General features: G+C 68.1%; 40 protein-coding genes, 1 pseudogene and 1 riboswitch. Of the genes and pseudogenes, 24 read left to right on the top strand and 17 right to left on the bottom strand.

The window, feature by feature from the left end; translation table 11 throughout:
* Positions 1–376: 376 nt before the first annotated feature.
* Entirely contained in the window at positions 377–1,897 is a 1,521-nt protein-coding gene (locus tag MJ797_RS15445) for a substrate-binding domain-containing protein (protein WP_239335433.1), read from the bottom strand.
* 361 nt (positions 1,898–2,258) lie between these two features.
* Between MJ797_RS15445 and MJ797_RS15440 the strand changes: the two genes are divergently transcribed.
* Both MJ797_RS15440 and MJ797_RS15435 read left to right on the top strand, forming a co-directional pair.
* On the top strand, positions 2,259–3,620 hold the full coding sequence (locus tag MJ797_RS15440) for an NAD(P)/FAD-dependent oxidoreductase (protein WP_239335437.1): 1,362 nt from the start codon (positions 2,259–2,261) through the stop codon (positions 3,618–3,620).
* Positions 3,621–3,953: 333 nt separating this feature from the next.
* Positions 3,954–5,390, top strand: coding sequence for a diacylglycerol kinase family protein (locus tag MJ797_RS15435; RefSeq protein WP_239335431.1), 1,437 nt, complete (start codon positions 3,954–3,956; stop codon positions 5,388–5,390).
* Between the two features lie 59 nt (positions 5,391–5,449).
* Here the strand turns inward: MJ797_RS15435 and MJ797_RS15430 are convergent, their stop codons facing one another.
* Complete coding sequence (locus MJ797_RS15430; RefSeq protein ID WP_239335429.1) at positions 5,450–6,370, bottom strand: PAC2 family protein; 921 nt, start codon at positions 6,368–6,370, stop codon at positions 5,450–5,452.
* Positions 6,371–6,579: 209 nt separating this feature from the next.
* Here MJ797_RS15430 and MJ797_RS15425 point away from each other — a divergent pair, with 209 nt between their 5' ends.
* The gene (locus tag MJ797_RS15425) at positions 6,580–6,732 is read left to right on the top strand and encodes a hypothetical protein (RefSeq protein ID WP_239335427.1); all 153 of its coding nucleotides are present in this window, start codon (positions 6,580–6,582) and stop codon (positions 6,730–6,732) included.
* Here MJ797_RS15425 and MJ797_RS15420 read toward each other — a convergent pair.
* The 6 genes from MJ797_RS15420 to MJ797_RS15395 all read right to left on the bottom strand — a co-directional run bounded on the left by MJ797_RS15420 (position 6,717) and on the right by MJ797_RS15395 (position 14,574).
* Positions 6,717–6,965: a hypothetical protein gene (locus tag MJ797_RS15420; protein WP_239310646.1), complete on the bottom strand. Its 249-nt coding sequence runs from the start codon at positions 6,963–6,965 to the stop codon at positions 6,717–6,719. The two genes, MJ797_RS15425 and MJ797_RS15420, sit on opposite strands and share 16 nt — an antisense overlap.
* A gap of 115 nt (positions 6,966–7,080) precedes the next feature.
* Entirely contained in the window at positions 7,081–9,498 is a 2,418-nt protein-coding gene (locus MJ797_RS15415) for an ATP-binding domain-containing protein (protein WP_239335425.1), read from the bottom strand.
* A 207-nt stretch (positions 9,499–9,705) separates the two neighbouring features.
* Positions 9,706–10,566 (bottom strand): FAD:protein FMN transferase, encoded by an 861-nt coding sequence (locus tag MJ797_RS15410; protein WP_239335423.1) that lies wholly within the window; start codon positions 10,564–10,566, stop codon positions 9,706–9,708.
* Positions 10,563–10,994, bottom strand: coding sequence for an FMN-binding protein (locus MJ797_RS15405; protein WP_239335422.1), 432 nt, complete (start codon positions 10,992–10,994; stop codon positions 10,563–10,565). Before MJ797_RS15405 ends, MJ797_RS15410 begins: the two co-directional genes overlap by 4 nt.
* A gap of 104 nt (positions 10,995–11,098) precedes the next feature.
* Positions 11,099–12,604, bottom strand: a complete 1,506-nt coding sequence (locus tag MJ797_RS15400; RefSeq protein ID WP_239335420.1) for a ferric reductase-like transmembrane domain-containing protein — start codon at positions 12,602–12,604, stop codon at positions 11,099–11,101.
* A gap of 161 nt (positions 12,605–12,765) precedes the next feature.
* Positions 12,766–14,574 carry a bis-aminopropyl spermidine synthase family protein gene (locus MJ797_RS15395; RefSeq protein WP_239335418.1) on the bottom strand — a complete coding sequence of 603 codons (1,809 nt, stop codon included), beginning with the start codon at positions 14,572–14,574 and terminating at the stop codon, positions 12,766–12,768.
* Between the two features lie 125 nt (positions 14,575–14,699).
* Here MJ797_RS15395 and MJ797_RS15390 point away from each other — a divergent pair, with 125 nt between their 5' ends.
* From MJ797_RS15390 to MJ797_RS15370, 5 genes are all read left to right on the top strand, one after another.
* Positions 14,700–14,861 (top strand): hypothetical protein, encoded by a 162-nt coding sequence (locus MJ797_RS15390; protein WP_239335416.1) that lies wholly within the window; start codon positions 14,700–14,702, stop codon positions 14,859–14,861.
* Between the two features lie 73 nt (positions 14,862–14,934).
* On the top strand, positions 14,935–16,122 hold the full coding sequence (locus tag MJ797_RS15385; RefSeq protein ID WP_239335414.1) for a histidinol-phosphate transaminase: 1,188 nt from the start codon (positions 14,935–14,937) through the stop codon (positions 16,120–16,122).
* Entirely contained in the window at positions 16,119–16,706 is a 588-nt protein-coding gene (hisB, locus tag MJ797_RS15380; RefSeq protein ID WP_239310654.1) for an imidazoleglycerol-phosphate dehydratase HisB, read from the top strand. The genes MJ797_RS15385 and hisB overlap by 4 nt, the downstream gene beginning before the upstream one ends.
* A 43-nt stretch (positions 16,707–16,749) precedes the next feature.
* Positions 16,750–17,364 carry an imidazole glycerol phosphate synthase subunit HisH gene (gene hisH / locus MJ797_RS15375; protein ID WP_239310655.1) on the top strand — a complete coding sequence of 205 codons (615 nt, stop codon included), beginning with the start codon at positions 16,750–16,752 and terminating at the stop codon, positions 17,362–17,364.
* A 126-nt stretch (positions 17,365–17,490) separates the two neighbouring features.
* Positions 17,491–18,711 (top strand): cytochrome P450, encoded by a 1,221-nt coding sequence (locus tag MJ797_RS15370; protein ID WP_239335403.1) that lies wholly within the window; start codon positions 17,491–17,493, stop codon positions 18,709–18,711.
* 121 nt (positions 18,712–18,832) lie between these two features.
* Here MJ797_RS15370 and MJ797_RS15365 read toward each other — a convergent pair whose 3' ends face one another.
* Complete coding sequence (locus MJ797_RS15365) at positions 18,833–19,504, bottom strand: SnoaL-like polyketide cyclase (RefSeq protein ID WP_239310657.1); 672 nt, start codon at positions 19,502–19,504, stop codon at positions 18,833–18,835.
* Between the two features lie 416 nt (positions 19,505–19,920).
* Here MJ797_RS15365 and MJ797_RS15360 point away from each other — a divergent pair, with 416 nt between their 5' ends.
* The 4 genes from MJ797_RS15360 (at position 19,921) to MJ797_RS15345 (ending at position 22,302) form a co-directional block, all read left to right on the top strand.
* Complete coding sequence (locus MJ797_RS15360; RefSeq protein WP_308128326.1) at positions 19,921–20,334, top strand: YccF domain-containing protein; 414 nt, start codon at positions 19,921–19,923, stop codon at positions 20,332–20,334.
* A gap of 131 nt (positions 20,335–20,465) precedes the next feature.
* Positions 20,466–20,608: riboswitch (cobalamin riboswitch) on the top strand.
* 33 nt (positions 20,609–20,641) lie between these two features.
* Complete coding sequence (locus MJ797_RS15355) at positions 20,642–20,872, top strand: CbtB-domain containing protein (protein ID WP_239335401.1); 231 nt, start codon at positions 20,642–20,644, stop codon at positions 20,870–20,872.
* Between the two features lie 12 nt (positions 20,873–20,884).
* A complete protein-coding gene (locus tag MJ797_RS15350; RefSeq protein ID WP_255739008.1) occupies positions 20,885–21,658 on the top strand; it encodes a CbtA family protein in 774 nt (257 codons plus the stop codon).
* Entirely contained in the window at positions 21,655–22,302 is a 648-nt protein-coding gene (locus tag MJ797_RS15345) for a histidine phosphatase family protein (protein WP_239335397.1), read from the top strand. Before MJ797_RS15350 ends, MJ797_RS15345 begins: the two co-directional genes overlap by 4 nt.
* Positions 22,303–22,381: 79 nt before the next feature.
* On the opposite strand, the gene MJ797_RS15340 is transcribed toward MJ797_RS15345, so the two are convergent.
* The 3 genes from MJ797_RS15340 to MJ797_RS15330 are packed head-to-tail and all read right to left on the bottom strand — an operon-like array spanning position 22,382 to position 25,071.
* Positions 22,382–23,254 carry an ABC transporter permease gene (locus MJ797_RS15340; RefSeq protein WP_239335395.1) on the bottom strand — a complete coding sequence of 291 codons (873 nt, stop codon included), beginning with the start codon at positions 23,252–23,254 and terminating at the stop codon, positions 22,382–22,384.
* Positions 23,247–24,053, bottom strand: a complete 807-nt coding sequence (locus MJ797_RS15335) for an ABC-2 family transporter protein (RefSeq protein ID WP_239335393.1) — start codon at positions 24,051–24,053, stop codon at positions 23,247–23,249. Before MJ797_RS15335 ends, MJ797_RS15340 begins: the two co-directional genes overlap by 8 nt.
* A gap of 13 nt (positions 24,054–24,066) precedes the next feature.
* Positions 24,067–25,071: an ATP-binding cassette domain-containing protein gene (locus MJ797_RS15330; protein WP_239335435.1), complete on the bottom strand. Its 1,005-nt coding sequence runs from the start codon at positions 25,069–25,071 to the stop codon at positions 24,067–24,069.
* Positions 25,072–25,569: 498 nt separating this feature from the next.
* Here MJ797_RS15330 and MJ797_RS15325 point away from each other — a divergent pair, with 498 nt between their 5' ends.
* The 3 genes and pseudogenes from MJ797_RS15325 (at position 25,570) to MJ797_RS15315 (ending at position 27,809) form a co-directional block, all read left to right on the top strand.
* Positions 25,570–26,109: a YceI family protein gene (locus MJ797_RS15325; protein WP_239335391.1), complete on the top strand. Its 540-nt coding sequence runs from the start codon at positions 25,570–25,572 to the stop codon at positions 26,107–26,109.
* Positions 26,110–26,653: 544 nt separating this feature from the next.
* Positions 26,654–27,169, top strand: a pseudogene (locus MJ797_RS15320) (ATP-binding protein); the annotation flags it as partial.
* A gap of 97 nt (positions 27,170–27,266) precedes the next feature.
* Positions 27,267–27,809, top strand: a complete 543-nt coding sequence (locus MJ797_RS15315; RefSeq protein ID WP_239335387.1) for a hypothetical protein — start codon at positions 27,267–27,269, stop codon at positions 27,807–27,809.
* Positions 27,810–28,046: 237 nt separating this feature from the next.
* On the opposite strand, the gene MJ797_RS15310 is transcribed toward MJ797_RS15315, so the two are convergent.
* Complete coding sequence (locus MJ797_RS15310) at positions 28,047–28,628, bottom strand: Uma2 family endonuclease (protein ID WP_239335385.1); 582 nt, start codon at positions 28,626–28,628, stop codon at positions 28,047–28,049.
* Between the two features lie 83 nt (positions 28,629–28,711).
* On the bottom strand, positions 28,712–29,698 hold the full coding sequence (locus MJ797_RS15305; RefSeq protein WP_239335383.1) for an aldo/keto reductase: 987 nt from the start codon (positions 29,696–29,698) through the stop codon (positions 28,712–28,714).
* A 295-nt stretch (positions 29,699–29,993) separates the two neighbouring features.
* Here MJ797_RS15305 and MJ797_RS15300 point away from each other — a divergent pair, with 295 nt between their 5' ends.
* The 8 genes from MJ797_RS15300 to MJ797_RS15265 all read left to right on the top strand — a co-directional run bounded on the left by MJ797_RS15300 (position 29,994) and on the right by MJ797_RS15265 (position 40,048).
* Complete coding sequence (locus tag MJ797_RS15300; protein ID WP_239335381.1) at positions 29,994–31,457, top strand: TerD family protein; 1,464 nt, start codon at positions 29,994–29,996, stop codon at positions 31,455–31,457.
* A gap of 110 nt (positions 31,458–31,567) precedes the next feature.
* Positions 31,568–32,245: an AIM24 family protein gene (locus MJ797_RS15295; RefSeq protein WP_239335379.1), complete on the top strand. Its 678-nt coding sequence runs from the start codon at positions 31,568–31,570 to the stop codon at positions 32,243–32,245.
* Positions 32,246–32,289: 44 nt separating this feature from the next.
* Positions 32,290–33,240 carry an AIM24 family protein gene (locus tag MJ797_RS15290; protein ID WP_239335377.1) on the top strand — a complete coding sequence of 317 codons (951 nt, stop codon included), beginning with the start codon at positions 32,290–32,292 and terminating at the stop codon, positions 33,238–33,240.
* Positions 33,241–33,259: 19 nt separating this feature from the next.
* Positions 33,260–34,219, top strand: a complete 960-nt coding sequence (locus MJ797_RS15285) for a sucrase ferredoxin (RefSeq protein ID WP_239335375.1) — start codon at positions 33,260–33,262, stop codon at positions 34,217–34,219.
* Positions 34,220–34,340: 121 nt separating this feature from the next.
* On the top strand, positions 34,341–37,190 hold the full coding sequence (locus MJ797_RS15280; protein WP_239335373.1) for a hypothetical protein: 2,850 nt from the start codon (positions 34,341–34,343) through the stop codon (positions 37,188–37,190).
* A gap of 140 nt (positions 37,191–37,330) precedes the next feature.
* Positions 37,331–37,768 (top strand): multidrug efflux SMR transporter, encoded by a 438-nt coding sequence (locus MJ797_RS15275; RefSeq protein ID WP_239335371.1) that lies wholly within the window; start codon positions 37,331–37,333, stop codon positions 37,766–37,768.
* Between the two features lie 229 nt (positions 37,769–37,997).
* Complete coding sequence (locus MJ797_RS15270; RefSeq protein WP_239335369.1) at positions 37,998–38,462, top strand: flavodoxin family protein; 465 nt, start codon at positions 37,998–38,000, stop codon at positions 38,460–38,462.
* 437 nt (positions 38,463–38,899) lie between these two features.
* The gene (locus MJ797_RS15265; RefSeq protein WP_239335350.1) at positions 38,900–40,048 is read left to right on the top strand and encodes a Fic family protein; all 1,149 of its coding nucleotides are present in this window, start codon (positions 38,900–38,902) and stop codon (positions 40,046–40,048) included.
* 237 nt (positions 40,049–40,285) lie between these two features.
* Here the strand turns inward: MJ797_RS15265 and MJ797_RS15260 are convergent, their stop codons facing one another.
* Both MJ797_RS15260 and MJ797_RS15255 read right to left on the bottom strand, forming a co-directional pair.
* Positions 40,286–40,570 carry a type II toxin-antitoxin system RelE/ParE family toxin gene (locus tag MJ797_RS15260; protein WP_239335349.1) on the bottom strand — a complete coding sequence of 95 codons (285 nt, stop codon included), beginning with the start codon at positions 40,568–40,570 and terminating at the stop codon, positions 40,286–40,288.
* Positions 40,567–40,851, bottom strand: a complete 285-nt coding sequence (locus MJ797_RS15255) for a type II toxin-antitoxin system Phd/YefM family antitoxin (protein ID WP_239335348.1) — start codon at positions 40,849–40,851, stop codon at positions 40,567–40,569. The genes MJ797_RS15260 and MJ797_RS15255 overlap by 4 nt, the downstream gene beginning before the upstream one ends.
* Before the next feature lie 99 nt (positions 40,852–40,950).
* On the opposite strand from MJ797_RS15255, the gene MJ797_RS15250 reads away from it, so the two are divergent.
* The gene (locus MJ797_RS15250) at positions 40,951–41,277 is read left to right on the top strand and encodes a flavodoxin (RefSeq protein WP_239335344.1); all 327 of its coding nucleotides are present in this window, start codon (positions 40,951–40,953) and stop codon (positions 41,275–41,277) included.
* A gap of 27 nt (positions 41,278–41,304) precedes the next feature.
* Here the strand turns inward: MJ797_RS15250 and MJ797_RS15245 are convergent, their stop codons facing one another.
* Positions 41,305–43,668: a 2OG-Fe(II) oxygenase gene (locus MJ797_RS15245; RefSeq protein WP_239335342.1), complete on the bottom strand. Its 2,364-nt coding sequence runs from the start codon at positions 43,666–43,668 to the stop codon at positions 41,305–41,307.
* Positions 43,669–43,900: the final 232 nt, after the last annotated feature.

Here is a 43,900-nt window from a genome sequence, read left to right as displayed (position 1 = left end):
AAACACTAGGGACGATCAGTGACCCGAAGATAAACGCGCAGGTCATGGGCGGTTTCTGGCGTCGGTCCGAGGCCTGTTCTGCAGCGGTCCGCCGGTAGTGTAACGACGCAGGTCAGAGCCATGATCCGTATCATAGGGGATCGGGGCCGGTTATCCACCTCGCGGTCGGCTGGCTCGTTCACGGACGTGTGGATCATCGCGGAGTCGCACCGAGGTTCGGGCTTCTGGACATCTACGGGCGGTTACGAACACCGGACTGCCTGTGCAAGATGATGTCAAGGTCATCATCCGTAGCTATTCAGCGGTGTGAATGCTGGGGGTAGCCAGGCTCCGGCTGTCCGGCGTCCTGGCCCGATGGCCGCCGGTCATGGCGGAGTCACTTCTGGCATTTGCTGAAGCCCTCCGGGCTGTAGCACGGTAGCTGCCCGAAGGCCCCCATCACGTCCTGGCCGCTGCCTCTCATCAGATAGTTCAGGAAACTGGAGGTGAGAGAACCAGCGGGCGACGGGCCGTAGGTATAAGCGTACTCGATCTCCACGAAGGGGTAGCTACTGTTACCGACGGGCTTGGCTGACGGCGCCTGGCTGTCGATGCGCAGCGTGTGCAGGCCCGGGAAGGCAGTGGCAGCCTGCAGTTCGCTGTAACCGATGGCGCCCGGCAGCGCGGCCACGGTTTTCAACACCGCTTCCGTGCTGTCGAGTTCGCAGCGGATGACCTTGTCCTGAGGGGAGTTCTTGTTCTTGCAGTCCAGGGAGGTGAAGGCCGGCTCGCTGATCCCGTCGAGGATGTGCCGCCGGAACAGGTCACGCGTGCCGGAGCTGGCATCCCGACTTATGAGCAGGATAGGAAGGTCAGGGCCGTTGAGTTCCTTCCAGTTGAGGAAGTCACCGTGGTAGATCTTCCGTATCTCATCGATTGTCAGGGTTTTGATCGGCAGCTGGTCATGTACCACGAGGGCGTAGGCGGAGACAGCGACAGGCTCCTCCTGGAGCTGTGGGTAGCCGTCCGGCTTGCGCCCGTCGGAGAAGGCGACCAGGGCCGGAGGGCCGTTCTTGGACTCGCTGCCCAGCTCCGCCAGCGTCCGTACGCCTTTCTCGCTGCCGTGCGCATCCATTGTGATTTTAGTACCCGGGCAGTTCGACTCGTACCTTTTGGCGGCTTCCCGCACGACCGGCGCGAAGGCGGTGGAACCGGTGAGGGCAAGCTCGCCCGAGGCGCAGCCGATGGGCGGCGGCAGGTCCCTGGGCATGAGGATGATGCCCGCCAGCGTGACGAGGAAGAGGGAGAGCAGGAAGGTGATCAAGCGAGCGGGTCTGCTGAACAGGGGCGGCTTGTCGTCGACCGTGATACTCCGGTTGGGCTCCACCACGCCGTCGCGGATCCCGCCGGTGACACGGATGCCGCTGCCGACGCCACCACCGGTGAGCAGCACCAGCAGTTTGTAGTGCTGGCCGTGATTGAGCGGGACGCGGGGGAGATAGATCGTGTTGCCGTCGAAGCGCATGCCCCCCGCCGGGGCGAAGTGGTCCATCAGGTGTTCGGCGTCGGACTGGGTGACCGCGACGCCTTCGACGACGCGGTCGGTGAAGGCAGCGGTGAGGCCGTGGACGTCGCGGCCGGTGTAGTCGGTGCCGGCGATGCTCTCCGCGCCGTCGTTTTCAATGCGGAGCAGGACGAGGGTCGCGTCGAACATGTCGTTGAACCGGCCGAGCCGTACGCTTACCTGGCCCTGGTTACGGTTGTCGTCGCCGATGGGGGTATCCATCTGCACGCGATAGCCGATGCGTCTGCGATGCGGCACCCGGCGCTCGTACCAGATCGTGCCGATGGACACCACGAGACCGAGCAGCGCGGTGAGCACAGCTATGATGTTTTGGGCGTTTAGCCAATCCCCCATATTTTACCCCGATCCCGTATGTGCTGTTAGGTCAGCGTGACGGTTCGGTCACCGTAACAGGTGGCATATCGGCTGATGAGCGGCTGTGGCTCCGGTTTGCCGAACGTTCAACAGGGCTACGACCCCGATTCACCCAGCTCGGCGGAGGCGGTCGCCGTGTTCCCGGCCGATGCAGAGCTGACGCCACTGTCGTGCTGACATGGAGATGAGGTCGCGGTTTACCGGTTGCCGTACCTGGAACGAGTCGCGGGAGACGGCTGCGGTCGGCTCGTTCCCGATTCGTTGGAGGTGGACCGTGCCCGACAAGGTGTTCTCGAGCTGGCTTGACAACGTCCGTACTCGGCGGGGCGACAACGCCGCGGTGCCCAGCCCCGCGGCCGGCACCCGGAGCCCGGGGAGCCCGAGGGCGCTGCCCCGGGTCGTCGTGGTCGGCAGTGGCTTCGCCGGGTTCTCCGTGCTGCGGCACCTGGAACGGCTACTGCCCGCGGATGCCGCCGAGCTTACCGTCGTCTCCCCGGTCGATCATCTTCTCTACACGTCACTGTTGCCGCAGGTGGCCACCAGCGAGGCGGAGCCGCGCCACCTGGCGGTCTCCGTCCGGGCGGCGCTGCGGCGTACCACGCTTGCGCTCGGTCACGTGGTAGAGGTCGACTTCCGGGGCCGTACGATCACTGTCCGCCAGCCCAACGCCGTACACGCACAGCTGCGCTGGGACCGCCTTGTGCTGGCACCCGGCGCGGTGACCCGCACATTCGATATCCCGGGTCTGACCGATCATGCGCTTGGCCTGAAGAACCTCGCGGAGGCCGTCTACCTGCGCGACCACGTGCTCCGCCAGTTCGAGTACGCCGACGCGTGCGAGGATCCGGTGGTGCGCCGGGCCCGGTGCACCTTCGTGATCGTCGGCGCCGGGTACACCGGGACCGAGCTCGCCGCGCAGATGGCGCGGTTCACCAGGCGAGCGGTAGGCCAGTATCCACGCCTGACCGAGTGGGACATCCGCTGGATTCTCGCCGATCTGGCGCCTCGGGTGCTGCCCGAGCTGGGCGAGGCGCTCAGCAGGCGGGCGGCCCGGGTCCTTGCCGACCGCGGGGTCGACGTGCGGCTGCGGACGTCCATCTCCGAGGCGAGTGCTGGGTGTGTCCGGTTCACCGACGGTGAGAGCGTCGCAACCCACACCCTCGTCTGGTGCGCCGGGGTGGCTCCCAGCCCGCTGATCTCCACGTTGGGCCTGCCGACCCAGCATGGTCGCCTGGTGGTGGATGCCTGGTTCCAGGTGCCTGATGCCGCGGATGTGTTCGCGCTCGGGGACGCCGCGGCCGTGCCCGACGTGACCCGGGGCTGCCAGCCGGCGGGGCAGACCGCCCAGCACGCCATCCGGCAGGGTGCCGTTGCCGCGCGTAACGTCGCGGCCTCGCTCGATCACGGAACGGCGAAGCCCTACCGGCATCGCGATCTCGGTTTCGTCGTCGACCTCGGCGGCACCGACGCCGTGGCTGATCCGCTCGGGATCCCGTTGTCCGGGGTGGCCGCCGCGGCAGTGACCCGCGGTTACCACCTGTGGGCGCTTCCCTGCCTGACCAACAGGACGCGGGTGGCCGCCGACTGGCTCCTGGACACGCTCACCCCACGCCAGATCGTCCAGCTCGGGTTCCTGCCGCCGGCCAAGTCATCGATCAGTGCCGCGGAGCGGATCGACATCTACCACGGCGGGCATTCATAAGAGCGCCCGGCAATAGGGGCGTGGATCAAGGAGCGGGGCTGGGGTGCGTGCATCGCAAGGCGGAGGAGGGAGTCACCCTGGTCCTTGGGGTGTCGACCGACGACAACGCAGCGAGGTGCGTGCCCCAGCCCCGCGACGCCGCGTCCCCTATTGCCGGGCGCTCTAAAGCTCCACCGGGGCGTGTACCGCGGCGGCCCCGGCCGGTGGCGCTGAGGGCAGCGGCGCTGAGGGCGGAGGCGATAGGGAAGGCTCGTTCCTGCAACGGTGTCTCGCGGCTGACCCGTCCGCCCGTGCCAGGCCGGGGGAGAGCCGGCCCGGAAGTGGGCAGAAAGGATGCGTGACGACGAAGACGGGACGGATGGGGAGCTCCAGCGCTCATGCCGTAGCTGTGCCCACCCGGTGAGCGCGCCGCCGGGTAGCTCGGCCAGCTCCGTGACCACGGCCCAGCGATGGCTCGCGCGGGTCGCTTTGGCAGCCGCGGTTGCCGCGGCCGCGGTGCTGGTGGGTTTCGCCCGTATCGCAAGTGTCCTGTTGGTGGGAGTCGCGCTTGTCGCGCTGGCGGTGACCGCCGCGGGCATCTGGTGGTTGTTGACCACCCGTGGCGTGCGGAGGCTGCTGTCGCTTCTGCTGGTGGTCGCGGTGCCGGTGGCGGTCATGGTTCTCTACGCGTGGGTCGGTCTCATCTGGGTGGTGCTGGTGTCGTCGGCGCTGTGGGCGCTGGCGGTCTCGACCGGCCGCGCCGCGCTCACCCGGGACAGGAGGCGGGCGAGAACCCCCCGGTCCGCGACCGCCGAACACGAGGCACCCGCGCCCGAGCATCCCGTCATAATCATGAATCCGCACTCCGGCGGCGGGAAGGTGGTGAAGTACAACCTGGCGGAACGGGCCGAAGAGCTGGGCGCCGACGTGGTCATGATGGACGTGTCAGGAAAAGCCGACGTGGTCGGACTGGCGCGCGCTGCGGTGAGCCGTGGGGCGGACCTGCTCGGCGTGGCCGGCGGCGACGGGACGCAGGCACTGGTAGCCGGCGTCGCGGCTGAGTACGGCCTCCCCTTCATGGTCATCACGGCCGGCACCCGCAACCACTTCGCGCTGGACCTCGGCTTGGACCGGGACGACCCGTCGACCTGCCTGAACGCGCTCACCGACGGCGTCGAACTGCGCGTCGACCTTGGATTCGTCGGCAGCCGGCCCTTTGTCAACAACGTGTCCTTCGGCGCCTACGGGGCTGTGGTGCACAGTCCCGCCTATCGCGGCGACAAGGTCCAGACCCTCCTTGATATGCTCCCCGACCTGCTGGCCGGTCACGCTGGCCCGTACCTGGCGGTCCGTGCCGAAGGGCTCACCCTCGACGGAGCGCGGGCGGTGCTGGTGAGCAACAATCCGTACGGCACGGGTGACATCGCCGGTCTGGGGCGACGTGTGCGGCTGGACAGCGGGGTCCTCGGCATCCTCGGTGTCACCGTCGAGAACGCGGCACAGGCCGCAGGGCTGCTGCGCGGCAGGCACGGGGATGGTCTTGAGGTACGCACCGCGGCCGAGGTCGTTGTCGACGCGGCCGAGCCGCGCATCCAGATTGCTGTCGACGGCGAGGCACTGTCGCTGTCCACACCGGTACGCTGCGTCGTCCGTCCGGGGGTCCTGCGGGTCCGGGTGCCGCGAGCCCGTCCCGGTGTCCCCGTGGCGAAGCCGCCGATGGACTGGCGACGGTTACGCGAGATGGCGCTGACGATGGCCCGGACCGCGGGCACGGGACGATCGAGTGGTTGAGCCAGCCCGGATCACGATGGCCGGATCAGATGTATCAGATGTTCAGTTGCGGGGCCAGATCACGGTGTGGGTGGGCCACCGGGCTCGGTCTGCTCGGCCAGAAAGCGTTCCAGCGCGGCGCCGAGTTCGTCCGCGGTCGGCAGGGAACCGGTCGCGGCCGTGGGCAGGTTCGAGCCCTCCCGGCCGCGCATGAACGCGTCGTACTGTTCTTCGAGCGCCCGGACGAGCGCGGCGGCTTCGGCGCCCTCTTCCAGCTGCCGGTTGACGTTGTCGTGGACCGCGGCCGACGCCGCGCGCAGCCCGTCCAGCGGCAGCAGCAGGCCGGTCGCCTTGGACACCGCGGTGAGCAGCGCCTCGGTCGCCGCCGGATAGTCGGTTTGGGAGAGATAGTGCGGGACGTGGGCGGCGAAGCCCATCGCGTCGCGGCCTTCCCGTCCCAGCTCGTATTCCAGCAGATGGCCGGCGGTACCGGGGACCTGTACCCGCCGCAACCAGGGCTCGTACCCGGTGACCAGATCCGGTCGGGTGGCGTGGGCGGTGATCCCGCAGGGGCGGGTGTGCGGCACAGCCATCGGGATCGCGTTGAGGCCCACGGTGACCTGGACGCCCAGGAGCGCCGCGACGCCGCGCACCGCGGTGGTGAACCGCATCCACTGCAGGTCGGGTTCTGGGCCGCACAGCAGCAGGAACGAGGTGCCGGCGCTGTCGTTGAGCACATGCAGGCCGAGCACCGGCTCCTCGTAGTGCTCCCAGTGGTCCTCAACGAAGATCATGGATGGTCGGCGGGAGCGGTAGTCAAGCAGCTGGTCCACATCGAAGGTCACGATGCGCCGGTGCTCGAGGGCGCTCAGCAGGTGCTGGCTGGCAAGGCGGACCGCCCCGCCCGCGTCGACGACACCTGTCAGCGCCTCCACCAGCACGGGCCGACCCAGCTCGGGCAGATCGTCAGCGATCTCGTACAGCGCACTCGGGTCGAGCACCGGTGGAGACCTCCTCGCAGAATCCGTCAGGTGGCTTCACCGAAGATGAAGCCACGCCTGTCCCGGTCTATTTCTGTCGTGCGGCCCTCGGCCCCGCGGCGCGGATCTCGTCGCGGCGGAGAACCCGCGGTGGTGCGTGTACGGAGAACGGTATCGGTACCAGTATTGTGCCGTGCCGCGGTCTGGTTTTGTCCAGGTCGTCTCCGGTTTTGTCCGAGTCGTCCGTTGCGCTGGTCGTGCTGGTCGTGGTAAAGGTCGCCGCGGTAGCTGCGGTCGGTGGGAACGGTGTCCAGCCGGCAGGGGTGTTGGATGGCGCGGAGAGCCATGATTACAGCGCATTTGATGATCAATACCAGACGTAGGCGTTCGCGTGCCAGGCGGCCAGGCCGATGACCCACAGTACGATGTCAATGACGCCGAGGACGAACCCGGCTGTTGCCTGCCCGCCGCCGCCACCGCGCCTGCCACGCACGCCGAAGACGATCGCCGCGATGCCGAGGGCGATCCCGAGGAAGAACAGACCGGCGATCCCGCAGACCAGGCTGATGGTTCCGTCCCGCTTGGCGGTCGGCGTCCTGGTTGGTCCAAAAGTCATGTCCGGTGTGTTCCCGCGGAACAGCCTCGGTACACGCCGTGATGGATCGGTCATCCGTGAGTGAGTGTTCACCATGGCCGGTGAGCCCGGCGGGGCAGCTGGGGGTGGCGGTGGGTCAGCTGGTGCTGAGCGGTGGGTCCGCGGCCAGGCGGTGCAGCACCGCGGGCAGCTCATCGGTATGAAGCACGGTGAGTGTCTGGGTCGCCCTGGTCATGGCGACGTACAGGTCGGCCAGCCCGCGCTGTGAACCGGCGACGATCGCGGCCGGCTCGACCAGGATGACCGCGTCGAACTCCAGGCCCTTGGCCTCCGTCACAGTGAGAATCGCGACAGTGGCGGCCAGCATGTCCGCGTCACCGGGCACACCGCCGGCCGGCACGGTCGTGAACGCCGCGCGGACGGCTTCGACGAGATCCGCTGGGCAGATCACCGCGACCCGGCCGTCGCCGACCTCCTCGGCGGCGTGACCGGCCGCGTCCATGACCGCGCTCACCAAGGCGCCAGTGCCGGTGCCGGTACCGGCACCGGCACCGGTGCTCGTGCCGACGCGCAGCGCGACGGGATGCCGCCCGGTGGTACGCACCGAACGCGGTGGCCGCGCGACCGGGTCCTGCGCGGCGAGCACGTCAGCGGCTACGTCCATGATTTCGAGCGGGGTCCGGTAGTTGACGGTGAGGTGCTCCACCCGCCACCTGTCCCCGATATGCGGGGCCAGCGCTTCGGCCCACGAACGGGCCGCGCCCGGAGTCGCGGCCTGGGCGAGGTCACCGACCAGGGTGGCCGACCGCATCGGGCAGCGCCGCCACAGCAGCCGCCACAGCATCGGCGACACTTCCTGGGCCTCGTCGACGATGAGATGGCCGAACGTCCAGGACCGATCCCCGCGAGCGTGGTCGACGGCGCTGCGTCGCGCCCGGGACCCCGACCAGCGCTCGGCCATGCCCGTCGCCACCGCCTCCGCGTCGACCAGCCCGGTGAGGCCGAGGCCGTCGAGAACCTCGCGGGCGTACGCCTGTTCGGCGCGCCGTTCCCGGTCCGCCTCCCGCTCGGCGCGCTCGGCGACGTCGGCGTCGGGATCGCCGAGCAGCTCGGCGGCCTCATCGAGCAGCGGCACGTCAGCCGGCGTCCATGCGGCTGCGGTGCCGGGCGGGCGGTGCAACAGGTGCTGCTCGTGCTTGGTCAGCTTGGCGGCGGCCGCGGCGGTGGCGAGCCGGGCGGGTGTGGCGAACAGATCGGCGAGCAACGCCTCGGGGGTCAGCCGCGGCCACATCGCGTCAATGGCCGCCCGGACCCCCTGGTCGGCGTGCAGGTAGGCGGCGATCTCCTCCCGTTCGTCGCCGTCGAGCAGGCCACCGGCAAGGTTCGCGACCACCTGGTTGGTGAGTGCGGCGATTGTCTCCCGGACAAACACCCGCCGGGCCATGTTGTGCGGACGGCGGCTGCGCCGTGCCCGGGTGCGGGCGTTCTCGACAGCGCGGCGCTCAAGACGGAGCACAGCGCCGTCGTAGGGGACGTCCACATCGTGTGCCGGGACCTCCTGGCGGGCCTTCACCGCCTCGGCCACCAGCCTGGCCATCCGCAGGTCCCCCTTGAGGGCGACGACGCGGCCGTCCTCGTCGCCGACGGCGTCGACGCCGGGGAACAGCCGGCTCGGGGTCGCGAAAACCACACCCGTCTCACCGAGGGAGGGCAGCACCTGTTCGATGTAACGCAGGAAAATCGGGCTCGGGCCGACCACCAGGAGGCCGGAGCGGGCGAGCCGTTCCCGTTCGGTGTAGAGCAGATAGGCGGCTCGGTGCAGGGCCACCGCGGTCTTGCCGGTGCCCGGTCCGCCGTCGACGACCAGGACGCAGGACGAGTCAGCGCGGATCACCGCGTCCTGCTCGGCCTGCAGCGTCGCGACGATGTCGTGCATACGGCCGGAGCGGGGTGCGGACAGGGCCTCCAGCAGCGGCCCGTCACTGCTTGATCCGTTTGATCCGCCGGCGAGGCCGTTCCGCGCGCCCGCGACGTCGAGCACGTCGTCGGTGAATCCGCTGATCTCCCGCCCTTTGGCACGTAGGTGCCGGCGCCTGCGCAGGCCGTGCGGGTTGGCGAGGGTCGCTCGGTAGAAGGTGGTGGCCACCGGGGCCCGCCAGTCGACCAGCATGGGTTCGTGCTCGTCGTCGGAAAGACCGATACGCCCGATGTAGACACGCTGGTGGCCGCTACGGCCCAGCGGGCTGTGATCCAGGGCACCGCCATCTGCGGCGCCGTCATCTATCGCAGCTATCACGCCGTCATCCGTGGCGCCGAAGTCCATCGCGCCGAAACACAGCCGTCCCTCGGCGGCGTCGAGCTGGCCGATCCGGTCGGAGTACGCGGTGGCGAAGGCATCCCGCTCGACCCGTGACTGCGGGGTGCCGGTGCCCGGTTCCAGCAGCACGGCGCGCAGCTGCTCGCGGGTCCGGTCGCGCAGGTCGTCCAGCCGGCTGTACAGGGTGTCGACATATTTCTGTTCGCAGGTGAGTTCCTGCTCGTACGTGGTCGGCACCTGGGTCCCTCCCGGCTTGTGCGGTGTGATTGCGCCGGCCGCGTGATTACGCTCCGTTCGTGGACATCCGCACGGGCGTTGGGAACGGCGAGACGAACGTCGAGCTTATGCGGCCGTGCCTCCGGGTGTTCGACCCGTCGGTCAGGGACGGGTCACAGCGTTGCCCTCGCTACCGCCAGTCACTCGTCAGCGGTCGGGTGTCGCTGCCTACCGGGTGTGGACCGCCGCGGGCTCGGCCCCGCCGAATCCGGGCGTGGCGTGCCGCGCGCCGTCCGCGGTGACCACCAGAGCCGCTGTCCGGTCCAGGCCCGCGAGCCATGCCAGCGCATCGGAGCCGCGGGCGAACGCGGCGGTCGCATACACGTCCGCCCACATCAGTGATGGACCGGTAACCGTCACCGCCAGCAGGTCCGAACTCGCGGGCCGGCCTGTCCTCGGATTCACGATGTGCGCGCCACGCGCCGCGCTGCCTGAGGTCGCCATCCCACCCGAGCGGACGGGCACGGTGGCGAGCACGCGCGTGCTGTCGGAAGGATCACAGATTCCGACGTTCCAGGCCGGGGATACCGGGTCGGCCACGTACGCGGCGATGTCCCCGCCCGCGCTCAGGTAGTAGTCGTGGCCGTCGATCGCTGTCAGCCTCGCCGCGGCACGCTCGACCGCCCAGCCCTTGACCAGCCCGGACGGGTCGAACCAGAGGCGGCCGGCGCTGGCCCTGGCCCCGGCGCCGGTCCCGGTCGGATGGCCGGGCGCCGGCAGCTCGGCGCTGAAGTAGCCGTCGGTGCGCCGGGCGGCCTCCGCGCACAGGTCCGCGACCTCCTGGACAAGGGGGTCACAGGCGTCCAGGCGCAGTTCGCCCCGGTTCAGCCTCATGATCTCGCTGTCCGCTCGGTAGGTGCTGAACAGGGCGTCCACCGTGCGCAGGTGGGCGAAGAGCGCTGTGACGAGCTGTTCGACGGCGCTGTCGCCGGCCGCTCGGGGCCCGCGCAGGTGCAGGCTGACGGGCATGCCCATGATCTGCTCGACCCACGCCCGCCGGGACATCGACCCCGCTGCCCAGGCCGTCATGACAGGTGTGCCGCGTCGATGGCGGACTGCAGCGAACGGATGTAGCCGTCACTGGTGACGGTCGCGCCGCTGACCACATCGATCTTTGCGTTCTGGGCGGCCACGGCCTCGGAGCTGAGGATCGGGATCGCCACCCGGTTGATCTCCACGTCGCGCGGGTTGTGGTCCGGCACCTGAACGGTCTCGGCGTTGACGATCCGGCCAGCGTTGACAGTGATCTGTACCTGGACGACACCCCACCTGGTGCTGACCTCGGATCCCGTCAGCGTTGTCGATCCGCTGGAGACGCCGCTGGAACCATCGCCAGAGCTGCCGCCAGAGCTGGTGACCGCCGTCGCAGCCATGCTGGTGCTAGTGCTGGTGCGGTAGCTGAACAACAGCACAAGGCCGGCGACCGTCGATGCGACGGCGAGCACGATGCGGCGCATGCCGGAGTCCTTTCTGAGGTTGCCGTGGTTGTGGTCTGGACGCCGTGGGCGGGGGACGCGCTCCCGCGAGTCCGCCAGAGCGCGTCCCCCGCCCCGCGCGCAGCTCACCAACGGAAGCGTTCCAGGTGCAGCTGTTCGGATGGGACCCCGGCCAGCAGCGCCGCGTCCCGTACGGCGTCCATCCAGGCGTCGGGACCGCAGATGAACACGTCGTGATCGGCGATGTCGGGCACGATCTGCCGCAGCGCGTCGTCGTCCAACAGGTGGGAGAAGCGTTCCGGCAGCCATGACGAGCGGTCCGGCGAACGGTGCCCGGGCAGGTAGATGACGCGGACGCCGCGTTTCGCGGCCAGCATGTCCAGTTCGTAGCGGAAGATGAGATCTTCCTCGGTGCTGGCCCGGTAGACCAGCGTCGCTTCACCGGGGGAGTAGTCGAGTTCTTCCAGCAGCGCTCGGATCGGGGTGATGCCGATACCGGAAGCCATCATCGTCAGGCGGCGCCGTTGGCGGACGGCAGCGGTGAGCCGGCCGTAGGGGCCCTCGATGAGTACCCTGCTGCCGGGCCGTACGCGGGCGAGCTCGCGGCTGCCGTCCCCGAGGTCCTTCACGGTGATCCGCAGCCAGCGCGGGTGCGGCGGTGCGGACAGCGAGTAGGGATGCCCGCGTGACCACCCTGGTCCGGTCATGAACCGCCAGATGAAGAACTGCCCAGCACTCGCGTGCATCCGTTCGATCGCCTGGCCGCGCAGGTGCAGGGACACGACAGCGGGGGCCTCGGCGACGACGCGGTCAACGACGAGGCTGTGCCGCCAGGTGCGCAACGCGGGCAGGCCGAGACGGAACACGATGATGCTGCCGGCCGCGGCGGCGTAGACCGTCCACCAGTACACCCTCGCCCACGCTGTCGAGGTGAAGTCCGCGCCGGTCCACAGCTCGTGGGGGATGGACAGCCCCACTCCGAGGTAGGCGTACAGGTGCAGCAGGTGCCAGGACTCGTAGCGCAGCCGCCGACGGGCCGCGCGCACCGAGGTGACGACGACCATCACGAGCAGTGCGAATCCGGCCGTTGCCAGCAACATGCCAGGATAGTTGGTGATGAGGTCCCATGCCTGGGTGAGGAGGCCGGTCCGGGCCGACGCCGCATAGCCCAGGATGATCAAAGCGATGTGGGCGAGCACCAGGTTGAACGAGGTGAAACCGACCAGGCGATGACGCCGGGTGAGTTCGTCCTGGCCGTAGCTGCGTTCCACCCAGGGAATGCGCGCCATCAACAGCACCTGGATGAGCAGCAGGTCCGCGGCGACCAGTCCGGTGAGCCGGCCGAGGCCGGTCAGGATGCCGGCGCCCCCGGTGAGGCTGGCGATGCCGCCGTGCGCGAGCCACAGGGCCACCACGACAATCATGCTCGCGTACGCGCACAGGCCGGCCACGTCGCGCCACCAGCGCCGCGGCGCGTACGGATGGACCGCGGGCGGGACTGGTGGCGCCGATACTGTGCCGGGGGCGGCGGTGGGTACGGACAGTGACGCACCTATGGGTGGCTGTGGGTGCGTGGTGGTGGCCTCGGCTGCCCCCGGATGTTCGGATGACCCCAGCATCGTCAAGCTCATGGGCTGCCCTCCGTGTCCGCGCCCGGCCATGCCGGCGCTCTGACATTGATGGTGGGCAACGGGACTTCAGCGATGCTGAACACAAGCTGTGAGGTTGCTGGGTTCTCCAGGGTCTCCCGGACATTCCCGTATCCGGATCTCCTCCGGCCGACCGGGCTCGCCTATCGGTGGGTCCGCCTATCGGTGGTGCGGGCGTCGGTGGTGCGCGCGACCTGGGCCGCGATGCGGGCGATCTGGTGGCGGGGCAGGTCCATCAGCGTCGCGGCGAGCAGCCCCGGGTCGGCTACGGCTGTCTCGACGGCTGCTCGGGCGTCCTTCCTGGTGAGTGAACCGGCGGCGCCCGGTGCCGCGCCCCGGGCCAGCGCCTCCGCCCAGACATTGCCGACCTTGCCGTGGGCACGGTCGAGCAGCCAGCGGACCATGCCTTCCCCCGCGGTCAGCCCGGCGGTCTCGATCGGGGCCGCCTCGACCAGGGCGAGCCGCTCGCCGGCAAGCCGCCGCCAGCACAGCCGCCATTTCGGCGCCACCAGCCCGCCCAGCGCACCGAAGGAGGCGGGGCCCGCCAGGTCGGCATGACCGGCTGGGACAAGGGCGACCAGCCGGTCGGCGTTGACCGCGAGCAGGGTCCGGGCGAGCCACGGTCCCGGATCAGCTGTCAGGTCCGCGGCCACCTGCACCCGGCCGCGTCCGCTGACCGACCGTGGCAGCCCGTTCCGCAGCGCCGTGGCGAGACGGACATGGGCGGGCCCCGAGGGCGAGGCATCCGGGGCGCCGTCGCCGATGAACACCAGCCGGCCACCGTCGAGGCCGGCCGCGGCCGCCGCCAGCAGCTCCTGGGCGGCCGCCGGTGATGGCCCCGCGCTGCCGCTCTCCACCGCCTGCCGGCCCCGGGTGTAGATCGCGGCGCGGCCTCGGGGGCCGGGAGCCGCGCCGGCCAGCTGCCGCCAGGTGGCCGCGGTCGGCCGGCAGACGTACAGGTCACTGGTCGCGCCCACGGCCTCGGCACCGTCGTAGCCGTTGAAGTCCGCCATAATCGCCTCAACGGTGAGATGCAGGTCGCTGACGGCGCGCTGTACCTTCCAGCCGAGCGCCGGATGCAGATCACTGTGCCCGTAGGCGAGCAGCAGCCGGCCACGCAGGGTGTCACGCAGGCCGGCCAGCCCTCGCTGCAGGAAGAGGGTCACTCCCTCGGGGGTGTACGGCGGATCGGTGAAGATCAGATCGGCCCAGGACTCGGTGACGGCAGGCAGCCCGAAGCGCAGGTCGGCGAACAGGCAGCGGATGTCCAGGCCTCTCCGCCTGGACTGGGCATCGATGAACTCCAGCAGCCGTTCATCCAGGTCGACGACGGTCGCGGACAGGTTCGGGACGAGGGAGCAGGCCGCCAGCGAGGTGAGATCATGATCGCCGATGCACAGCAGGCGCGCCCCGGCGAGGTCGTAGGTGGAGTCCATCCACAACGCGCGCCGAGCCGCGGTCTCCCCGGTGGCCGGGACGTGGTCGAGGTCGACGCGCGACGGTGGTGCCGCGGCCACAAGCTCGGCCATGGTGCCCACCAGGGCTTGGCGCGCGGCGAGGCGTTGCGCGAGCGGATCGGTGAGCTGGGTGCGGTGGAGCTCGTCGAAGCCGAAATGGTCTCGGTATGTGACTACCAGCGGTTCTTTGATCATTACTGCGCAGCCGGGCCGCCCCGGCTCCTCCCGCAGGTCATCGGCGAGGCAGTCGAGGATCTCTTCGACGGTACGGCGGGCCACCCCCGAGGCACGGACGAGGTCGCCGATGGTCCACGGCTGTTCGGTCAGCAGTGCGATCACCCGCCGGAGCGGGCGTGCCTGCGCTCCGTAGCCGGCGACGAGGTGCTCAAGCCGGTCGAGTGCCCGGCCACGAGCTGCCGGCGGCGTGTCCGCGGCCGGCAGCGGGCCCATGCCGGCCATGCCCAGGTCGTTCTCCGCGGCGCCGTGAACTGTCATTTCCCCACCATCATCTTCCCATCCTCGCCCTTTCCTCGCACGGTCGCCTTCCCACGGCTACCTTCCTGCCTTCCCGCCTTCCCCCTTCCCACCCGCTCCCTTCCCGCCCGCGCCTGAGTTCGCGTATGGATACTCTTGTCGTCGTGCTGAGAACGTTCGATCCGCGCACGGGCCTGCCGCCGGCTTCGCGGCCGTGCGGGCTCCCGCCCACGGCGCTGGACATGCCGGCCGTTCTCGGCGCGGTCCGCCCTGTCTACGCCCACGCGGTGGAGGTGTACGTGCGATGACCGCACATGCGATGGCAGAGCATGATTCATCTTCCGGTGGTGGGCCGGTGGCCAGGGCCGAGGCCGGGGCCGCATGACACGCCCGCTGACCTTCGACGAACTGCCATTGCGCGACGACCTGCGGGGCCAGGCGCCGTACGGCGCCCCGCAACTCGACGTTCCGGTGCTGCTCAACACCAACGAGAATCCGCATCCGCCGTCCGCGGGCCTGGTGGACGCCATGGGCAAGGCCGCGGCGCTCGCGGCCACCGAGGCCAACCGGTACCCAGACCGCCAGGCTGAGGCGCTTCGGGCGGATCTCGCCTACTACCTCACCCCGGACGCCGGTTTCGGGCTGCGTACCGATCAGGTGTGGGCGGCGAACGGGTCGAACGAAGTGCTCCAGCAGCTGTGTCAGGCGTTCGGGGGGCCCGGCCGGGTCGCGCTCGGTTTCGAGCCGTCCTACACGATGCACCGGCTTATCGCGATGGCGACCGGGACTGGCTGGGCCGGCGAGCCCCGTGAACCCGACTTCACCATCACCCCGGCCGCGGTGACCGAGGCGATCCGCCGGCATCGGCCCTCCCTGGTCTTCCTCACGTCGCCGAACAACCCCACCGGCACCGCATTGCCGAACGACGTGCTGGCCGCCGCGTGCGCCGCCGTCGACGAGACCGGTACCGGCATGGTTGTCGTGGACGAGGCCTACGCGGAGTTCAGGCGGGCCGGGGTCGCAAGCGCTCTCGCCCTGCTGCCGTCACGGCCGCGGCTGGTGGTGACCCGGACGATGAGCAAGGCGTTCGCGCTCGCCGGCGCCCGGGTCGGTTATCTTGCCGCGCACTCGGCCGTCATCGACGCGTTGCAGCTCGTGCGTCTGCCGTACCATCTGTCCACCTTCACGCAGGCGGTCGCGCGCACGGCGCTCGCGCACGCCGACGAGCTGCTCGGCACCGTCGAGGCGGTGAAGGCGCAACGGGACCGGATGGTGGCCGAACTGACCGGGCTCGGTTGCGCAGTGGCGCCCAGCGACGCGAACTTCGTGCTGTTCGGGCGGTTTCCCGATCAACGCGCGGCCTGGCAGGCATTGCTCGACGCGGGCGTCCTCGTCCGCGACGTCGGCCTGCCTGGCTGGCTGCGGGTCACCGCCGGTCTTCCCAGTGAGGTCGACGCCTTTCTCGCGGCCGTCGGCGGGCTGCTGGCTGACCCGGCCACGACGCCGGCCTGTTCCGATCACCCGGCGGCCACCCGGCAACCGGCTCCCGGGAAGGCAGGGCACGCATGAGCCGCACCGCCCGGATCGAACGCAAGACCCTGGAGTCGCACGTCGTCGTCGATCTGGACCTCGATGGCACGGGCGTGTCGTCGTCGTTCACCGGGGTCCCGTTCTTCGACCACATGGTCAGCCAGCTTGGCAAGCACGGCGGGTTCGACCTGACCGTGCGTACCCGCGGCGATCTGCACATCGACGCTCACCACACGGTCGAGGACACCTCCATCGCGTTCGGTGAGGCGCTGCGCGAGGCGCTCGGCGACAAGACCGGGATCCGGCGGTTCGGCGATGCGCTGGTACCCTTGGACGAAGCGCTGGTGCAGGCGGCGGTGGACCTGTCCGGCCGGCCGTACTGCGTGGTCGTCGAGCCGGAGCTGATCGAGCTCATCGGCACCTACGACACGACGCTGACCCGTCACGTGTTCGAGTCGATAGCCGCCGCCGCGCGGATCGCGCTGCACGTGCGGGTGGTGTCGGGCCGCAACGCGCACCATGTGGTCGAGGCGCAGTTCAAGGCCGTGGCACGGGCGCTGCGGGACGCGGTGGCCCGCGATGGGCGGGTGGCCGGCGTGCCATCCACCAAGGGCGTTCTGTGACCGGGGTGAGGACCGCGGCCGGGGCACGCGTCCCGCGCGGGGAATGGCGGTGACGGCTCCGAAGGTGGCTGTCCTCGACTACGGATCGGGGAACCTGCGCAGCGCGCAGCGGGCGCTTGCGCGGGTCGGTGCCGACGTGACCGTGACGTCCGACCTGGCTGCGGCCAGGGCCGCGGACGGGCTCGTGGTGCCCGGGGTGGGTGCTTTCGCCGCCTGCATGGCCGGGATCACCGCGGTCGGCGGGGCGGCGGTCATCCGTGAGCGCGTCGCCCGCGGGCGTCCTGTCCTCGGGATCTGCGTGGGTATGCAGGTTCTCTACGACCTGGGAGACGAGCACGGGGTGCGGACCCCGGGGCTCGGCGTGCTCACGGGCGAGGTACGGCGTCTCGCCGCGCCGATCCTCCCGCATATGGGCTGGAACACGGTGGCCCCGCCGGCCGGCACGGTGCTGTTCGACGGGCTGCCCGAAGCCGTCCGGTTCTACTTCGTCCACTCGTACGCGGCCAAGCCGACGCCCGAGGACACCGTGGCCGAGCATGGTGAGCCTTTTGCCGCAGCGGTGGAGCGGGGGCCGCTGTGCGCCACCCAGTTCCATCCGGAGAAGTCCGGAGACCCCGGTCGGCAGCTGCTCGCCAACTGGTTGGGCACGCTGCGTTAGCCTGCATGGCTGACGTGATCAACAACGCAGGCTGTGGCGGGGGATAGGGCCGGGTCTGCCCGCCGTGTGCCGATCCGCGCTGGTTCCATGGTGGGGTGGGGGTAGCCGTCCCGGAAGGAGCGCGCGGTGGTCCCGTCCCATCGGGTCAATGCTCACGCAGGCCGCTTCGACCCACGTAGCCATGATCTTGTCCATGACCCGTATCCGGTCTTCGCCGAGCTTCGGGCCGCCGGCCGGCCGGTGTGGAACGACGACCTCGGGATGTGGCTGGCGGCCCGCTACCGTGATGCCGACGCGGTGGTGCGCCACCGTGGGCTGGGCCGGATCTACCAGCCACGCCTGCCTGAGGAGCTGTGGGCCGGTTTCAACAAGCTGGAGCGGGACTCCATCCTGGGCTGTGAGCCACCGAAGCACACCCGATTGCGCGGACTGCTCGGCAAGGCGTTCGCCCGTGGCAACATCGAACGGCTGCGGCCGCACATCCGCGAGCTGTGCCAGGTCCTGCTCGACGGAATCGAGGCGCGGGCGCGAGACGGGCAACCGTTCGACCTGATCGCCGAGTACGCTGAGCCGCTCCCGGTGATGGTCATCGCGGAGCTGCTCGGTATTCCCGACAGCGACCGGCACCTGCTACGCCCGTGGTCGGCCGATCTGGTGAAGATGAACGAATACGAGCGCAGTCCCGCGCAGGAGGCTGCGGCACGGGTGGCGGCCGCCGAGTTCAGTGCCTACGTACACGCCCTGGCCGCCGAGCGTCTCCGCCGTCCGGATGATGATCTGATCACCCATCTCGTCCAGGCGGAGCAGGAGGGCGACCGGCTGGCTGAGGACGAGCTGGTCGCCACCGTTGTGGTGTTGCTCAATGCCGGGCACGAGGCCAGTGTCAACTGCCTCGGCAACGGCATGGTGGCGTTGCTGAGCCACCCCGAGCAACAGCGGCGCCTCGCCCGCCAGCCGGCGGAACTGGCCGCCACCGCGGCCGAGGAGTTCCTGCGTTTTGACTCGCCGTTGCACCTTTTCGAACGGACCGCCATGGCCGACGTGGAGATCGGTGGGGTCGTCGTGCGGGCGGGGGAACGGATCGCGGCGCTGCTCGGTTCGGCCAACCGCGACCCCGAGGTCTTCGAACGGGCTGACGAGTTCGATGTCGGCCGGGAACCGAATCCGCACGTCGCTTTCGGCGGCGGCGTCCACTTCTGCGTGGGGGCGCCGCTGGCCAGGGTGGAGCTCGAGACAGCCCTGCGCAGCCTGCTGGAGCGCTACCCGACGCTTTCCCTGGCTGGTACCCCTGTTCGGCGCCCCACGTTTGTGCAACGTGGCTGGTCCTGTATTCCCGTTACGGTCTGAATCACCGTTCTCCGCTGGGTTCCCGACGGGGATCGCCATCGCCGTCATTGTGATCGCCATCATTGTGGTGGGAACGGGGCGCTGGGCGCACGGGAGAGAACATTGCCGTGCGCCCGGCAGCCTATGACACCGGGTGGTTGCCGCTCAGCCGGCCAAGAAATTCGGTGTTGTCGTAAAAGTGCTCGACCTCGAGCAGCCTGAGGTCGTCGGCGACGCGGGCCACGCTGACACCGAACATCTCGACGCGTTCACCGGTCGGCTCGAACCCTTTGTAGGGTCCGCTGAAGGTACCCCAGTGGCGCCACTTGAAAGTGATTACAGGCGGCGGTGAGTAGACTTCCAGGATCTCCCAGAAGAAGCCGCCGGGAAGGGCCTTGAGGAAGACCTGATGGGAGGATTCGAAGGTCTCGTCGCTCGCCGAGTAGTAGGGGTTCTCACCTATGAGGATGTTGTAACTGCCTCTTTCAACGAGGTCCTGGCTGTTTGCCCAGGGGCCTCCGTTGACGCGGGTACGGAACTGGTCGGTGACCATGCTGACCCACTGGGCCGGGTCTTTCTTGTGGGAGACCTCCATCTCGAAGACCTGGACCACGCGTTCGACGATGTCGGCCAAGGACCCCTTGGCGTGCTCGTGGGTGCGTTCCTGAGGCATTGTCACTTTTGACAGATGGTAGTCGGGTGGCTCGCCGCCGCGCCACCGTATGCCAGTGGAACCAGCGATGACCGCGTCCCGGCCCTGCACATGCAACGGCTGGTCCGCTGCCTGGTCCGTTGCGTTCCTGTCGTTCACCATGTTGCTCCTTCTGCCGTCCGGGCGGTGTCAGGATGCGTCGAGCGCCGTCGTGGAGGTCTCCGAAGCGGGATGGGATCCGGCGCGCGGTCGATTCGTGCCACATACGTCGGTGCGGGTTAACGTAACGTCCGGACGTTCCGGACGCTCTGAACTTCCGCCTCCCCGGCATGCTACAGCTCATGATAATTATGGGAAAATGGGGCGAAAGTCCTGAGCCGGGTGAACTTATGAATATCCGGAGGTAGCAGAGTGCCAGGGTGTGCCGGCGGCCAAGGGCATAGTCAGGGCCACCGTCAAGAAGGTGGCGGCCGCGACGCGTGTGGTATAGGCACGATCTTCGCCCCGCTGGATCCGGGCTTCGGGCCGGGCCTGGGCCGGATCGTAGCCCTCCGACCGGGTAGGAAAGCGTTATGCGGATGGTGGGAAACGTTTTCTGGCTGTTGTTCGCCGGGTTTGAGCTGGCTGTTTGTTATCTTGTCGCCGGTATTGTGTGTTGCCTGCTGATTGTGACGATCCCGTTCGGGATCGCGGCTTTCAGGCTGGCGGGTTACGTCGTCTGGCCCTTCGGCCGGGTCGTGGTCGACCAGCCCGGGGACGCTCCGGTCATGCTTTTCCTGGTCAACCTGCTGTGGTTCTTGATCGCTGGGTGGTGGCTCGCGATCGGTCATTTGATCTTCGGCCTGGTGCTGTGTGTGACAGTTATCGGCATCCCGTTCGGTGTGGCGTCGTTCAAGATGGTCCCGCTGGCGATCGCGCCACTGGGCCGGCGGGTCGTCCCGTTCCGGGATCTTGATCCGCATGCCCGGGTCGCGGCATCCGTCTACCGGTGATGGTGGTTGTGGGTGCCGCGAGCCCGCCCACATATATGATCATGAATGGCTCGGGCTGGCGTCGGTCCGTCCGGCCCCCCAGCCGTCCGGACCCCCGGAGCCCCGGATGGTTGGGTGATTGATGAGACTTGACGTGAGGGTTGGCTGCTGATTATCTCTTTGATGTCCGAGTGGTGGAAGTCGGTGTGAATCCGGCACGGTCGCGCCACTGTGACCGGCCCGCCCGCAAGGAGCGACGTCGGGAGTCAGACCCATCGCCGGACGTATCCTGCCGAGTGGAACGCGTGATTCCTGTGGAGGTCTCGCAATGGCATCTGCACTGGCGTATCCTGCCGCTGACGTTCCGGCCGCGCCCGCGGCCCTGCCGACGATCCCGTTGCGTGAGCTGGCCCCATTTGCGATCTTCGGCTCGGTCCTGGCGCTGCTCCTGCTGTACTTTGTCGGCGCCGAGCAGGGCGCGGTATCGCTTGTGGGCGGCAGCTATGTCCACGAGTTCGTGCACGACGCCCGTCATCTGCTCGGCTTCCCCTGCCACTGAGCGGGCGCCGAGATGGTTCGCGCACTGTTGATTCGTGGGATGTTGGTGGGCGTGGTGGCCGCCGTGTTTTCCTTCGCCGTCGCCAAGGTCCTTGGGGAGAGCGAGGTCGGGCACGCGATCGCCTTCGAGTCGGCGCGGGAAGCCGCCGAGGGTGTACACGGAACAGAACTCGTTCCCCGGGCGCTGCAGAACACCATCGGCTTGCTGACGGGCCTGTTGGCGTTCGGTGTCGCGCTCGGCGGTCTCTTCTCACTTGCCTATGCCTGCGCACAGGGCCGCCTCGGCGCGCTGGGGGCGCGCGGGACGGCGGCGTTCGTGGCACTCGCGGGATTCGTGGGAATGTACCTTGTGCCTGACCTGAAATATCCGGCCAACCCGCCGTCCATCGGTAATCCCGACACCATCGGTGAACGCACCAGCCTGTATTTCACGATGATGTTGATTGCATTGTCCGTGGTCATCGGCGGTTGCGTGACGGCTTGGCGGCTCACGGCGAGGTTCGGTGCCTGGGACGCGGCATTGCTGGCCCTGGCCAGTGGGCTGGTGATAGTCGGGCTGGCCTATTACCTCCTGCCGCAGGTGCACGAGACCCCGGACGCTTTCCCCGCTGATGTGCTGTGGCGGTTCCGCGTCGCCTCATTAGCGATCAACGTGACGCTCTGGGCCACGATCGGCCTGTTGTTCGGGGCGCTGACCGATCGCGCGCTGCGGGCTTCGGCAGCGGCTGGCTCGCCGGGGGGCCGCGGCGCGCCCGGGGCCGGATCCCTGGTCGCCACCGAGGCATGACCGGTCCTGGCGCGGGCCTGCCGCGCCTCACGCTGATCAGTCACGCGCCGACCGCCGCGACGCGGGCCGCGCGGTTCCCGAGTGATGAAGGAGTCGATGCCGGGGAGCTGCGCCGCTTCGCGGTCGCCGGAGTCCGCCGTGCTGACCTCGTGTTGTGTGACACGTCGCTGCGTACCCGTCAGACAGCGGACGCGCTCGGCCTGGCCTGCGCCACAGCTGATCCGGCACTGCGTGACCTGGACATGGGGGACTGGCGGGGGCGCGCGCTCGCGGAGATCCCAGCAGCCGATCTTGAGGCCTGGGTCGGTGACCCGGCCCAGGCACCGCACGGTGGTGAGTCCGTGGCCGAGCTCATCGGCCGTGTCGGGCGGTGGCTGGCGCGCGGCGCGCGGGTATCGGGGCACACCATCGCGGTGACGCATCCGGCCGTGATCCGCGCCGCGTTGGTCGCGGTGCTGCGGTCGCCAGCGGAGGTGTTCTGGCGTATCGACGTCCCGCCGCTGTCCACGACGTTCCTGCACGGGCGTGCGGGTGATGCCTGGAACCTGCGGCATGCCTGCCTGCCAATAACCGAGGAAATGACCGCGACAGGCGCACTGGATGAGCGGGAGGCGAGTGCCGCGGTAACACCTACCACGGCATAGCCGGCCCGCCGTGCCGCCGCGCCAATGATCAAGATATCGCGGTTATGTTATGGATGTGTCACCGGCATACGTTTGATGATCAGCTTCCGGTCGACCGGTAGTGCCGCAGGCCGGTACGCCATGCGACCGCGGCGAGCGCGAGCCCGGTGGCGGCGACCAGTGGTGAGGCGAAGCGGGCCATGATCGGCAGGCCGAGTGGGTCGGGCTTCGCGAGTACATACAGCGCGGGCTGCCAATTGAGGAAGGCCAGCGGCACGATGAAGGTCAGCGTCCACATGCCGTGCCGTCCATACAGCGACATCGGGTACTGCGTCAGGAAGTTGCCGCCGTAGGTGACCGAGTTCATCGCCTCCGCTGTCTGCTGGACGAGGAACTGGACGGCCGCGCCGATGATCCAGATCGCGCTGAACAGGGCGACACCGGCTGTCAGCAGCACGGGTACGAGCAGCACCCGACCCGTGTTCCACGGAACGTCCAACCCGGCGATCGCAAGCCCGAGTACCCCAAGCCCCTGAGCGAGGCCACCGAGCCGACGTGGCGAGAAGCCGTCCGTGGCGACCTGGACAAGCAGCCCGACCGGCCGGACCAGCATCACATCGAGGCTGCCGTCGCGGATGCGTTCGCCGATGCGCTCCATCGAGCCGAAGAGCAGGTTGGACACGGCGAACGAGGTGGCGGATGTTCCGTAGAGAAAGGCCACCTCGGCGAGGCTGAAGCCGGCGAGCCGCGGCACGTTTGTGAACAGCACTTTGATCACCGCGATGTCAAGGCCGGTCGCGAGAAACTGTCCCATCGTCAGCAGCATCACCGATCTGCGGTACTGCCAGGATGCCCGCGTCCACATCCCGGCGAACAGAAGATACTGGCGTACCAGGAGAAAGCGGCCACGGTTTCCGGCCGCAGCATCTCCTGCCGGTTCCAGCCGGGGCGCCGGGCCGGCGTTCTCACCCACCCTGGATCACCAGCTTCCGGGTGGCCTGAGCGGTGAGAAGGCCACCGATCCCGAACAGCGCGGCGGCCCACGCGGCCTGGAAGGCGAGCCCCGTGAACAGTGACGTGTCCGTACGCTTACGCAGGAAGATGTCCGCTGGTATTTGCATCATGGCGGCGAACGGCAGGGCCTGGGCCGTGGCCCGCAGCGCGGCGGGCATGATGGCAAGAGGGACGGAGACACCGGAGAAGAATATCGCGCACAGGGTGTAGGCGTTTTCCAGGCCTCGTTGATCGAGCAGCCAGAACGAAGCGAGAGCGATCAGATAACGCAGCCCGAAGCTGACCAGGAAGCCCAGCATGATGGATAACGCGAACAGCCCCCAGATGGTTGGGTCGCTGGTGATGCGCAGGTCGAACAGGACCGCGGCGACCGCCATCGGTGGCACCCCGCGGACGACCAACTGGACGGCGCCGCGCCCGGCGTCATCCGCCAGCCACCAGGCCTGGAGGTTCACCGGCCTGGCCAGGTCCACGGCCACAGCGCCGGAGCGGATGCGTTCCGGCAGCTCGATGCCGCCGCCGAACAGTGCCATGGATGTGATCAGCGCCTGTCCGAGAAACACGAACGTGACCACGCCGGCGGTGTCGTACCCACCGAGACCTGGCCGTTGGCTCCAGACCTGGAGCAGGACGTAGGCGCGAATGATCCCGAAAACGGTGTTGGTGAACGCTCCGGCGGCGGTCGCGGCTCGGTAGCTCGCGTATCGGCGGGCGCTGCATCGGGTGACGGTGAGGTAGGTGATGAGTGGGGCTGTCATCGTGATCAGGTCATCACCGCGCGGTTGTCGGGTTGGGCTTCGGGCCAGCCTGGCTGGGCAGGGGCGCCCCGCTCATGCCCGCGGCGTAGAGCTGGGCGATGACGTCTTCGATCGCGGGCTCCCGGATGGACAGGTCCACCAGGGGGTAACGGTTGGCGATCGCGGTGACCAACGGTGCCGCGCTTGCCGCTGTGGGGAACGCCAACCACTGGCGTGGCCCGTCGACGCGCACCACCCTGGCACCGGCGACGTCGATCGGCGGGTGCGGTCCAGAAAGATCGACGATCAGAGTGCGTTCGCCACCGATGCGGGCGCGCAGATCGGTCAACAGCCCGTCGAAGCCGAGCCGGCCCTGATCGATGACCAGCACTCTGGGGCACAGCTGCTCGATGTCGGTCATGTCGTGGGTTGTGAGCAGGACCGTTGTCCCGTGTTCGCGGTTGAGGCCGGTAAGGAATTCACGCACCGCGGTCTTGGACACGACATCAAGACCGATTGTCGGCTCATCAAGGTAGACGATTTCGGGGTCATGCAGCAGCGCTGCGGTGAGATCGCCGCGCATGCGCTGGCCCAATGACAGCTGGCGGACGGGGGTCTCGAGAAAAGGAGCCAGTTCGAGGATGTCGACGAAACGGTCCAGATTCTGTCGAAATCGGGCGGCTGGAACATGATAGATATGCCGGAGCAGGTTGAAGCTGTCCCGCAGCGGCAGGTCCCACCACAGCGTCGTGCGCTGTCCGAAGACCACCCCCAGGCGATGGGCCAGCTGCATCCGCTGCCGGGAAGGATCAAGACCGCTGACCCGGATGCGGCCGGTGGTGGGCGTCAGGATTCCGATGAGCATTTTGATGGTCGTGGACTTGCCGGCGCCGTTCGGTCCCAGATACCCGACCATCTCGCCGGCCCGGACGCGGAAGGTCAGATCGGTTACGGCCGGCACGTCCACTCGTTCGCGGCGAAACCGGCCGGCCCTGCGCCGCAGCACGAACGTCTTTTCGACCTCGGCGACATCGATCACGGTATCGGTATCGGTATCGGTATCGGTATCGGTATTGGCGCGGTGCGGGTGAGCTGCGCTCTGCCGCCCATCGTGTGGATCATCGGTCTGCCCTGCGGACGGCTGGCGCGGCACGGTCACAGCCAATGATCATAGCGGTGTCGTTGTCTTATGGCGACGTTGGATCCGGCGGTGGCCGGGCGTGATCGGATACGGGGCTGGACGCGCCGAGGCATCCTCGCGCCTCGCGCCCCAGCCTTGTTTTTTGATCCACGCCCCTATTGCCGGGCGCTCTTGTTTTCGTGTTAGACTGGCAGTATTCATCGTCGGTAGGCGGGCAATCTGCTCACCGGTAATTTATGTAAATGTCATTCGCGCGTCGTGTGGATGATTTTCTTGTTGGATTCTGTCGACGCTGGGTGGGGCCCTGGTATGCCGAACGACGTGCTACCACGGGGCCTCCCGCCGGTCCGGCGATGGTGGAATGATCGCGGTTTTTCACGGTTGTCAGGAGGGACCATGGCAGGACAGTCGGTATCGGCGCGGGCCGTGACGGTGCCCCATGTCGGCACCTACCGCATCGTCCCCGACCGCTCCACGGTGCGGTTCACCACCCGCGGTATGTTTGGCCTTGCCAAGGTGGCCGGTATCGTCGCGATCCGCGAGGGCGCGGTGATTGTCGCCGACCCGATCGAGAAGTCCAGCGTTCGCGCCGTGCTCGACGCCAGCAGCGTCAACACCGCCAACCGCAAACGGGATGACCATCTCAGGACAGCGGACTTTCTCGATGTTGCGTCCTACCCGGATATCACGTTCATCGCCGACGGAGCCCGGGATGCGTCTGGCGCGTGGGTTGTGCCCGGTACGCTCACCGTCCGCGGCGTCTCCCGACCGGTGGACCTGACTCTCACCGCCGCGGTACCGGCCAGTGGCGAGACGCGGTTCAACGCCGTCACCCGGATTGATCGAAACGAGTTCGGTGTCACGAAGATGAAGGGGATGGTCGCTCGTTACCAGGCGATCGAGCTGGATCTCGTCGTGGTGCAGTCCCCTGGGTGAGCTGGAAAGCGGCAGGCGCGCCCTTGCCGAAGGCTTCGATTATCGGTTGCGTTCCCCGAGTTCCGCCAGGCCATGCTCGCTCTCGGCGGCTCCGGCTGACCGCGGCGTCGGCTGCCCGGCATAGGTCGCGATTGCCTGGCTGTGCGCCACCGAGACGGCCGACAGCTGGATATCGTGCTGTGTGCGTACCCGTTGCGGGACGCCGCGGGGAGGGTCCAGTGGTTCCTGGTCGCTCCCGCGGCGGCGGAATATGCGGATTCACCGGACGACTCGTTCGGGCACATCGGCGATCGGACGATTGTGGAGTGGGGGTTTCGCCAGGCTGAGCTCTTCATCGTCATCTACGATTCCCAGACCCGTTTCTGGCGGCTGAGCGCCGGCGCGAAATCCATGCTGGGTCTCGACGGGACCGACCTACGCGGGCAGTCGTTCATGGAGGCGTCGAGTCCCGCGATCGTGACATCGATGTGGGGCTTGCGGCGTTGTGCGCTGTCCTCGCTCCGCTCCGCTGCGCTCCGGCAACGGCCCGCCTGGTCAGCCGGTGCCCTCCTCGTCCCTGGAAGCCGTCTGCGACCGGGTGCTTGGTACTCTGCTGCCCGAGCATCCCGCCGATGACGTCGCGCTGTTGCTTGCCCGTACCCGCGCTCTCGACGCGAGCCAGGTCGCCAGCTGGGACCTGCCCGCTGACCCGGCTGTCGTCGCCCACGTCCGGGCGGGGGTACTGCGCACCCTTGGCGCGTGGGGACTGGCGGAAGCCGCGTCCACCACCGCATTGCTCGTCAGCGAGCTTGTCACCAATGCGATCCGCCATGGGCGTGCCCCCATCCAGGTGCGGCTGATCCGGGACACCGCACTGATCTGCGAGGTCTCCGACGCCAGCAGAGCCGCTCCGCACCTGTGCCATGCCCGTGCCTTTGACGAGGGCGGACGCGGGCTGTTTCTGGTCGCCCAGCTCGCGGCACGCTGGGGCACTCGCCAGACTCGCGATGGCGGTAAGATCATCTGGGCTGAGCAGGCGCTGGCCGCGGCCCCGCGGAGCGAGGTTTGCGAAGGCGCGTGACGGTTTGTGCGGCAGGGCTCGTGCAGCGACGTATGCGATCGGAGCTATTCGGGGCCTGTCGGACACCTCGTGCGTCGACCGGATATGCTTGCCCATCGTGACCTGCATCGTCGGTCTTGAGCATGACGGCAGGGTGATCATCGGTGGTGACAGTGCCGGGGTGGCCGGCTACTCGATCACGATTCGCGCTGACACCAAGGTGTTCCACAACAGTGAGTTCATCATGGGCTTCACCTCCTCGTTCCGGATGGGTCAGCTCCTGCGGTACAGCCTGGTTCCGCCCCTGCCGCGCACCTGGGACATCGACCGGTTCATGGCCACCGACTTCATCTCCGCGGTGCGTGACTGCCTGCGTGAGGGTGGCTATTCCCGCAATGAGTCAGGCTCGGAGGAGGGCGGGGTGTTCCTGGTCGGTATCCGCGGACGCCTGTACCGCATCGACTCCGACTTCCAGATCGGGCGCAGCATCGACCTCTACGACGCGGTTGGCTGCGGCGAGGAGTTCGCGCTCGGCTCCTTGTTCGGCAGCGCGCATCTCGACCCGGAGGAACGGGTGGGGCTCGCGCTGGAGGCGGCCGCGCATCACTCCTCGGCGGTCTGCCCACCCTTCCACCTGATGTCCAGCCCGGATCCCGGCTGATCCCGTATTTTCCGCGATCGCGGGGGTTCCGCGCGACCATCCACGAGGCGCTGCGGCGAGACGGTCCAGATTCTCCGCGAACTACCCCTCGGCGCGGGGCGGGCGCATCCAGTCGGGCAGGGAGGTCATGCCCCAGCCCAGGACCGCTCCAAGCCGGTAATCCTTCAGCCGGCTCCGCGATCCCGCGGGATCGCGGGATTCCGCGGTCCGCACGGGTCCGCACAGCGCCCGGGACAGTCAGCCGGACCCGCGGCGCAGGAGGCTGTTGAGGTCCAGGCTGATGTCGAACGGAACAGAGCGCTTCAGGGCGCCACGATAGATGCCGGCTGGGGCGTAGCTGCCCGTCGGCTTGTCCAGTTCATATACATGGGCAACGGGCGTGCCGTCCTCGTCTTCGATGTACCAGTAGTGGCGGATTCCAGCCTCCGCGTATTTGCGCAGCTTGACCGTGCGGTCACGGTGTGCGGACTCCGGAGAGAGGACCTCCACGACAAGCAGGACGTCCTGCGGTGCGTAGCAGGTGCGGTCTGGATCATATGGCGCAGTGGTCACAAGAAGATCCGGCTCGGGGCGGTTGCGCTCGTCGAGCCGGACGGTCATCTCCCGCTCGACCTCGATACCACCTGGAGCCTGCTCCATGAGCGCGACAGTGAGAGCGGTGACGAGACGACCATGCCAGGACCGCTGCGGTGACATCATGAAGACGAGTGCTCCGTCGATGAGCTCGGTGTGTCGGGGCGCCTCCGAGAGACGGTCCAGATCCTCTGCGAACCACCCCTCGGCGCGGGGCGGGCGCATCCAGTCGGGCAGGGAGGCCACGCCCCAACCGTAGCGAGTCGGCGGGCATCCAGCCATGAGGGCCGGGCAGCCCGAGGGTGAGATCCCACCGGGCGGCCCGGCGGTCAGGATCGGCGCAGGCTGCCACGCAGGAGCGCGGTAACGGCTGATCGTGCTCCGCGGGCCGGTTCGAAGGCGTCGGCGGCGGTCGTCAGCGCATGGGCCTCCTCTTCGGTCAACGCTATGTCGGCGGCGGCCACATTGCTCTCCAGCTGCGCGAGGCTGGATGCGCCGGGAATCGCCACCACATTCGGGTGCCGGATCACCCAGGCCAGCGCGACCTGTGCCGGGCTCGCGTCGTGGGCCGCGGCAACATCGCGCAGGACGTTGAGGACGGGCCGGGCAGCGTCGAGGTTCTCCGGGAGGAACAGGGAATTCATCGCGCGTACCCGCGACGGCGGGGGGTGCTCGCGGGTGTAACGGCCGGACAGCAGGCCCTGGGCGAGAGGGCTGTACGCGATGATCAGTCGGTCGTTCTTCACCGCGTAGGGCAGTAGATCGCGTTCGGCCTGGGGGTGCAGGAGGCTGAACCGTACCTGGTTGGAAAGCACGGGGGCGCCGAGCGCCTCCTCAGCCGCCTGCCACCGTTGCAGCGAGTAGTTGCTGACACCGATCGTGTCGACGAGGCCGACCCGTTGCAGGGCGGCCATGCCCCGCATGGTGCTGCTGTCCGAAACGAGCGGGTTGGGCTGGTGCACCTGGTAGAGGTCGATCTGACGGATGCCAAGCCGGTTGGCGCTGGCCACCGCCCGCTGTTCGACCACCGGAGCCACCGGCAGCACCGGGAACAGCTTGGTGGCGACGATGGCCGTCCCGCCCGCGCCGGCCTCCCGCAGCGCGCCGCCCAGGATCCGTTCGCCGCGCCCGAACGCGTAGACCTCGGCCGTGTCGAAGAACGTCACACCAAGCTCACGTGCCCGCCGGACGATCGCCGGCGCCTCGCTGGCCGCGTAGGCGGCGCCGTAGCCCCACTCCTGGGAGCCGAACTGCCAGGTACCCAGCCCGATCACGGAGATTTTCTTCTTTGTGGTTACTCCATCGACATACCGCATCACTCCAGTGAACGCTACGCGGAGCCGGCGCGCGACTTGGCCATGCCGGACGCGTCCGTGACCGGTTCTGGTTTGATATCGGCATCTTCGACCGGCGCCAGTCGTTCTCGATCGGCGCTGGTCATTGAAAAAGATCTACGCCGGCCGGCGGATCGTCCGACAGTGGCCGCGCGCGTGGAGCTGTGATCGCGTTGTGGCTGGCCTGTTAGGTTGCGGACAGTCTGGTTTTCGAATGGGTGCGACACGGGCAGACCGGACACGAGACAGGCCGGCCCGCAGGGCGAAGGGGAGCACAGTGGTCCAGCAGTTCAGCCGGGGACAGAAGAGCCAGCTGTCCGCGATCACTCCTGGCACTGACCTCTACATCGGAATCGCGCTCGTCGCTCCCGGCCTGAGCTGGGACGTGTCCTGTTTTGGGCTGGACGCGAACGACCGGCTGTCCGATGACCGGTACTTCATCTTCTTCAACCAGCCGAAGTCGCCGGAAGGGTCGATCCAGCTCCTGGGTGAGCAGGCCGGCGACACGCAGTCCTTTCGGGCGACGCTGAAGGACGTACCCGCGGGTATCGACAAGCTGTCGTTCTGCGCGGCGATTGACGGTGCCGGGGCCGCGTCGCAGATCTCCGCTGGTTACTTCCGGATCGTCGTCGGTGGCAGCGAGGTCATGCGCTACGCGTTCACCGGAGCGGACTTCAGCAGCGAACGCGCTGTTATGATCTGCGATCTTTATCGCAAGGGGGTCTGGCGGGTCTCGGCCGTGGGGCAGGGTTTCGATGGTGGGCTTGCCGAGCTGATCCGTTCCTTCGGCGGGGAGGTGGAGGAGCCGTCGGCCCCGCCGCCAGCCGCGCCCGTCGGGTTCGGCCCGCCGGCTGGTGCCACGCACACCTACGCGCCACCAGCGCCTGGTCTGGATTACGCCAAACCACCCGCCGCCCCGGCGTCCGCGCCGCTACCAGCGGCACCGGCACCGCTACCGACGGCATCAGCGCCGGTAGCGCCGACGACAGGGTACGGCCAGCAACTGCCCGGTGGGTCCGGCCCGCAGGCGCCTGGCGGTCTCGGCCCGACCGAGATCCTGCCCTCCCAGATCCAGCCGGTGCGGCCAGGCGCGATGAACAGCCTGAACCCCTACCGCGAGGTCCCCACGGCCGGCCGGTGGACGCAGCAGAACAGCAAACTCGTCAAGGTCACGCTCGGGCAGGGCCCGGACGTACTCGCCCTCCGCGGCTCCATGGTCGCCTATCAGGGCGACATCGACTTCGACTACAAGGGCGCTGGTCTGCGTGGGATGCTGGAGAACAAGCTTACCGGACAGGGCCTCAAGCTGATGACGTGTAAGGGGCGCGGTGAGGTCTTCCTTGCTCACGACGCCACCGATCTCCATATCGTCGAGTTGAGCGGCCAGCCGCTGTGCGTCAACGCCAAGAACATCCTGGCGTTCGACAGCACCCTGAGCGCCGAGGTCAAGCGGATCGAGAGCCCGGGGATCCCCGGCGGCGGCTTCTTCCATTTCGAGGTTTCGGGCCAGGGCTCGATTGTGGTGATGACGAGGGGAACGCCGATGACGCTGAACGTCGCCGGTCCGACATTCGCCGACATGAACGCTCTGGTGGCCTGGACGGCTGGCATGCGGGTGAGTGTCTCGACCCAGGTGCGCATCTCCCGCCAGATCTATGCCGGCAGCAGCGGGGAGTCCCTCGCCCTGCAGTTCATGGGTTTCCAGGGTCATTTCGTCGTTGTCCAGCCGTACGAAGTCTAGGGCGTGGCGAGCCGGACAGATGACTTTCACGCCCTAAGAGCGCGTTTGGGATCGTCATTCCGGCTCACTGACCGAAAGCCCGATCTCAAACACGCTCTAAGGAGGCTGTGGTGCGGGGAACGCTGATGGACCACTTCGGCCAGACCCAGTTGATGGACCGGATGAGCGGGCATGGTTCCAAGATTGCCAAGGTCGTCATGCAGCCCGGTCAGGATCTGTTCGCCAGGGTCGGCTCGATGATCGCCTACGAGGGCCTGATCGACTTCAATCCTCAGCCGCCACAGCTGCGGCGGATCGCCTCCTCCTGGGCGACTGGCGAGGGCGTGCCGTTGATGACCGCTGTCGGGCAGGGCCTGCTCTACCTGGCCGACTACGGCAAGGAGGTCATCGTCGCTCAGCTCGCGGGTGAGGGCCTGTCGGTCAACGGCAAGAACATCCTCGCGTTCGACGCCACCTTGCAGTGGGGGATCGAACGCGTCCGCGGCGTCAGCATGTTGTCTGGGATGGGCATGTTCAACGTGGTCATCCGCGGCCATGGCTGGGTCGCGATGACCGCGAAAGGCAATCCGATCGTGCTCGACACGCGGGAGGCACCGACCTTCGTCGACACCGACGCGCTGGTCGCCTACACCGACGGCCTGCAGGTCCAGCCGCGGCGGACCGCTCGCCTGGGCGGGCTGATCGGGCGCGGTTCGGGTGAGGCCTTCCAGCTCGGCTTCTCCGGTCAGGGGTTCGTCGTCGTGCAGCCGAGTGAGGACGAGCGGCCGAACATGTCAGTTCGTGGGTGACCTGGTTCGCGCTGGGCCTGGTTGGTGCATGAGAGGATTCGACGATGAGCCACGGTGGATTCGCGGGTGGCCCGTCCGGCGGCTACCCGCCCGCGGGCGGTGGGATTCGCAGCACACTCCTCGGTAATCCCGAGGTGTCAACGGGGGAGCGCTTCGCCCTGCAGAACGGCAAGATGCTCAAGGCGACGCTCGGTGCCCAGGGAATGCGCGAGTTCTACGCCCGCAAGGGTGCGATGGTCGCCTACCAGGGCGGCGCCAGCTTCGACGGGCACTGGGAGGGCTGGGGCCACCAGTTCCGCTCGCTGTTCCAGGACGGCGAGGGCCTGAACCTGATGAAGGTCTCCGGCGGCGGCACGGTCTTTCTCGCCCACCAGGCCCAGGACGTGCACATCCTCGACCTCACCGGTGACGGTCTGACCGTGGACGGCAAGAACGTGCTCGCCTTCGACCGGGACCTGCACTGGGACGTCGTCCGCATCGACTCCCAGGTCTCGATCGCCGGAGCCGGCAGCTACCAGGTGGAGCTGTCGGGGAACGGCAAGGCCGCGGTGGTGACCTCGGGTGCTCCGCTGGTCATGCGGGTGACGCCGCAGAACTACTACTTCGCGGATGCCGACGCGGTGGTCGGCTGGTCATCGAGCCTGCAGGTGTCGATGCAGGCTGCCGTGACGTCGTCGTCGGTATGGAAACCGCGCGGGAACACCGGGGAGAGCTGGCAGATGCAGTTCTCCGGTGACGGATACGTGATCGTCCAGCCATGTGAACTACTACCGCCCTACAACGCGCTCGCCGGTGCGGGGCTGGCTGGACATTTCGGGTTCGGCGAGGCCGGTTTCGCTGGCAACCAGATGCAGGGGCATGGTGCCGCGGGGCAGGGCTCCTCAGAACAGGGCCACGGCTCTGGCGGAGGACTTCCCGGTGCGCTCGGTGGTGCGCTTGGTGGTCTGTTCGGCAATCAGGGGCACGGCCGGGGTGGTCTGTTCGGCGGTCGCTGACCGCATGACCTGCCACTCGATGACGCTGCCGTTCCGCTGTGCGCCGTGGACACGGGAACAGGGCGTGGACCCGATCGGGTCGGCACTGACCTGCGACGCCCTGTTGCTGGTGGAGGTGCCACCGCCGTGGCCGCGCGACGTGGGCGAGATACCCGCCTTCGCGGAGGCCGGGCGCCGGGCCCGGCCCGATGCCATGCGTCGGACCCGGTTGCTCGCGGTCAGCCCGACCGGCGACGTCACACCCGGCCGCGAGTCGCGAGCGGGCGTGCGGGTCACCCGGTGGCAGCGCGCGGGTTCGAACCGTTTCGTGGGCGCTGACCACGTTGTGCCTCGTGAACGGCTTGTCGACGGGCTCGTCCGGCTCCTCGACGGAGGTGACGGCGCGCACGACAACATCACGGTTCAGACCGCGCCTGCCGAGGTCCTGCTCTGCGGCCATGGCCAACGGGACCGGTGCTGCGGCCGGGATGGCGCCCGCCTGTGGATTGAGGTGGCATCGCGCTGGCCCGGCGTGCGAGTTCGCCGGTGCAGCCACCTCGGCGGGCATCGGTTCGCCCCGACCGGGCTCACCCTCCCTGACGGGCGGGCCTGGGCGTTTCTCGATCCCATGATCCTCGACCAGATCGTGCGTCAGGACGCCCAGCCGAGCGAGCTGCGTGGCAGTTACCGGGGCACCACCGCACTCGACCGGTGGGGGCAGGTGGTCGAGCGGGAGCTGTTCGAACGCTTCGGCTGGGAGTGGCTCGACCACGAGTTCACCTCGTCGCGCACCGTTGTCATGGACGACGGGCGGGCCGCGACCGTGGAACTTGCCTGGCAGGGGCCGACCGGGGACGCGAGCGCCACCGCGGTGGTCGAGGTCATCCGGGAGATTCCCATGCTGGTGTGTGGTGAACCGCCGGAGTCCGCTGAGCGGACAAGCCCGGAGCTTGCCCCGCGTTTCGTCCTGATCCGCCATGGGGCTGCCACCCCACAGTGATTGCCGTATGCGGCTGGCCGTATATTCGGTGTTTCATTGCGGACACAAAGCGGCCAGGCATGGGTGAACCGATCGGTTGGCTTCCGGAGGTAACCCGTGTCCGGCCGGTTGGGGGGCTCTGTTGATTCCGTTTTTCGACGGTGTTGTCGCTTTATTCCGGCTGGTCGACCTCCTGGTCATGCGTCGCCGACCGGTCAGGACGGTGTTGCCGCTCGTCTGTCTGGAGCGTGAATCCGGCCAGGACGGGCTGTTGGCCGACATCCTGGCGCGTTTGCGGCAGCCGATTCCGGTATCGGTGCCGAGCGCCCGGGTGGATGCCGGGATCGAGCACGCGAGAATCGCCTCGACCCGCTTGTCCGGGGAGGCCGGGCCACCATTGCCCCCGCCCCGGCTGCCGGTGCTGCACGCGCTGTGCGCCGAACTGGGCCGGGACAAGTTCGGCATGCCGCGGCTGCGCTTTGACCATTATCTGCTTGCCGACTGGCTGACCCAGCAGGACCTGCGGGGGAACGGACTGGGCGAGCAGCCCACGGAGCTCCTCGGCCGGCTTCGGGATCGTTTCCGGGGAAACTCGCCGAATCCTTTCGCCGGTCTTGCCGACAGCGTGCCCGACCCGACGGTCAAGCCCGCGTTCGTGTTCGTCGCGCGGCTCTGGCTGCTGGTCCGGTTCTGGCTGCGGGTCAGTGGGCGGGTACCTGGTCTGGGCCGCCAGACCCGCTGGTTCATGCGCCAGCGGTATGTGGCGCCGGGAGCCGGGAACTTTGTCGGGTTCGCCGAGCGGCTCACCGTCGGCGCTGTTGACAGCGAAGTCCCCGAAGAGGTCGACAAGCTGCTCGTACACGCGTTTCTGCAGGATCTGCGGATGGCGTACCGACGCCGGCCGTGGCGGATCCGGGCCTGGCGGCGGACGGCGAACCCGGTGGCGCTGGTTGACAACATCACATCGGACAACGGCGGGGTTGCTTTACTGAACATGATCGGTGATGTCCGCAGCGAGACCGGCCATGACGATCCGCTGTTGGTGATCGCTAGCTGTGATGGCCAGCTGGCTGTTTGCGATCTTTCCTGGCTGAGTATGCCGGCCGAGCCCGTGGCCGTGGCTCTGGATGCCGAGGCTCACTGGCTCGACGGACTGGGACGGCGCCGCCGACGGCGCGATCCCGGCGCATGGGTGCTGCGGCTGACGGTGCCCGCTGCCCGTCAAGCCACCGTGACCGAGACAGCCGAGCTGGCCCGCGTACCGGCTTTTACCCCGCGGCGGCCGCCGGTGCCGGCCCGTCCCATGGTGCTGGCATCCCTGGTCACCGTCGTCGTCCTGACTGCCGCCACATCGCTGCTGTGGGTCTGCTGGCCCCACCGCCTACCGGATTGCCTGCGGTCATCGGGCGTGGGGATCTCGGTCGAGCTGGTCCCGAACAAGGTCGGGACACCCGACTGCGTCGGATACAGCGACAACGCCAACCGGATATTCGGGGCCACGGGTGACGAGAAGCAGCCGGGCAGCAGACGGCTGCTGGCCGCCCAGCGTGAGATATTCCGGCAGAACGAGTGCGCTCGGGACATACACGAGAAATACCCGGCGCGCCCGTACATCACCCTGGTCTATCTGGCCGGGTTGAGCACGACATTGGACGAGGGGGATGCGTGGAGCGCGGCGCAGAGCGAGGAGCTTGAAGGAATTCTGCTCAGGCAGACCACCCAGAATGGTGTCCTCGCAGCGGACGGGGCTTGTAATTTTGCCGGCGCGGACAGATCTGACCAGCCACTTCTTCGGATTGTCATAGCCAACGGCGGATCGCGTATGAGCAGCGCGGTCGACGTGGTCAGGAAGAACCTCGTACCGCTCTTCACGGACCGGAGCGTGGTCGGCGTCCTGGGCCTGGACCGCAGCATCCCGGAGACCGAGGACGCCATCGCGGAACTGGGGCGGAACGGCATTCCAGTAATGGCGACAACATTGTCGGGGGATGGGATGGCTGACTTCTCTCCACTGTATTTCCAGCTGGTGCCGACGAACAAGAAGGAGGCGCAGCTGGTGGCGAGGTACGCAACCTATCTGAAAAGAACCCGGGTGCTCGTCTCCTATCGATACGAGGATACCGTAGAACCCAAGGACAGGTACGTATCGACCTTGGTGGCTAATTTGAAGGAGGAATTAAAGGAGAAGTACCATGACCGGGCGTGGACGGCTCGGAGCCAGCCGGGATCCAGTAGTGAATCCTGCGAGGGGGGTGATACCGTACTTTTTTACGCGGGCCGCCATGAGGATTTCGCGAAATTCGTTAACTACGTCCACGGCCAGTGCAAAGATGTGCCGATCGTCGCTGACGACGCGGTATCCCGTGTCATCGCTGTCACCGGCTCCTCCGATGCCGCCACGCCGGAGACCAGCAGGATTCCCGCGGGCGTGACAGTCGATTACGTCTCCAAGGCCAGTGCGGTCGTCCTCGCTGGTCAGGATTGTTTCAGGGGTATTTACAAACCTGACAACAATCCGGGCCAAGGGGCTATGGCGAATTTCTGCACGGACTTGGGTGAGCTCTACAAGACCAGGTTGCCGGAGCTGCTGTCAGGAGGCGACGGGCAGCCGCAGCCGGTCCCGGGACTGCGGTGGCCGGGCGAGCGAGTCGGCCTCGCCTATGATGCTGTCGGCTTGTTTCTGCGTGCGGCGAGCGCGCCCAAAGGCTACCCGGAGAGATTAGGGAGGTTCACACCGAGCCCATCCTCGGTCGGTCAGCAACTGCGGGACATCACCGGCTCCCAGCGGGACCCGGAGTACGCCACGGTGACAGCGGATTTCGATTTCAGGGGCGCCCGAGTGGCCGACAACAGGGAACTGGCCGTGCTGGAGGTGCCTGATGTCCGCAGGTCGGCTACCACACCCACCTGCGTGTATGTGCTCAGAGACAACAACAGACTTTTCGGAAAAGACTGCCTGGCCGTGCAGCAGCTGGCGGCCGCGTCGCGGTGAGGGGCGGTGAGGGGCTGACCGGGGAGGGGCGGTGAGGGGCTGACCGGGGAGGGGCGGTGAGGGGCTGACCGGGGAGGGGCGGTGAGGGGCTGACCGGGGAGGGGCGGTGAGGGGCTGACCGGGCGGGGCGAGCCAAAATAATGATCTTAGCAGGCGCTGAGCACAGTCCCGCCGATCAACAGCGGTATCCGTGCCGGGCCGCGGAACAGGTTCTCAAGGGCACCTGGCACGGGTACGGTCCAGGGGTGGCCGGGGTTGTGGTCGTGCAGTTGGCCGCGGCGATCGCGGTCGAGGTCATCGCCACTACGTTGTTGCGGGCCTCCGACGGCTTCACCCGCCTGTGGCCGTCGGTCGTCGTGTGCGCCTGCTATCCGTTGTCGTTCTACCTGCTGTCCCTGGTGTTGCGTCAGATCTCGATTGGAGTCGCCTATGCGGTGTGGTCAGCCGTCGGTACCGCGGCTATCGTGATTATTGGCGTCGTCGTCTACGGGGAGCCCCTGACCACGCTCAGGATCATCTCGCTCCTGCTCGTCGTACTTGGTGTCCTCGGCCTGCAGCTCGGCGGAATCCGCCGGTGATCTGTTCGTCCATGCGGCGGAGCCGAAGTCTTTGGGCGTGCCTGTTCAGAGGCCCAAGATTGTAGTCCGTGCCATGACCGCGGGTATGTCTCGATCAAGTCTCATGGCACGTCTCTTCTGATTGTCTCATCGGGAACTGGGGCCGCCGCGCCTGGACCGCACGATATGCTGCTGCCCTGTTCTCCGGGAGAGGGAAGGCAAGGCGATAAGGCAAAGGAGATGCGGTAGGATGGCCCCGATGCCGACACTACTCGTTGTTCACCATACGCCGTCGCCGACAATGCAGGCCATGCTTGAGGCGGTAATAGCAGGGGCGCGGGATGACACCATCGAGGGCGTAACGGTGGAGGTGCGGCCGGCGCTGGCCGCCACGGCGGTTGATGTACTGGCAGCGGATGCCTATCTGCTGGGGACTCCCGTGAACATCGGATATATGTCCGGGGCGCTCAAACATTTCTTTGACCAGATCTACTACCCCGTGCTCGAGGCGACCATCGGCCGACCGTATGCGTTGTACGTTCACGGCAACTCTGACACCACTGGCGCGGTCCGCGGGATCGAGACGATTGCCACCGGGCTGAAGTGGAAACGCCTGCGTGAGCCCCTGTCGGTTGTCGGCGAGGTGGACGCCGCCGTGCGCGAGGCTTGCCGGGAGCTTGGAGCAACGGTCGCGGCCAACCTGATGAAGAACTGACGCCGGCCGTGGCCTCGGTGTCTTGAAGAGGCGTGGCCGGTGCGTACGGTGTAGCGGTCCTCGTCCAGTGTCCGCGGGCCCGCGCGGCGAGGCCGCGGGGGTGGATCTGTTCGGCGGGCAGACTCGTGACGCGGTAGAACACATCCTCGGACACGGCCGGCGTCGCGGTGACGATCTTCTTGCGCCGGGTTTGCCGGCGCCTTCTGCCGGGTCGCGGCCCGACGCCTCGCCCCCGCCGCGGCGGGCCTGACCACCCGCGGTCCCGACGCCGCCCGCGCCTTGGGCCTGCTGCGCATCTACGCGCTGTGACCTGGCCGCAGAGCTGGGTGTCATGCACCCCTGCTGGCGATCGCGCGCTGGATCCATCTCCAGCGCGGCGACCGCGACCTCTGGAGGCGGCCTCTCGCTCTATGCTACGAGGCTTGTAGCATCGTCGTATGTTGTTCCGGGTGCCGGAGATCGAGGCGGCCGATGAGCGGGTCCTCGCGGAGCTTGAGCGGTTCCGCGTCGATCTGCGTCATCAGGTGGGCGAGCCGAGGCGTTGGCTGGGGCAGTTGCGGCGGAGTCTGATAGCGGGGGCGATCCGGGGCTCGAACACGATCGAGGGCTACACCGTCGAGGCCGCCGACGCCGAGGCCGTCGTGGCCGGCGAGGAGATGCCGAATCGGCACGACCAGCACACGCAGGACGCTGTCACGGGCTACGCGGATGCATTGACCTATGTGCTCCAGGCGGCAAGGTTCGAAGTGTTCAGTTACCAGCCCATGCTGCTGTCAGCGCTGCATTTCATGATGCTGCGCGGCGAACTCGACCGGTCGCCCGGCCGATATCGACTTGGTCCGCTCTGGGTCACCGGTGCGCCGGACAACCCACCCGTCTACACCGGGCCGGACGCGGCGCGGGTTCCGGAGCTGATGGACGAGTTCTGCGCCTGGCTTCAGGAAGGCGATCGCGATGCCCCGGCTGTTGTTCGGGCGGCGATGGCGCATCTGAACCTGGTCAGTATCCATCCGTGGCGCGACGGCAACGGCCGGATGGCGCGCTGCCTGCAGACGCTGGTGCTCGCGCGCGAACTGATCCTGGCCCCCGAGTTTGCCAGCATCGAGGAATGGCTCGGCTCGTCACCGCACAACACGGCTATGTACTACGCGGCGTTGGCTGAGACGCAGGGCGGAAGCTTCGTTCCGGAGCGGGACGCCCACAGCTGGGTCCGGTTCTGCCTGCGTGCGCACCATCTACGGGCACAGCTCGTCCAACGGCGGCTCGATCTGGCGGCCGAGGTCTGGCGAGTTCTGACCGACCAGGTCGCTGTGGCCAGGCTGGGGGAGCGATCGGTGGCCGCGCTCTACGCCGCGACGCGCCCGGAAGGCGCGCGCCGGGCGACCTATTCCCGTGACGAGGGATTGACCCGTGACCAGGCGATACGAGATCTGCAAGGCCTGAAAGCCGCTGGACTGATCGAGGAGATCGGGCACGGCCGGACCCAACGGTACATCGCTGCGGGCGCCGCCGCCGAGGCCGAACGAACGATCCGCGCAGCCCGTACCTCCCCGCTGCGTGATCCCTATGCCCCAGACCCACGCTGACGGCTGTATTACTGGACCGGCGTCAGGCCCGTCGTCGTCGTGCACGTACTTCGCCCGATCGTCGAGGTGCTGCGTGCCTGCTCGCCGTGCGGCAGGTTCGTGGAACCGGAGCACCTCGAAGCGAGCTTCGCGTCGTCGAACACCTGACCGCGGACCGTCCCACCGGGCTGCTCCCCGTCCGGTTCGCGCGTCCCGTTCCTCGGCGACTCGCCAGCATACGGAGAAGTGATCTGTTTCTCACAGGTGGTAGACGTCTCTTCGGTGCCGGACGGAGTGAATCTCTACCAGATGCTTGGCGGCGTCGATGCGGTAGATGATGCGGTAAGTTCCGCGGCGCGCCGAGTAGAAGCCGTCGAAGGGCTCGTCCAGCGGCTTGCCCACCCGGTGTGGGCTCGTGGCGATTGCTCGCTGGATCGTCTCCAGTGCGGCCGCCGCGACCTCCAGGGGCAGGTCCTCGTGGAGGTTTCTCCGTGCCCTGCGCGACAGTGCGATCTCGTAGGATGCGCCGCTGGTGGCCGTCACCCGCCGCCGGACCGTCGTTGTTCCAGGCCTGCTGCGACGTCGCCCAGAGTGAAGGTGTCGCCTGCGGCGAAGTCGTCCCGCGACTGCCGTAGATCCGCGAGAGCCTCGTTGTCCGACAGGAGGTCGAGGGTCTCGCGCATCGAGTCGTACTCGGCAACGGAGATCAGCATCACGTCCGCGCGCCCGTTGCGCGTGATTGTGAAGTGATCATGTTCTTTGGCTACCCGCTCGGCCAGCTCAGCGATCCGGGCCTTCGCCTCGGTGATCGGTATGGTCTCCATGAAGACCAGTATAAGGACCGGTCGCTGTTCTGGTCTTCTTGGTGGCCGTCCGGCCTCGGGCTGTTCATCCAGCGTGGGCTGTCATCGACGAGGCGAGCGATGCGGGAGGTAGTGCCTGGGGCGGGCGAGGAGACCAAGGGCGATGACACACTACGTAGCCGCTCGGCGCACCCGGCTTTCGGCAAGTTCTGTGACCAGATCTACTACCCTGTGCTCGAGGCGACCATCAGCCGGCCATATGAGTTGTATGTTCACGGCAACTCTGACACGACCGGCGCGATCCGCGGGGTCGAGACCATCGCCACCGGTCTGGAGTGGAAGCGTCTGCGGGAGCCGCTGTCGGTTGTCGGCGGGGTGGACGCCGCCGTGCGTGAGGCCTGTTGGGAGCTTGGGGCGATGGCCGCGGCCAGCCTGATGCCCGCGTGACTCGAATCCGGAATCGACGGATGGAGGTCAGGTGGTCTGCGGGGCGGGTGGCACGTGCCATTCGGCGGCCAGCCAGTCAAGGTCCGCCTGGTCCTTGGCCCGCTGTGTCAGCTCGTCGGTGAAGAGCGCGTCGGTCTTCTGGAGAACGAGGGTGTAGGGGCGGCCCTGCCGGCGGGTGACATGACTGACGGGCAGTTCGGCGGCGTCGATCCGGGAATGGACGTGCCGCCTGCGCTGCTCGGCGAGCGGCCAGTCGAGGGTGCGCTGGCTCGGGTCCGCGAGGAACGCGCGCAACGTCTCGCACAGTTCGCACCCGCAGCCGTCCGCGGCCAGCGTGATCGACCAGTCCGTGGCGGCACGCGATGGGAGCGCCAGCCGGGAGCGCAGCCGCGCCGCGCAGTCCGCTGCCAGCTCGCCGAAGCCGGTCTCGTCGCGGGTACCGTTGCCGCCGGGCGCTGCCGCGGCGCGTAGCGCGGGCATCTCCAGCGCGGTGACCGCGTCCTGCTGTCGCCGGACGTGCTCGAGGACCGTGTCCCGGGTGTCCGCCGGCCCGGTCGTGGCGGCGGCCGTCAGTACCGAGGCAAGCGGTGCGCCCAGGGCGTCGAGGCCGCCATCGCGGCTGCGCGGGGATGACGACCGGGCCGCGCTGTCGACCGCTTCCCGTAGCCATGTCCATGCCAGGTCGATGAGCAGCCGCGCGGCCGTCTCGCCGGCCCCCGGCTCGGCGCGCAGCCCCGCGCACAGCCCGGGAAGCGAGTCCGTCACCCATCGCCCGCGTTCCGGTCCGCTGACTGTCCAGTACGGCTGTCCCGCGCCTGCCCACGTTCCCAGCAGCTGCGCGGTCCAGGGCCGTCCATGCTGGCTGGCGAGCTTCGCGAAGGGCGCGGCGTCGTCGGCGGTCAGGTTCTCGATGTGGAACGGGCCCAGCAGCATCGACGCGGTCGCGGGGTCCGCTACGGCGTCCGCCGTGCGCAGGGCCTTGCCGAATGTCTCGGAGATCCTCGCGCTGTCTGTCAGCGTCCGCGCGCGCAGGGCGCCGTCCCAGAACGGTTCGAGCGTCGCCGCTGCGGCCTGCGCGTCCGTCGGTGCCATCGCGGCAAGCGCGTCCAGCGCCCAGCCGGGGGAGGTCTCGGCGCGGTTGGCGAAGGACTGCTCGCGGGGCCAGACGACGATCGCCGCGCGGTGGTACCAGCGGTCCAGTGTGTTGCCCCAGTTGCCCATATAGCCCTCGTAGTCCGAAGTGTAGGGCTCGAAGTCGTCTGTCCCGGTGGACGCACACACCTCGTCCTCGCCGACGTCCAGCGAGGTCGCTTCCAGCCGGTCGCCGTCCGGAGCTGTCCAGTGCGTAAGCGTGACCGTGGACTCGATCAGCTCCTGGATCTTGTAGTTGGCAGGGTCGTCAGCGTCCTCGTCCTCAGCATCCTCATCGTCGTCCCAGTAGCGCCGGCCTTGGTCCCCGTAGTAGTCGTCCGCCTCGTACGCGCTGTGCGTGGTCTTGATGTCCGCGAGCGCGAGGATGGCTTCGTACCCAGCCCGCTCGGCCGCTGCCTGCAGCAGGGAGCCGCGGGCGGCGTCGGCGCCCTTCAGCCCGCGCCAGCCCAGCGCTCGCGGGGTGTACTCGTGGTCGAGGAGGTAGACGAGCCGGTTCGGCGGGCCGGACAGGCGTCCGCGGTAACGGCTGAACACGGGTGTGCTGAAGTGCTCCCGGAGGAAACCGGCCAGCTCGCCGACCGCTCCCTCGTCGCCCTCTGGCAGGGCGGTGTCACCGCCGAGGAGCAGGTTGTAGGTGAGGGCGATCCGGTGCCCCGACCGGATCTTGGCGACCTCGTGCCGGCAGTCGGCGTAGAAGGCGACCAGCGAGAGCTCTGCCGTCGAGCCTCGGTAGGTGTTCTTCTCGTCGAGGTGACGTACCGTCAGCTCGCCCCCGGTGTGCTCGGAGGGCAGCGTCACCACCAGGGTGCCGATCATCGAGTCGTCCTTCTCGCTGTCCTGGTGGGCGCGGAAGAACTGGCCCGGCTCGTACACCAGCAGGGAATGAAGGCCGGCGGTGAGTTCGGCGGCGATCGGCAGGCCCAGTTCGTCTTTCACCGTCGTCAGAATGTCGTTCAGCGCGTCGTCGTCCCACCTGGCGTGGACGAGCTCCGTCGGGATCTCCCACGTGTCGCGGACGCCTGGGTCGGTCAGCGTCTCCTCGCCGCGGCCAAACCGGGCGGGCTGGCCGCGGCCGAGGAGTTCGCGCGCCTGAGCGGAAGACACCGGGAACGCGACGGACCCGATGCCGTCGACCTCGAGGCTCAGCACGTCCGCACTCGTCGTCGAGGCAACGCTGAACGCGCCCGCCACGTCTCCTCGAAGCATCCTCGCCAGCTTGTCCCGCGCCACGGTCGCCATCGCCGCATTCCTTTGTGTTTGTGAGCGCTGCACCGTCGAGCATGAAACTAGCAACCTCCCACCCACCCGACACCCCCTGGCACCGGCGATCTGCGTCGGCTGGCCTCCCTCTGGCCTTGAAATGCCAGCCGGCGGGGCTGAGAGCGTTGTCAACGCGACGGCAGGCCCAGGTTCTGCGGTATGTCGCGTAGGTGGTGGCGGCCCGCTATGAGCTCTGGGCCTGTGCGGGGGG

Origin of the sequence: Protofrankia sp. CiP3, assembly GCF_917627345.1 — a bacterium.
Taxonomy (GTDB): domain Bacteria; phylum Actinomycetota; class Actinomycetes; order Frankiales; family Frankiaceae; genus Protofrankia.
The sequence above is the reverse complement of the archived record's forward strand: the minus strand, read 5'-3'. Positions and strand labels throughout refer to the sequence as shown.

Excerpts from the sequence above, each read along its gene's own strand:
- MJ797_RS15445 (WP_239335433.1), bottom strand. The coding sequence starts at position 1,897 with ATGGGGGATTGGCTAAACGCCCAAAACATCATAGCTGTGCTCACCGCG.
- MJ797_RS15435 (WP_239335431.1), top strand. The coding sequence starts at position 3,954 with ATGCGTGACGACGAAGACGGGACGGATGGGGAGCTCCAGCGCTCATGC.
- MJ797_RS15420 (WP_239310646.1), bottom strand. The coding sequence starts at position 6,965 with ATGACTTTTGGACCAACCAGGACGCCGACCGCCAAGCGGGACGGAACC.
- MJ797_RS15410 (WP_239335423.1), bottom strand. The coding sequence starts at position 10,566 with ATGACGGCCTGGGCAGCGGGGTCGATGTCCCGGCGGGCGTGGGTCGAG.
- MJ797_RS15405 (WP_239335422.1), bottom strand. The coding sequence starts at position 10,994 with ATGCGCCGCATCGTGCTCGCCGTCGCATCGACGGTCGCCGGCCTTGTG.
- MJ797_RS15400 (WP_239335420.1), bottom strand. The coding sequence starts at position 12,604 with ATGAGCTTGACGATGCTGGGGTCATCCGAACATCCGGGGGCAGCCGAG.
- MJ797_RS15395 (WP_239335418.1), bottom strand. The coding sequence starts at position 14,574 with ATGACAGTTCACGGCGCCGCGGAGAACGACCTGGGCATGGCCGGCATG.
- MJ797_RS15390 (WP_239335416.1), top strand. The coding sequence starts at position 14,700 with ATGGATACTCTTGTCGTCGTGCTGAGAACGTTCGATCCGCGCACGGGC.
- MJ797_RS15385 (WP_239335414.1), top strand. The coding sequence starts at position 14,935 with ATGACACGCCCGCTGACCTTCGACGAACTGCCATTGCGCGACGACCTG.
- hisB (WP_239310654.1), top strand. The coding sequence starts at position 16,119 with ATGAGCCGCACCGCCCGGATCGAACGCAAGACCCTGGAGTCGCACGTC.
- hisH (WP_239310655.1), top strand. The coding sequence starts at position 16,750 with ATGGCGGTGACGGCTCCGAAGGTGGCTGTCCTCGACTACGGATCGGGG.
- MJ797_RS15365 (WP_239310657.1), bottom strand. The coding sequence starts at position 19,504 with ATGGTGAACGACAGGAACGCAACGGACCAGGCAGCGGACCAGCCGTTG.
- MJ797_RS15360 (WP_308128326.1), top strand. The coding sequence starts at position 19,921 with ATGGTGGGAAACGTTTTCTGGCTGTTGTTCGCCGGGTTTGAGCTGGCT.
- MJ797_RS15355 (WP_239335401.1), top strand. The coding sequence starts at position 20,642 with ATGGCATCTGCACTGGCGTATCCTGCCGCTGACGTTCCGGCCGCGCCC.
- MJ797_RS15350 (WP_255739008.1), top strand. The coding sequence starts at position 20,885 with ATGGTTCGCGCACTGTTGATTCGTGGGATGTTGGTGGGCGTGGTGGCC.
- MJ797_RS15345 (WP_239335397.1), top strand. The coding sequence starts at position 21,655 with ATGACCGGTCCTGGCGCGGGCCTGCCGCGCCTCACGCTGATCAGTCAC.
- MJ797_RS15335 (WP_239335393.1), bottom strand. The coding sequence starts at position 24,053 with ATGACAGCCCCACTCATCACCTACCTCACCGTCACCCGATGCAGCGCC.
- MJ797_RS15325 (WP_239335391.1), top strand. The coding sequence starts at position 25,570 with ATGGCAGGACAGTCGGTATCGGCGCGGGCCGTGACGGTGCCCCATGTC.
- MJ797_RS15305 (WP_239335383.1), bottom strand. The coding sequence starts at position 29,698 with ATGCGGTATGTCGATGGAGTAACCACAAAGAAGAAAATCTCCGTGATC.
- MJ797_RS15290 (WP_239335377.1), top strand. The coding sequence starts at position 32,290 with ATGAGCCACGGTGGATTCGCGGGTGGCCCGTCCGGCGGCTACCCGCCC.
- MJ797_RS15285 (WP_239335375.1), top strand. The coding sequence starts at position 33,260 with ATGACGCTGCCGTTCCGCTGTGCGCCGTGGACACGGGAACAGGGCGTG.
- MJ797_RS15275 (WP_239335371.1), top strand. The coding sequence starts at position 37,331 with ATGATCTTAGCAGGCGCTGAGCACAGTCCCGCCGATCAACAGCGGTAT.
- MJ797_RS15270 (WP_239335369.1), top strand. The coding sequence starts at position 37,998 with ATGGCCCCGATGCCGACACTACTCGTTGTTCACCATACGCCGTCGCCG.
- MJ797_RS15265 (WP_239335350.1), top strand. The coding sequence starts at position 38,900 with ATGTTGTTCCGGGTGCCGGAGATCGAGGCGGCCGATGAGCGGGTCCTC.
- MJ797_RS15255 (WP_239335348.1), bottom strand. The coding sequence starts at position 40,851 with ATGGAGACCATACCGATCACCGAGGCGAAGGCCCGGATCGCTGAGCTG.
- MJ797_RS15250 (WP_239335344.1), top strand. The coding sequence starts at position 40,951 with ATGCGGGAGGTAGTGCCTGGGGCGGGCGAGGAGACCAAGGGCGATGAC.
- MJ797_RS15245 (WP_239335342.1), bottom strand. The coding sequence starts at position 43,668 with ATGGCGACCGTGGCGCGGGACAAGCTGGCGAGGATGCTTCGAGGAGAC.